This is a genomic window from Microbacterium sp. A20 (assembly GCF_004794515.1).
Taxonomy (GTDB): Bacteria; Actinomycetota; Actinomycetes; order Actinomycetales; family Microbacteriaceae; genus Microbacterium.
Genome location: NZ_SSDF01000091.1, coordinates 282,088 through 339,758 on the forward strand (window position 1 = coordinate 282,088; position 57,671 = coordinate 339,758).

Consider the following 57,671-nt stretch of genomic DNA (forward strand, 5'->3'; position numbering starts at 1 on the left):
CTGGTCGTCGAGCACAAGCCGGAGACGATCGCGATCGGCGATCACGTGATCGATCTGGGTCCCGGAGCGGGAAGCGCCGGCGGGGAGATCTGCTTCGAGGGCACGGTCGAGGGGCTGAAGACGAGCGGCACCAAGACGGGCAACCATCTCGATGACCGGGCGCGGCTGAAGGATGCGGTGCGCTCGGCGTCTGGTGCGATCGAGGTGCGCGGCGCTACGGCGAACAACCTGCAGAACGTCGATGTCGACATTCCCACCGGCGTTCTCACCGTGGTGACCGGTGTCGCCGGGTCGGGCAAGAGCTCACTCATCCACGGCTCGGTGTCGAAGCGCGAGGGTGTCGTGGCGATCGACCAGGCGGCGATCAAGGGCTCCCGGCGCAGCAATCCTGCGACGTACACGGGGCTGCTCGAGCCGATCAGGAAGGCCTTCGCGAAGGCCAACGGTGTGAAGCCGGCTTTGTTCAGCGCCAACTCCGAGGGGGCCTGCCCTTCTTGCAAGGGTGCGGGCGTCATCATCACCGAACTCGGTTTCATGGACACGATCGAGACGCCGTGCGAGGACTGCGGCGGCAAGCGCTTCCAGGCGGGCGTCCTGGAGTACAAGCTCGCGGGCAAGGACATCACCGAGGTGCTCGACCTCCCGGTCGCTGAGGCGCGGCTGTTCTTCAGTGAGGGCGAGGCCAAGCTCCCCGCAGCCACGGCGATCCTCGGACGCATGGAAGATGTGGGGCTCGGCTACCTGTCACTCGGGCAGCCGCTGTCCACGTTGTCGGGCGGTGAACGCCAGCGCATCAAGCTCGCGATACAGATGGGGGAGAAGGGCGACGTCTACGTCCTCGACGAACCCACGACGGGCCTCCACCTCGCGGATGTCGACAAGATCCTCGGACTCCTGGACCGACTGGTCGACTCCGGAAAGACCGTGATCGTCATCGAGCACCACCAGGCGGTCATGGCGCATGCCGACTGGATCATCGACATCGGACCCGGTGCGGGCCACGATGGCGGCAAGGTCGTGTTCGAGGGAACGCCGAGGGATCTGGTATCCCAGAAGTCGACCGTGACGGGGGAGCACCTCGCCGAGTACGTCGGCGCCTGACGTGTAGAGCAGGAGGCCTACGGAAAAACCGGTCGGATTCCGTAGGCCTCTTCGCCTCTCAGTCCCTCCGGCGAACTCTGCGCACCACCAGAAGTAGAGTCCCCGTCAGCAGCGTGCCTGCAGCGATGAGCAACAGGGGACCGGAGTCCGCACCGCTGACGGCGAGTGACCCATCAGCTGCGGTCGGCACATTCGGCGTCCCGGGAACACTCGGGGTATCGGGGGCGACGGGCGGCTCGCTGGGCGGTACCGCCGCCACCGGATTCTCCAGGCTGATCGCGACGGTGCCGTCGGCGACCGTGAAGGTGGCCGTCCCATCGGCGTTGTCAGTAACTTCTTCGCCGGCGTAGATCGGCGTGCCGTAAGTGACCCCGGCGCCTCTGGCGGCAACCTCGGAGAGCGTCACGACCGTGCCGACGGGCAGGTCGGTCAATCCTCCTGTCGACCCCTCGGTGAGCGTCAGCTGACCGGTCTTCGCGGAGCCGTCGGCTTCGTATGTGTAGTCCACCGTGTACTCGGCGCCCTCCACGAGGCTCGCTCCGGTACCGCTGACGGTCTTGGTCACCTCGAACCCGCCGAGGTCATCGCCGCCACCGTCTCCGCCGGATGCGATGTACTGCACCGGGCGGGCGGTGACCGTGCGATCTGCGACGGTCATGGTGTTGCCGAAGGCCTCACCGTCTTGCACACCCGCAGGAAAGTCCATCTCGGTGATGAACTGGTAGAACCGGTCGTCGCTCGTCACCGGTGCGATGAACGTCACGGTGAAGGTGTGCGCGCTCTCGTCCGCGACGATCGAGTACGTTCCCGGACCGGTGCCTTGCGAGACGTCGTGCCAGGCCTGGCTGCCCCAATCGGAGTCATAGCTCCAGCGCGCGGACATCGCCGTCGGATCGAACGTGAGTGCCTCGTCGTAGACGTCGACGATCGTCACGGGCTCGCCACCCGCAGCCGCCAGGAACTCCGCGGGAACCGTCAGCGCCCACGTCATTGACTTCCCATCAGCGTTGACGGATCCCCACTTCTGAGGTTCTTGGGGCACGTCGCCGGTGCTGTCGGCCACGCCGCCTGGAGTCGCCACCGCGACGGTCGTTCCGTTGTCGGCGATGAAGACGACTTCATCCTCCTCGACAGCTTCGGTGAAACGTGCTTGGAAGTGCAGCGTGCCGTGCACATCGGTGTGCGTGTCGACGTAATCGCCGAGCGTGCAGAGGAACGAAGAAGACGAGACCACGCAGGTTCCCACCTCCGCGTCTTCTGTATCGCGCAGCGCGAAGGTCGCCGCATATCCGGACAGCGCATCGGGGAAATCGAGCTCGAACGTATCTCCTGCGGTGACAACGTCGTCAACTGCCCATGTCGCCTCGATGGTGTACGGAGTGTCCGTCACGAGAGGCGGCGCGTTCGCGATCTGGACGCCGGTGATGGCCGGCACGGGTGAGGCCGTCGCCGGCGCCGTGAGGAGGAGGCCGGACGCGGAGCCGGCGAGAACAGCCGTCAGACCGAGCACGAGGCGACGAGCGACACGATGTCATGAGCCCAAGCCTCCAATGATGTGTTTCATTCCTGTCCTTTGATTTCAGTGTGGCTCGTCGGCTTGTGGCGACGCGTGGTGCGAACCGGGCGCCAGATTTGCATCGACGGACTCATGCGCGATATTGCGTAACCTCTTACATACGACTGACTGTCCATGTTTGAAGACTCAAGGCGCACAAGCGAGAGCTGATCGATTACCTATGGGAGCAGCGTGACACGCCGCAGATATGGCGGTGGGTGGCTCGTACGGTACAGCGTCCGCTGGCCTGGTCGTCCATTCAGCGGCTCGTCATCGATACCCTGGAGCGATCCGCGTGCTGCGCTAGGCGGATCAGGCGGGAAGTGCGTGAATACTTCGCGCCCGGCGAAATCCACGTAACCGAGCGAGACGAGCTATCACCGATAATGCACATTATGTCAGGTCGCTCCGAAATCGACTCCCCGCCTCCGCGCTCATAGACTCTCGGCATGCGCGACCTCGGATGGGACGGGTACTTCAATGCCCGTGATCTCGGCGGACTCCCCACGTCGTTCTCCGCTACCGGTTCCACGCTTTTCGGGCGGGTCGCACGGGGGCCTCGGCGCGAACTCCTGACGGAAGCGGGATGGCAGGACGCTCAGCGGTGGGGCCTGGGGGCGATCGTCGACCTACGATGCGCGTACGAGGTCGGCGCTCGGGACGGCGATCCGGATGTCGCTGCAGAGACGAGCACGATCGTCGCCGTGGTGAATGCTCCGACGGAGGATCAGGACGACGAGGAGTTCCGCGCCGTCTGTTTCCCGATTCTGGACTCGCCGCTCTACTGGCGCCACAACTGGCGGATACTGCCCGAGCTGGTGCTCGACGCCCTGACGGCGATCGCCGCTGCTCCCCGCGGGGTCCTCGTGGACTGCAGCGCAGGACGCGACCGGACGGGGATGATCAGTGCACTGCTGCTGAGCAACGCCGGCGTGAGCCCAGACGACGTCGCTGCCGACTATGCGGAGTCGGTGAGAGCGATGGTCGGCGCCCAGACTCACGCCCCCACCCTCGACCGGCAGGCCGGCTGGAGCGCCGACGAGGTGACGAACTGGATTGCGCAGACCGGTCCGATCGTGGCGGACATAGCGGCCGATGTTGATGGGGCCTTCGCCGCCATCGGTGCGAGCGCTGATCTGCGGAACAGGCTGCGCGCGCTCCTCACCCGGTGACAGGAACCTGACGCGGTGGCAGGCCGCTCCCCCGCGCTCGAGCTACTTCACGGACCAGACGCCGAGCTCGTTGCCGGTCGGGTCGGAGAAGTGCAGGCGTCGCCCGCCGGGGAACTCGTAAGGTGCCTGCAGGATCGTGCCACCTGCCGAGACGATGCCACTCATCGTCGCGTCGAGGTCGTCCGAGTACAGGAGCACCAGCGGGCCGCCGACCGGACGCGGCTCGTCGGCGAGCATGAGTCCGCCGACCTCGCTGCCGTCATCACGCGGGGACACGATGCCCGCATAACCGGGTCCGTAGTCGTTGAAGGTCCACCCGAACGCCTCGGCGAAGAATCGCCTCGATGCTTCGAGATCGGTGACGACGAGTTCGACATAGTCGAGGGAATGATGCAGAGGGGAACTGGTCATGGCGTCACGTTAGCCCCCCGGTCCGACATCGCCCGCGGGCAGAGGCGACGCTGTCGCAGGAGTAGCGTTGACATGTGCCGCAGGTCCCCCACTCCCCCGTGTCCACGCCAGGATTTCGCGCATGGGTGATCTGGTCCGTCGGCGTCGCAGCCTACGTGCTGGCGATCACGAACCGCACCTCCCTCGGCGCGGTCGGAGTGGAGGCGGCCGACAGGTTCCAGGCGGACGCATCGACACTCGCGCTGTTCGCCGTCGTGCAACTCGCGGTCTACGGCGGGATGCAGATCCCGATCGGGATCCTGCTCGACCGCTTCGGCTCGCGCCCCATCATGACGATCGGCATGTTGCTCATGGCGGCGGGGCAGCTGACCATGGCCCTCTCCCCCAGCATCGGCATCGCGATCTTCGCGCGCGTTCTGCTCGGCGCGGGAGACGCGGCGATCTTCCCCGCCGTGCTGCGTCTGGTCGCGACGTGGTTTCCCGCACAGCGTGGTCCGATCATGGTGCAGTTCACCGGGATCATCGGGCAGACCGGTCAGCTGATCGCCCTGGTCCCGCTCGCGGCACTGCTTCATGCGACGACCTGGACCATCACTTTCGGCAGCATCGCCGGCCTCGGAGTGCTGTTCACCATCCTCGTGGCGCTCGTCATCCGCAACCACCCCGCAGAGCGCGGCGCCGACGTCACGGTGAATACCGACACGGGCGTCATCCGCGTCGTCACATCGGCGATCGACACGGGCGTCGGCATCCGCGCCGCCTGGGCCCATCCGGGCACTCGCCTCGCCTTCTGGTCCCATTTCACGACACCGTTCGCGGGCACCGCGTTCGTCCTGCTCTGGGGAATGCCCTTCCTCACCGCAGCCGAAGGGCTCGACACCGCTCATGCGGCGGGAATCATCTCCGTATATGTCGTTGCCGGCATGCTTCTGGGGCCGATCATCGGCGACCTCTCGCGAAGACTGCCCAACCACCGATCCCTGGCACTCGTGCTCCCCGCCGTAGGCGTGCAGATGGCGGCGTGGATCGCCGTCATCGCCCTTCCTGACACCGCTCCGCTCTGGCTGCTCTACGTGCTGGCGATCGCACTCGCGACCGGCGGTCCTGCATCGATGATCGCCTTCGACCATGCCCGCACGCACAATCCGAGCCACCGGCTGAGCACGGCGACAGGTGTCACCAACGCGGGCGGCTTCATCGCCGCCCTCATCGCGATCTTCCTGATCGGACTCGTCCTCGACATGCAAGGCGCCGGTACTCCCGAGACATACACCCTCGAAGCGTTCCGCATCGCCTTCCTCATGCCGATCCCGCTATGGATCATCGGAACCGCGTTCATTCTCATCGAGCGCAAGCGCACACGCATCCGCATGGGCCTCGATCCGGAGCGCCGTCGCTGACTGTTCCGCGATCGTGGGTACGGAGGTTCAGCGAAGAAGGTGCTGAAGCGTCTCGATGATCAGCTCGACACTCACGCGCTCGGGCACCTCCGCGTCGCCTGCTTCGAACTCCGCCAGCTCGACACCCCGGACGGAGTCCTGCGGAAGGGCGGAGAAGATCGCGGCGATCTGGTGCGGCAGCAATCCGCCCCCGACCCGGTAAGCAGCCGGGATGTACCCCGGCTCGAGCACGTCCCAGTCGACGTGGACCCACACGGGGCGACCGGCGACGAGCTCCCGCACCCGCTCCGGCGTGCTGTCCGATGGGGCCAGCACCGTCACGCCGGCGCCGGCGAGCAGCTCCCCCTCGGCCGGATCGATATCGCGTCCGCCGACCACGACGACCTGCTTCGGGTCGAGTCCTGAGCCGTGCCCGCTGTCCCAGAGTCCGCAGGCGGCCGCGAGGACCATTCCCCCGAGGTAGCCGGACTCCGTGGTCTCAGGGGTGTTGAAGTCGCCGTGCGCGTCGATCCACAACAGCACTGCGTCGGGGTGACGCTCGGCGACGGTCGGAAGGGTGCCGAGACTCGCCGCGCACGTGTTGGTGATGAGCAGCGGTGTCGTTCCGGCGCCGAGGGCGCTCTGCAACGCATCGCGCAGACCGGTCAAGGTCTCCTCCGCTTGCGGGAGCGCGACGGACCAGTCGTCGACCGTGCTCGCCGTGGGTGTTCCGATCACCTGTGGCTCGAGATCGAGCAATGACGCCACCGACTCGCCGACTCGGCGGGCGCCGACGAGGGCCCCGTCGGTGCGGTCGGCGACGCGACCCTGGGAGACGATGAGCGAGTACGTGGATGCCATGGATCCAGCTTTCCATCCGGGTGACGACGGACAAAACCAGCGACCGATCACACGCGCTCAGTGACCGGCGGACGCGGGGCGTGGGTGTGACTACCGCCTCCGCGGCGTCCAGCCCGAAGGCAGCGGACCGTCTTGCACCGCACGTTCGCGGTCTCCCTGAGCCGACCAGCCCTGCGCCTGACCGGGCGTATCGAACGCCCCTCGCGCGAGACGGAGTCCCACGTCGTCGTGATGCATGCGCGGCGCTCCCCCACGACGAACCGATGCCCGGACGCTCCACGCGTCGTCGGCGAATCCGCCGCCGCGGAACACGCGATAGTCGTCGTAGCGGGCGGGGTCCAGGAGGTCCCAGCACCACTCCCACACGTTGCCGAGCGTGTCGAAGAGACCGTTGAGGTTCGGCAGCTTGCCGCCGATGTCCTGCGGAGAAGACACTCCGTCCGCGCTCGTCCACGCGGCGTCGGCGAGGGGCGCGTAGTGGGGGCCGGTCGATCCGGCGCGGCACGCGAACTCCCATTCCGCCTCGGTCGGCAGCCGGTAGCCGTCGGCCGTGGTGTCCCATGTCACCTCCTCGCCGTCGAACAGGTAGACCCGGTCGAGGCCCTCCCAGTCGGACGCGGCATTGCAGAAATGCACAGCCCGCAGCCAGGAAAGATCCGATGCGGGGCGCCGTGGATGTTCGACCGGTATACCGAGGACGTCGGCAAGCTGTTCCTGCGTGACCGGGTAGACGCCGATCTCGAACGGCTCGAGCTCGACCACACGCTGCTCTTTGCGGCGTGCATCGTTCAGGGCCACGACACCCGCAGGGATGCGAGCGAGTTCGAGCTCGCTCACGCACCCACCCGCAGCGTCTGCGCGAGCGTCACGAAGGAACCCGTTCGACCCACGTGGGGTACTTCGCGGTGCGGCCGTCACCGGACGACGTGCGCGTCACGCGACGCCGCACCCACGGGCCGACGAACTCGCGGTAATACGCCAGGCCGGACGGACCGGTACCCAGACGATCGTTCGGCGCCCACCATGTCTCCGGAGGCTCGAAGCCCAGTGCGTGGAGCACGCGGGCAGCCACGCGGTGATGCCCCGCGGCGTTCATGTGCAGGCGATCGTCGGCCCAGTACGCGCCTCGGGAGAGCTCCCGATCCGGCCAGTTGAGGGCTCGGATGACATCGGGGCGCTCTTCGATCCGCCGCATCACGGCCTCCGAGAGCAGATCCCCTCGACGCTGTACGAGCGATCCCATCGGAAGCTGCCCACTGGGGTTCGCACCGGAGAGGAGGATCATGGTCACCCCCTCTTCGTCGCAACGGCGCAGCACCCGGCTGAACGCATCCGCAATGTGCTCGACGTCGGTACGAGGGCGCAGCATGTCGTTGCCGCCGCCGTTGAACGACAGGTGTGTGGGGCGCAGAGCGAGCGCGGGCTCGAGCTGCTGCTCGACGATCGGCCAGGCCAGCTTGCCGCGGATGGCGAGATTCGCGTATTGGATGGGGTGTCCGGCGGCGTCGGCCCAGCCCTGCGCCGCGAGATCGGCCCACCCGCGCTCCTGCCCGCTCGGGAGCACGTCGCCGACGCCCTCTGTGAACGAGTCGCCGATAGCCACGAAACGCACATCTGCCATCGTCCCAGCCTATTGCGGCCCGACGACACCGGGCTTCAACGATCGTCGAGAGCCTGGCCTCCGCGATCGACGAGGCCCCAGGCGGCGGCGGCCGCGCCGAGGAAGCAGACGCCGAACACCGCGAACAGCAGAGGCGCTCCCCCGGCGAGAAGCAGGACGGGGACGGACAGCGGCGCCACGATCGAGGCGATCCGACCGATTCCGGCCGCCCATCCCGCTCCGGTCGCCCGCAGAGACGTGGGGTAGATCTCCGGCGTCACGGCGTAGAGCGCTCCCCACGCGCCGAGGTTGAAGAAGGACAGCGCCATTCCCGCTCCGATGATCGCTCCTTCGGTGGAAGCCGTGCCGAAGATCACGGCCGACACGGCAGAGCCGACGAGGAACACTGAGAGGGTCAGACGTCTCCCCCAGACCTCGATAAGCCAGGCGGCGACGGCGTATCCGGGGAGCTGAGCGAGCGTGATGATGAGGGTGAAACCGAAGGACTTGACGAGGTCGAAGCCGGCATCCACGAGGATGCTGGGGATCCAGATGAAGGCACCGTAATAGGCGAAGTTCACTCCGAGCCAGACCAGCCACAGGCATAGCGTCCGCAATCGGAACTCCGGATTCCACAGGGTTGCGAGGCGTGCGCGCGCCGTGATCGCGATGGCTCGAGAGGGCGGCTCCTTCCGGATGGCCGGTGCCGAGAGGACTCTCGCATCCGCCTCGAACGTCGACACGATGCGGTCCGCTTCTGCGATGCGGCCCCGAGAAGCGAGCCAGCGGGGTGATTCGGGCATCCGCCAACGGATGAACAGTGCGTACACCGCGGGGATGGCGCCCAGTGCGAAGGCCCATCGCCATCCGGCGTCGGAGGTGGGGATGACGAGGAACCCGATCACCGCCGCGGCAGTCCACCCGAGAGCCCAGAAGGCCTCCAGTACGACGATCAGACGACCACGGATGCGGGCCGGAGCGAACTCGCTCACATACGTCGAGGCGACAGGGAGCTCGGCGCCGAGGCCCAGACCGACCAGGAACCGCAGGACGAGAAGCGCAGCGAGTCCGCCCACGAGTGCGCTCGCACCGGTCGCGACGCCGTAGACGAGCAGCGTGAGCGCGAACACCTGTCGTCGTCCGAAGCGATCTGCGAGGAGCCCGCCGAGGGTGGCGCCGATGGCCATGCCGACGAAACCGATGGAGGCGATCCAGCCGGCATCGCTCTTGCTGAGGTCCCACTGCTGCGTGAGCGCCGCGAGGATGAACGAGATGAGACCGACATCCATCGCATCCAGCGCCCAACCGAGCCCGGACCCGGTCAGCAGGCGGAGGTGGCGACGCGTGAACGGGAGCCCGTCCAGGCGTTCAGCGAGCGAGTCGCGGCTCGGCAGGGCGGTGTTGGCCATGCTCCTCATCGTAGAGCCGCGCCAAGACCGCCCTGCCCCGGATGACGGCTCAATCGCGCTCGGCGAGGATCCTGCGCACCCGCGGGATGACCTCGGTGCCGTAGAGCTCGATGCTGCGCATCATCGACTCATGCGACAGGGTGCCGGTGGCGTACTTCAGGTCGAAGCGTCCGAGCCCGAGAGTGGTGATGGTATCGGCGATCTTCGCCGCGACGCGGTCCGGGGAGCCGGCGTAGATCGCACCCTCCGGTCCGACGTCGTTCTGGAATCGCGCGCGGCTGTACGCGGGCCATCCGCGCTCACGCCCGATGGTGTTGTTCATGGCCTCGAAGCCCGAGTAGGCGGCATCCCACGCTTCGGCGTCGGTCTCGGCGATGTGCCCCGGAGAGTGCACGGAGATCGGGTGCGACGTCGTTCCGAAGGATGCGACCGAACGGTGATAGAGATCGACGAACGGCTTGAAGCGGTGGGCCGGTCCCCCGATGATCGCCAGCATCAGACCGAGACCGTGGCGGGCGACCCGCACGACCGACTCCGGACTGCCGCCGACGCCGACCCAGGTGCGCAATCCGTTCTCGGTCTTCGGGAACACGTTGGCGTTCTCCAGCGAAGCTCGCATGGTGCCGGACCAGGTGACGGGTCCCTCCTTGAGCAGCTCGACGAAGAGCTCGAGCTTCTGCTCGAACAGGGCGTCGTAGTCGCGCAGATCGTAGCCGAACAGCGGGAAGGACTCGATGAAGGAGCCGCGTCCGAGCACGACCTCGGCCCGCCCGTTCGAGAGCGCATCGAGCGTCGAGAACCGCTCGAACACGCGCACCGGGTCGTCGGAGGACAGCACGGTGACCGCTGTGCCGAGTCGGATGTGCTCGGTGCGCGCAGCGATGGCGGCGAGCACCATCTCCGGCGCGGAGACGGCGAACTCCGTGCGGTGGTGCTCCCCCACCCCGAAGAAGTTCACACCGACCGTGTCGGCGAGCTCCGCCTGCGCCACGATGTTGCGGATCGTCTGCGCCCCGGTGAGGAGCTCTCCGTCCGCATCCCTCGTGATGTCGCCGAAGGTGTCCAGCCCGAATTCGATGCTCATGTCATCCCTTCCTATTCACGTGAATGAACACGCGAGGGCCGGACAGCATTCCCGTCAGCGCGGCAGCAGCGTCGTACGCAGCGTGTCGAGGCCGACGCCGCCGATGTCGAGGGCCCTCTTGTGGAAGTCCTTAAAGGCGAAAGAGTCACCTTCGGCAGCCCGCACACCGTCACGGACCTGCTCCCAGATGCGCTGACCCACCTTGTACGACGGCGCCTGACCCGGCCAGCCGAGGTAGCGGTTCACCTCGAACTGCACGAACTGATCGGACATGTTCACGTTGCGGCGCATGAATTCGAGGGCGTAGTCCGCATCCCAGACGCCGTCTCCGTCGAGCCGCGGCTTGCCGAGGTGCACACCGATGTCGAGCACGACCCGGGCCGCTCGCATGCGCTGCCCATCGAGCATTCCGAGACGGTCGGCGGGATCGTCGAGGTAGCCGAGCTGCTCCATGAGACGCTCCGCATAGAGCGCCCATCCCTCGGCATGGCCCGAGGTGCCCGCGAGCAGACGGCGCCAGGAATTGAGCTCGGCGCGGTTGTAGACCGCCTGCGCGATCTGAAGGTGGTGACCGGGGACGCCCTCATGGAAGACGGTGGTGAGTTCGCGCCAGGTGTCGAACTCCGTGACGCCCTCGGGAACGGACCACCACATACGACCGGGACGGGAGAAGTCGTCTGTCGGGCCGGTGTAGTAGATCCCACCCTCCTGCGTGGGGGCGATCATGCACTCCAGGGTGCGGATCGCCTCGGGGATGTCGAAGTGCGAGGCGCCGAGCTCGGCGACGGCACGATCGCTGGTCTCCTGCATCCACTTCTGGAGCGCATCCGTGCCGACGAGCTTGCGGGCGGGATCGGCTTCGAGATGAGCCACCGCCTCTTCGACCGAGGCTCCGGGGAGGATCTCGTTCGCGATCGCGGTCTGCTCCTCGACCATGCGTGCGAGCTCTTCACGGCCCCATTCGTACGTCTCATCGAGATCGATCGTCGCGCCGAGGAATCGGCGGGAGTTGAGCGCGTACAGTTCGCGCCCCACGGCGTCTACGTCGCCGGCCGCCGGGGCGAGCTCCTCAGCGAGGAAGCGACGCAGCTCGTCGTAGGCGACCCGTGCGGCGGCGGAATTGTCGGCGAGCGTCCGCGCCAGGGAGGCGGGAAGCTGCCCCTCGTCGGGGTCGGCGTGCGCCACGAACGCAGCGAAGAAGCCGTCATCGGCGGTGTAGCGGTCGATCTGGGTGGCGACCTCGACCACCTGGCGGCGCGCGGGCGTGACGCCCTCCGCGATGCCGGTGCGGAGCGTCTCGACGTAGCCGCGGAGCGCCCCGGGGACGGCGGCGAGGCGAGTCGCGATCACGTCCCAGTCCTCGACCGTCGACGTCGGCATCAGGTCGAACGCCGAACGCACATCCTGCGCGGCCGAAGCGATGACGTTGAGATCGCGCAGATGCCACTTCGCGTCGTGAAGCTCGAGATCGAGGCGGAGTTCCGCGCTGAGATCGGTCTTGGTGACCTCATCGATCGCGTCGACAGGAGTTAGCGCAGACAGCTTGTCGAGGGTCGACCGGGTCGCCGCGGCGATCTCCTCATGGCCGGCCGGGCTCAGATCGCCGAAACGATCGTTCACCTCGTCGCGGCCGATGTAGGTGCCGAGAGTGGGCGCCAGAACCGCGATCTTTTCGACCCATTCATCGGCGACGGCGTCGATGGCGGAGGGGGTGCGGGGAGCTGAAGTCATAACTGCCAGCCTAATCCCCGGGCCCCTTCCCCGCCGGAGGTCAGTGCGCGGCTTCGTTCCAGTCGCGACCACGACCGACCTGCACATCGAGCGGCACGGACAACTCGGCCGCATCGCCCATGCGCGCGCGGACGATGCGCTCGGTGGCATCCCACTCCCCCGGAGCGACTTCGACCACGAGCTCATCGTGGATCTGCAGCAGCACCCGCGAGGAGAGCTGTTCGGACCGCAGATCGTCGTGGATGTGCAGCAAGGCGATCTTCATGATGTCGGCGGCGCTGCCCTGGATCGGCGCGTTGAGCGCCGCACGCTCCGCGTTCTCACGGAGCACACGGTTGGGGCTCGCGAGGTCGGGGAACGGGCGACGGCGGCCGAAGATCGTCTCGGTGTAGCCGACTTCCTTGGCCTTCATGACCGAGGCGCGCAGGTAGTCGCGCACCGCGCCGAAACGCGCGAAGTACTCGACCATGAGCTGCTTGGCCTCGGACTGCTCGATGCGCAGCTGCTTGGAGAGCCCGAACGCCGAGAGCCCGTAGACCAGGCCGTACGACATCGCCTTGACCTTGGTACGCATGGCGGGCGTCACCTCGCTCGGCTCGACGCCGAAGACCCGCGCACCCACGAAGCGGTGCAGATCTTCGCCGCTGTTGAACGCCTCGATCAGTCCTTCGTCACCCGACAGGTGCGCCATGATGCGCATCTCGATCTGCGAGTAGTCGGCGGTGAGAAGAGCCTCATACCCTTCGCCGACCTCGAACGCGCTGCGGATGCGGCGCGACTCCTCCGTGCGAACCGGGATGTTCTGCAGGTTGGGGTCGGTGCTGGAGAGGCGCCCGGTCTGGCTGCCGGTCTGTACGTAGGTCGTGTGCACACGGTGGTCGTCGCCGATCGCCGTGTCGAGCGATTCGATGATCTGACGCAGCTTGGTCGCTTCACGATGCTGCAGGAGCAGGCTCAGGAAAGGATGCGGGTGGCTCTCCTGAAGGTCGGCGAGCACCGCCGCATCCGTCGAGTAACCCGTCTTCGTCTTGCGGGTCTTCGGGAGCTGGAGGTCTTCGAAAAGGACCTCCTGCAGCTGCTTGGGCGAGCCGAGATTGAATTCGCGCCCGACGACGGAGAACGCCTCCTGCGCGAGCCCCTCGGCGCGCGTGGCGAGCTCGCCGGAGAAGGTCGAGAGCACCTCGTGGGAGACCGCCACACCGGCGACCTCCATGTCGGCGAGGGTGAGCAGCGTCGGCAGCTCGATGTCGACGAGGACCTTGCCGACCGACTCCGGGATGTCTTCCCGCAGCGCATCGGCGACGCGCAGGGCGAACCACGCCTCCTGTGACGGCGTCGCGCCCTCGGTCTCGGGCACGAGCTGCGACGGGTCGGCCTCAGGCAGCTTCTCGCCCAGATAGCGCTCCACCAGGTCGGCGAGGGTCTTGTCGGGGAAGCTCGGGCGCAGCAGCCAGCCGGCCAGGCTCGTGTCGTAGGCGAGACCACGGAGCCGGATGCCCTGACGGATCAGTGCCTTCACCTGCGGCTTCGCATCGTGCAGGACCTTCGGCGCGTCGGATTCGATCCATTCGCGCAGGGCTTCTGCTGCGGCATCCGTCCAGTCGGCCTCGCGGAGCTCAGTCAGCGTAGCGACCCCGATGCGCACCGGCACGCCGCCCTGGGTGGCGACGCGAAGTGCGACATCGTCGCTCTGCGCTGCAGCCCAGGCCGCGAGGTCGGTGGGCGAGACCTCGACAGGGACGGGAAGGACGACGACGGAGGCGGGGTCGTCGGCGACTTCGCCGGCTCCGACAGCTTCGAAGACTCGCGGCAGAAGCGTGCGGAACTCCAGACGCGCGAAGATGTCACGCACGGCCTGCGCATCGATCGGCGCGACCGCGAGGTCGGCAGGGCCGACCGGAAGCTCCACATCGGTGAGCAGACGGTTGAGCTTGCGGTTGCGGCGCACGTCGTCGATGTGATCGCGGAGATTGCCACCGACCACACCCTTGATCTCATCGGCCCGTGCGATCAGCTCGTCGAGTGAGCCGAACTGCGTGAGCCACTTGACCGCGGTCTTCTCACCGACCTTCGGCACACCCGGCAGGTTGTCGCTGGTCTCGCCGACGAGGGCCGCGATGTCGGGGTACTGCTCCGGACGCACACCGTACCGCTCCTGGACGGTCGTCGGGTCGTAGCGCTTGAGCTGCGACACGCCCTGAACCGACGGGTACAGCAGCGTGACATCGTCGTTGACGAGCTGGATGGTGTCACGGTCGCCCGAGACGACGAGCACCTCGTAGCCCTGCTCCGCGCCCTGGGAGGCAAGCGTCGCCAGGATGTCGTCGGCCTCGATCCCCTCTTTTGTCAGGACCGGGATCGACATGGCGGCGAGGCAGTCCTGCAGAAGCGGGATCTGCCCCTTGAACTCCTGTGGCGACTCCGAGCGCGTGGCCTTGTACTCCGGGTATTCGTCGGTGCGGAACGAGTGCCGTGAGGTGTCGAAGGCGATGGCCAGATGCGTCGGCTGCTCGGCCTTGATGAGGTTCACCAGCATCGACAAGAAGCCGTAGATGCCGTTCGTGTGCTGGTTGTCCTTCGTCGTGAAGTTCTCGACCGGAAGGGCGAAGAAGGCACGGTAGGCGAGCGAATGGCCGTCGACGACCATGAGGGTAGGCTTTGCGGAGTCCGTCACCCTGTCAGCCTAACGAGGACGACAGACACCCGCTGAGGAGGATGCATGAGCGACGTCGCGACGAGCGAGGGTCTCGACTGGGCCACGGCCCGCGGGATGGGGGCTCTGGCCGAGAAGATGGGCATGGAGTTCGTCGAGTTCAGCGTCGATCGCTGCGTCGCGACCATGCCGGTCGAGGGCAACACTCAGCCTGTCGGGCTCATGCACGGCGGCGCGTACGTGGTGCTCGGAGAATCGCTCGGCTCGATGGCGGCGAACCTCCACGCGGGCGCCGGTCGCTTGGCGGTCGGTGTCGACATCAATGCCACCCACACGCGTTCGGCGACGTCCGGCGTCGTCACGGGTGTGTGCACACCCGTGCACCTGGGGCGGAGCATCACGGTTCACGAGATCGTCGTGACCGACGATCAGGGGCGCCGCTGCTCGACGATCCGCATCACGAACATGATCAAGGACGTTCCCGCCGCGCGCTGAGCGGTTCTTCCAGCAGCCGCTGGAACAGCAGGTGATCCTGCCACTCCCCCGCGATGCGGAGATACTTCGGAGCGAGTCCGATCCGTTCGAAGCCGTTTCCTAGCAGCACGCGCTGGGATCCGACGTTGTGCAGCAGCGTCGCGGCCTGCATCCGGTGCAGACGCAGCTCGACGCGCGAATACTCCAGGACCTGTGCGACAGCGCGGCTCGCCAACCCTCTGCGCTGCCTTGCGGCATCGACCCAATAGCCGAGATCTGCGCTCCAGAACGCGCCGCGGACGATGTTGTTGATGTTCATCCGACCACGGATCTCACCGTCGTCCGACTCGATCACGAAACGGATGCTGCGACCTGACTCGGCGTCGGACACACTCTCCTGAGCGTGACGCTCCTGCGAGGCGACGGTGAAGAACGACTCGTCTCGGAGCGGCTCCCACGGCGCGAGGTGATCCCGGTTCGACAGGTACGCCCTCGAAAGCGCCGCACCGTCGCCGGCGCGGACGGGCCGCAGGATGTGCTCGCCATCCAGCCGGAGGACTCCGGCGCTCACCGCTACTTCTTGGGGGCGAGCTGTTCGATGATCGCCTTAGCGACGTCCTGCATCGTCAGGCGGCGGTCCATGGACGCCTTCTGAATCCAGCGGAACGCCTCGGGCTCGCTCAGGCCCATCTTCTCGTTGAGCAGGCCCTTGGCCCGGTCGACGAGCTTGCGGGTCTCGAAACGCTCGACCATGTCGGCGACCTCGGCCTCGAGCGTGATGATCTGCTCGTGACGGGCGAGGGCGATCTCGATCGCGGGGAGGAGGTCGTTCGGCGTGAACGGCTTCACGACGTAGGCGAGTGCGCCCGCTTCGCTCGCCCGCTCGACGAGTTCCTTCTGGCTGAACGCCGTGAGGAGGACGACCGGCGCGATGTTGCCCTTGTGCAGCTTCTCGGCGGCGCTGATGCCGTCGAGCTGTGGCATCTTCACGTCCATGATGACGAGGTCGGGACGCAGCTCGGTCGCGAGTGCGACCGCGGTCTCTCCGTCACCGGCCTCACCGACGACATCGAAGCCGTTGTCGCGGAGGATCTCGACGATGTCGAGGCGGATCAGCGACTCATCCTCGGCGACGACGACGCGTCGCGGGGCGGATGACGTGGGCTGCTCGGCCTGCTCTTCTTGCTCTGTCACAGAACCATCCTAGTGGAGAGCTCTGTGAGCAGGCCGTAGGTGCTCGGTGCGGAGGATCGAACCCCTCCCCTGCGCTAAAGTCGTAGACGCGACACACGAGCCGGCGTGGCGGAATGGCAGACGCGGAGCACTCAAAATGCTTTGTCCGAAAGGGCGTGTGGGTTCGAGTCCCACCGCCGGCACACGATGAGAGATCCAGCGCTGGATCACGGGCTGGGGCTGGGGCGTGCTGCTCGTTCCCGCCGCAGTGGTGCCTCGCGCTAGGACCTCCCCGGGCTATTCGGCGAGGACGGCCAGCTCGGCCAGGACGCGAGGGTGGGCGAGGATTCGGAAGTGCCCGCCGGTCTCGAGCCGGACATTCTTCGCACCGGCCAGCTCGCTCCCCTCCGGGATGTGAGGGTCGAACGCCGCATAGATCGACACGATCCGCTCATTGACCGTGAGCTGCCGGGCCATGTCCACGATCGACGGGTCTTCCGGGGAGAAGGCCCGCAGGGTGCGGGACAGCATCAGGCGGGCGTAGCGCGAGCCGCCGAACGGCGTCGCGATGGCGAGCATCGAGCGTACGCGCTCCCCCGCCGGGCCGGTCATGACGAGCTTCCCTGCGAGCCCACCCTTGCTGTGAGCGACGAGGATCACGTCGGAGAGCTCACGTCGCTCCAGGAACTCCGCCACGGCGGCGGCGATGTCGGCGACCGGTCGCTCGTTCCGATGAAGCGTGTCGACGATGTGCACGGCGTGCCCCTTCGCGCGCATCTGCTCCACGAGGGGCTGCATGAACTTCCACGTCTCGTACACTCCGGGGAGAACGACGATGTGCGCCCCGCTCCCTGATGTGAAGCTCGCCGGATCGGTGCGATCGAACGTCGCGCGCAACTGCCAGTAACCCGCGTATGCGTAATCGGCGATCCACCAGGCGGCCTTCCTCAGCACGCCGATGATGTGCTCCCGGTCGTTCGACGCGCCACGGATCGCGCGCTCGGCGGCCACGGCCCCGCCGTGTTCGCCATGATGGCAGCAGCGACAGCGCGAGGAGCGGAGTGCTGCACGACGTGGTGGCGCCCCGGGACCTCCACGAGCCGTGCAGCCCGTGCGGTATCGCGCAATCGACGACACCATGCGCGACCTGCCACCGGGTCATCCCCGCCCCTCATCACCAGCACGGGCGGCTGTAGCTCGGAATAACGCTTCTCGGTCGGATACGCGATCATGTGCCGCGCCTGCTTCAGATACCAGGGGACTCCGCAGCGCAGATAGTCGGCGAACACGATCAGGTTGATGAGAGGCGTCTCGCCGAGCGTGTCGACGGCAAGTGCCCTGGCCTGAGCCATGAGGCTGCGATGGCGCTGGTCCACCACAGGGCCGATCGCGACGACCGCCTGCACGCGCTCCGGACGATGCAGGACGGCCTCAGCAACCCACTGCGCGCCCATCGAATGCCCGACCACGATGATGCGCTCCTCCCCCAGGGAGGCGATCACCTCCGAGAGCGCTCGTCCCATCCGCCCCACGTCGGGATCGCCGGAGGGCTTGGGCAGCCCCGCGAATCCCGGCAGATCCACGGACACGACACGTGTGAAATCAGCGAACACGCCCTGCAACCGCGACAGGTAGCGATGCGACATCCCGATTCCGTGCACGAGCACGATCGCAGGCGAATCCGTGCCGGGAGGCCGTGGGCTCTCCCAGAGACCGAAGGTCATCCGGTCGACGACGACGCGACGACGGGAAGGGCTCATGCTGTGAAGCTACCGCAACGCGCGGAAATGTAGCACGGGGTTGACGGGCCCACCGCGGCACGACAGAGGGGGCGAGACCGAAGTCCCGCCCCCTCTGGATGCTTTGCGTCAGACGCCGGCCTTGTAGATCGGTGCTGCACCGCGAATCGCATCGCCGACCTTGTGCACGCGAAGGTCGTTCGTCGATCCGATGATTCCAGGAGGGGACCCGGAGATCACGACGACCTTGTCCCCTTCCTCGGCAAGCTTGTTGCCGAGCAGATACTCGTCGACCTGGTGATACATCAGGTCGGTGTGCTGCACCATGTCGACCAGGGTCGAGCGGATGCCCCACGTAAGCGCCATGCGACGGCGGATGTCGGGCTCCGGCGTGAACGCGATCATCGGGATGCGCGAGCGCAGACGCGACAGGCGACGCGCGGAGTCGCCGGACTGCGTGAACACACAGAGGAACTTCGCGTCGACGAACTCGGCGACCTCGAGCGCTGCGAGGGTGATCGCACCACCCTGGGTGCGGGGCTTGGTCGTCAGCGGCGCGATGCGCTCCAGACCGTGCTCCTCGGTGGAGGCGATGATCCGCGCCATGGTCTCGACGACCACGACCGGGTAGTCTCCGACGCTGGTCTCACCGGAGAGCATGACCGCGTCCGCACCGTCGAGGACGGCGTTCGCGACGTCCGAGGTCTCGGCGCGCGTGGGGACGGGGCTGCTGATCATCGACTCGAGCATCTGCGTCGCGACGATGACCGGCTTGGCGTTGCGGCGTGCGAGCTCGACTGCACGCTTCTGGACGATCGGCACGGCCTCGAGCGGAAGCTCGACACCGAGGTCGCCACGGGCGACCATGATCGCGTCGAACGCGTCGACGATCTCTTCGAGCGCGTCGACGGCCTGAGGCTTCTCGACCTTGGCGATGACAGGGACGCGAACGCCCTCCTCCGCCATGATCTCGTGCACGCGGGTGACGTCGGAGGCGTTGCGGACGAACGACAGGGCGATGAGGTCGGCGCCGATGCGCAGGCCCCAACGGAGGTCGTCCTCGTCCTTCTCGCTGAGCGCAGGAACGTTCACGGCCACACCCGGCAGGTTGATGCCCTTGTTGTTGGACACGGCACCGGCAACGATGACCTTCGTGGTCACGGTCACGCCATCGGTCTCGACGACCTCGACGCGGACCTTGCCATCGTCGATCAGAAGGAAATCGCCCGGCTTGACGTCCTGGGGAAGCCCCTTGAACGTGGTGCCGCTGATCTCCTTGTTGCCGATGATGTCTTCGGTGGTGATCTTGAAGATGTCGCCCTTGGCGAGCTCGTACGGGCCGCCCTCGAACTTTCCGAGGCGGATCTTCGGTCCCTGCAGGTCGACGAGGATGGCGACCGCGCGGCCGGCGTCCTCCGCGGCACGACGCACGTTGGCGTAGTTGTTCTCGTGCACGGAGTAGTCACCGTGGCTGAGGTTCAATCGAGCGACATCCACCCCCGCGTCGATCAGTGCACGCACCGTCTCGTATGTCGAGGTGGCGGGGCCCAGGGTGGCGACGATTTTCGCGCGTCTCAAAGAATTCTCCAGGGTAGAAGTGGGGGAAGGTGAATCAGGCGACGGTGCCGGCCTCAGCCTACGCGGGCTGGAGACCGATCGCGACATCACTCGGGCGCACCGGCTCGGGAAGAACCGTGGTGCCCATCAGGAAGCGATCGACGTTCGCGGCGGCCGCGCGCCCCTCGGCGATGGCCCAGACGATGAGCGACTGCCCACGTCCTGCGTCGCCGGCGACGAACACGCCGGGCACCGTCGACTCGTAGCTGGAGTCGCGACGGAAAGCACCACGGTCGCTGACCTGAGGAAGCGTCTCCTCCGTGTATCCGTCCTGCTCCGGACCGGTGAACCCCATGGCGATCAGGATCAGGTCGGCCGGGATCTCGCGCTCGGTGCCGCTCTTGGGCACGCGACGGCCGTCGATGTACTCGGTCTCGGCCACGCGCAGTGCGCGGACCTCGCCCACCTCGTTGCCGAGGAACTCGACGGTCGAGGCGAGGAAGACCCGCTCGCCGCCTTCCTCGTGCGCCGAGGAGACCTCGAAGAGCGTCGGCATCATCGGCCACGGCTGGTGGTCGGGACGCGCGTCTCCCGGCTGCTTGCCGATCGCGAGGTTGGTGACGCTGAGCGCGCCCTGACGGTGCGCGGTGCCGATGCAGTCGGCTCCGGTGTCGCCGCCGCCGATCACGATGACGTGCTTGCCTTCGGCTGAGATCTGGTCGGGGACCTTGTCGCCGGCAACCGCGTGGTTGGACTCGACCAGGTACTCCATCGCGAAGTGGACCCCGTCGAGGTCGCGTCCGGGGATCGCGAGGTCACGCGGCACGGTCGAGCCGGTCGCGATGACGACCGCGTCGTAGCGCGCCCGCAGGTCGGCCCACGAGATGTCCTTGCCGATCTCGACCCCCGCGCGGAAGCGGGTGCCCTCCTCCTGCATCTGACGCAGGCGCGACTCGAGCTGCGACTTCTCCATCTTGAAGTCCGGGATGCCGTAGCGGAGCAGTCCGCCGATGCGGTCATCGCGCTCGAAGACGGCCACGGTGTGACCGGCGCGGGTCAGCTGCTGAGCGGCGGCGAGACCCGCGGGCCCCGAGCCGACGACCGCGACCGTCTTGCCGGTCAGGCGCTCCGGCGGCTCCGCCTCGACCCAGCCCTTCGCGAAGGCCTCGTCGATGATCGAGACCTCGATCTGCTTGATCGTCACGGCGGGCTGGTTGATGCCGAGCACGCACGAGCTTTCGCACGGTGCGGGGCACAGGCGCCCCGTGAACTCCGGGAAGTTGTTCGTCGCGTGCAGCCGCTCGATCGCCTCGCGACCCTCGCCGCGCCACGTCAGGTCGTTCCACTCGGGGATCAGGTTTCCCAGCGGGCAGCCCTGGTGGCAGAACGGCACGCCGCAATCCATGCAGCGACCGGCCTGGCGACGCAGCACCTGCTTGTCGCCGGGCTCATAGACCTCTTTCCAGTCCATGATGCGCACGGGCACGGGACGACGGGCGGGAAGCTCCCGCTCGGTCACCTTCAGAAAGCCTTTGGGGTCAGCCACCGGTCACCTCCAGGATGCGGTTCCACACGATGTCGCCGTCGGGGTCGATCCCCTCGGCCAGCGCCTCCTCGCGCATGCTCCGCACGGCGGCGAAGTCACGAGGCAGCACCTTCACGAACTCTGCAGCGGTCTGTTCGAACCCCTCGAGCAGCGCGGATGCTCGCGGCGAGGCCGTGCGTTCGACGTGCGCGACCAGCAGGCTGCGCAGCACCTCGAGGTCGGCACGGTCGAGCGGTTCGAGCAGGAGCTCTCCGCTGCCGAGCGACTGCGCGTTCACCTTGCTGGTGTCGAGCGCGTGAACGTAGGCCACTCCCCCGGACATCCCGGCGCCGAAGTTGCGTCCGGTCGAGCCCAGGATCACGGCGAGCCCGCCGGTCATGTACTCCAGCGCGTGGTCGCCCACCCCCTCGACGACAGCGGTCGCACCCGAGTTGCGGACGAGGAACCGCTCGCCGACGACACCAGAGATGAACATCGTCCCGGAGGTCGCACCGTACCCGATCACGTTGCCGGCGATCACGTTCTCGTGCGGAGCGATCGCGGAACCGCGCGGCGGACGGATCGTGATGTCGCCGCCCGAGAGTCCCTTGCCGACGTAGTCGTTCGCGTCGCCCTCCAGGCGCAGCACGATCCCCGGCGGGAGGAAGGCTCCGAGCGACTGTCCGGCCGTGCCGTGAAGCGTGACGTCGATGGTGCCCTCGGGCAGACCGGCGGCGCCGTGCCGCGAAGTCACCTGATGGCCCAGCATGGTGCCGACCGCACGCTCGGTGTTGGCGATGGGAAGCTCGACCACGACGGGGTCGCCGTTGAGCAGCGCCCCCTTCGCGATGTCGATCAGCTGCACGTCGAAGTGCTTCTCGAGCTCGTGATCCTGCGTGCGGCCGCTGCGACGCGGCTCGCCCGCCGGGAACACCGGGCCTTCGAGCACGGGCGTCAGGTCGAGGCCCTCGGCCTTCCAGTGCTCGACCGCGGCGTTCACCTCGATGAGGTCGGCACGGCCGATGATCTCGTCGAGCGAGCGGTAGCCGAGCTCCGCGAGCAGCTCCCGCACCTCTTCGGCGATGAACTCCATGAAGTTGACGACGAACTCCGGCTTGCCGGTGAACCGCTCACGCAGCACCGGGTTCTGGGTCGCGACGCCCACAGGGCACGTGTCGAGGTGGCAGACGCGCATCATGATGCAGCCGCTGACGACGAGCGGAGCCGTGGCGAAGCCGAACTCCTCCGCACCCAGCAGAGCGCCGATGATCACATCGCGGCCGGTCTTGAGCTGGCCGTCGACCTGCACCACGACGCGGTCGCGCATGCCGTTGAGCATGAGCGTCTGCTGCGTCTCGGCGAGACCGAGCTCCCACGGCGTTCCCGCGTGCTTGAGCGAGTTCAACGGGCTCGCACCCGTGCCGCCGTCGTGGCCGGAGACCAGGATGACGTCACTGAGCGCCTTGGCCACACCCGCCGACACCGCACCGATACCCGACTGGCTCACGAGCTTCGTGTGGATGCGCGCCTCGGGGTTCGCCCGCTTCAGGTCGAAGATCAGCTGCTTGAGGTCTTCGATCGAGTAGATGTCGTGGTGCGGCGGCGGCGAGATGAGCCCCACACCGGCGGTTGCGTGACGGGTGCGCGCCACCCACGGATACACCTTGGTCGGAGGCAGCTGACCGCCCTCGCCGGGCTTGGCGCCCTGGGCGAGCTTGATCTGGATGTCGTCCGACTCGGTGAGGTACAGGCTGGTCACGCCGAAGCGTCCGGAGGCCACCTGCTTGATCGAGCTGCGGCGCTGCGGGTCGAGCAGCCGATCCGGATCCTCGCCGCCCTCGCCGGTGTTCGACTTACCGCCGATGCTGTTCATCGCGATCGCGAGCGTCTCGTGCGCCTCGCGCGAGATGGAGCCGTAGCTCATCGCGCCCGTGGAGAAGCGCTTGACGATGGCGGAGACGGGCTCGACCTCGTCCAGGGGCACGGGCTTGCGGGTACCGGTGCGCAGCTGGAACAGGCCGCGCAGCGTCTTCAGTTCGGCAGCCTGCTCGTCGACGAGCTTCGTGTACTCGCGGAAGATGTCGTAGCGCCGGGTGCGGGTCGAGTGCTGCAGCTTGAACACCGTCTCCGGGTTGAAGAGGTGCGGGGAGCCGTCGCGCCGCCACTGGTACTCGCCGCCGGTCCACAGACGCTCGTGCGCGCGGGCAGCGGCATCCTCCGGGTAGGCGTAGTCGTGACGCGCCTGGTTCTCGGCGAAGATCTCTTCGATGCCGATGCCGCCGAGCTTGGACTCGGTGCGCGTGAAGTAGGCGTCGATGAACTCCTGGCTGAGACCGATCGCCTCGAACACCTGGGCCCCGGCATACGAAGACACCGTGGAGATGCCCATCTTCGACATGATCTTGAGCACACCCTTGCCGAGCGCGTAGATCAGGTTCTTGACTGCCTTCTCCGGAGAGATCCCGGTGATGTAGCCGGTGCGCACCAGGTGCTCGACCGATTCCATCGCCAGGTACGGGTTGACGGCGGAGGCGCCGTAGCCGATCAGCGTCGCGACGTGGTGCACCTCGCGCACATCGCCGGCTTCGACGATCAGGCCGACCTTCATCCGGTTCTCACGCCGGATGAGGTGGTGGTGGATCGCGGAGACCATGAGCAGCGACGGGATCGGCGTCAGGTCCTTGTTCGAGTCCCGGTCCGACAGGATGATGAACTCGGTGCCGTTCTCGATCGCCTCGTCGACCTCCGCGCACATCTCGGTGAGCCGGTCCTGCAGCGTCTGCGGGCCCGCGTCGAAGTGGTACAGACCGCGGATCGTCGCACTCGACCGACCGGGCATGGCCTTGTCGATGTGACGGATCTTCGCGAGCTCGTCGTTGTCGATCACGGGGAAGTCGAGCGAGACGGTGCGCGTGTGCTCCGGACCCCAGGAGAGCAGGTTGCTCTCGGGGCCGAGACCCAGCTTGAGGCTTGTGACGACCTCTTCGCGGATCGAGTCCAGCGGCGGGTTCGTGACCTGCGCGAACTGCTGCGTGAAGTAGTCGAACAGCAGTCGCGGACGCTTGCTGAGCACGGCGATCGGCGTGTCGGAGCCCATCGCGCCGAGCGGCTCGACACCGGTCTGCCCCATCGGCGTGAGGAGGATGCGGACCTCTTCCTCGGTGTATCCGAAGGTGCGCTGACGACGGGTGATCGATGCCGGAGGGTGCACGATGTGCTCGCGCTCGGGGAGCTCCGCGAGTCGCACGGCACCGGCGTCCAGCCACTCCTGCCACGGGTGCATCGTGGCGAGGTCGTGCTTGATCTCGCTGTCTTCGACGATGCGACGCTGCGAGGTGTCGACCAGGAACATCTTCCCGGGCTGCAGGCGTCCGCGACGCTTGATGCGCTCGGGCTCGAACTGCAGCACGCCGGTCTCGGAGCCGATCACGACCAGGCCGTCGGTCGTCTCGGTCCAGCGCCCGGGGCGGAGGCCGTTGCGGTCGAGCGTGGCGCCGACGAGGGTGCCGTCGGTGAAGATGAGGGCTGCCGGACCGTCCCACGGCTCCATCTGGTTGGAGTGGTACTCGTAGAACGAACGCAGCTCCGGCGTGATGTCGGCCTGCTTCTCGTACGCCTCCGGGACCATCATCATGATGGCGTGCGGCAGGCTCCGGCCCGTGAGGGTCAGCAGTTCCAGGACCTCGTCGAACGACGCGGAGTCGCTGGCGCCGTCGGTGCAGATCGGGAGCAGCGGCGCGATGTCGCCGAGCAGTTCGGACTCGAGCTGCGACTGCCGGGCGCGCATCCAGTTGCGGTTTCCGCCGACCGTGTTGATCTCGCCGTTGTGGGCGAGCATCCGCAGCGGCTGTGCGAGCGGCCACGACGGGAACGTGTTGGTCGAGTAACGGGAGTGCACGACGGCCAGCTCGGACGCGAAGCGCTCATCCTGCAGGTCGGGGTAGAACGGCTCGAGCTGCAGGGTCGTGACCATGCCCTTGTACCCGAGCGTGCGTGCCGAGAGCGAGACGAAGTAGGCGCCGAGCTCGTGGCCGGCGCGCTTGCGCAGCCGGTAGGCGACCCGGTCGAGGGCGATGCCCGTGACCGGTGCATCGGTGTGGGTCGCTCCGCCGGCGCTGACGAACAGCTGCTCGAAGGCGGGACGCGCCTCATCGGCGAGCTTGCCGAGGTTCTCGTTGGCGGTGGGGACCTCGCGCCAGCCGAGAACGCGGAGTCCCTCGGAACGGGCGATCTTCTCGATCCCGGCCTTCTGCTGGCGGCGCTCGCTCGAATCGCGAGGCAGGAAGGCCAACCCAGCGGCGTACTCCCCCACGGGCGGCAGTTCGAAGCCGACGACTGCGCGGAGGAATGCATCGGGCATCTGCGTCAGGATGCCGGCGCCGTCCCCGGTGCCCGCGTCGGAGCCGATGGCTCCGCGGTGCTCCAGGTTGCGCAGGGCCTCGAGGGCCAACGCGATGATGTCGTGCCCGGCTTCGCCGCGCAGGGTCGCGACCATGGCGAGGCCGCAGGCGTCCTTTTCGAACGCCGGGTTGTACATGCCCTGCTTCGGGGGGTAGGCGCCGGACGCGCCGTAGGGTGGCTGGAAGTACACCAGTTACCGTCCTCAGATCTTCAGTGAAACCCGGGGACGACGTCGGCCCGCTCGTTCAGTGCAATGGTTCTCCCGCCACGAGGTGGCGTTGTTATCGGGAGCCGTCCTCGCTCGTGGAAGCAGTGCTTGTGGCAGTGGCTCCTGCGGTGACTTCCTCGGTCGGAGGCTCGCTCACGTCCACGAAGTCAGAGGGATTGTTCTGCGATTGTACATCAGCGTCGGCGTCGACCTTCTCGCGGCCAGGCTGGTAGGGCGACGGCTCGAGACCGGGGTGACGACGCGTCTGCACGACGAGGATCACGAGACCGACGACGACGCCGATGATCGCGGCCCAGACGTTGCTGCGCAGCCCCAGGATGATCTCGCTCGGATCGATGCGGATCGACTCCCAGACGATGCGACCGGCGCTGTACCAGATGAGGTAGATCGCGAACAGGCGGCCCCACTGGAAGAAGAGCTTGCGACCGAGCCACAGGAGCACCAGCACGCCCAGGCCGTTCCAGATCACCTCGTACAGGAAGGTCGGATGGAACAGCGTGCCTTCCGGCAGGCCCGCCGGGAATGCCGAGTTCGTCGACTCGATCTCCAGCCCCCACGGCAGGTCGGTGGGAAGGCCGAAGAGCTCGTGATTGAACCAGTTGCCGAAGCGGCCCATGGCCTGAGCCAGCAGCAGACCGGGCGCCAGAGCGTCGGCGAACGTCCAGAAGCGGATCCCGGTCCAGCGGCAGCCGAGGTAGGCGCCGATCGCCCCACCGATGAGGGCGCCGAAGATCGCGATCCCGCCCTCCCAGATGGCCCACACCGAGCCGGGCTCGAACGGGTTCCAGGTGTTCTTGCCCTCACCGAAGTAGAAGTTCGGGTGGGTCAGCACGTGGAAGATGCGGGCACCGATGATGGCCAGCGGCACCGCGAGGATCGAGATGTCGATCACGACCCACGGCTCCGCTCCACGCTTGGTGAGGCGGTGATTGGTCAGGATCGTCGCCGCGATGATGCCCGCGATGATGCACAGCGCGTAGAAGTGGATCCGTATGGGTCCGAGGTCGAAGTACGACACCGGAGGGCTCGGGATGCTGGCGAGCACGCTGGTGACGGTGCTGGGGAACGCGAGTGACATGAGTGCGATTCTAGTTCTCGGTATCGGGGCGGGCCGACGAGGTGCCGGCAGCCAGGCTTCGGGTGACCTCGGCGAGGGCGGGGACGCCGCCGTCACGGAGGGCGCGGACCAGTGCGGTTCCGACGATCGCGCCGTCGGCGTACTCGGACACTCCGGCGATCTGCTCGGCGGTGGAGATGCCGATGCCCACACAGGCGCGGTGAGCCCCGTGCGCGCGGAGGCGGCCGACCAGGGTACGGGCGGCGCGGTCGAGTTCGGCGCGCTCCCCCGTGATCCCCATGGTCGAGACGGTGTAGACGAAGCCGGTGGACGACTTCACGACGAGTTCGAGGCGCTCGTCGGAGGAGGTGGGCGCTGCGAGGAACACACGATCGAGACCGGTCCGCTCGCTGGCGGCGATCCACTCCCCTGCCGCGTCCGGCGTGATGTCGGGCGTGATGAGCCCCGCGCCATCCGCGGCGAGCAGGTCGTCGGCATAGCGGTCGACCCCGTACTGCATGACCGGGTTCCAGTACGTCATCACGAGCACCGGAACGTCGGTCGCGGCCGTGATCGCACGGATCGCCGTGAACAGGTCGGCCATCCGGAATCCCGCGGCGAGAGCCGTGGTGGTGGCCTCCTGGATGATCGCGCCATCCATCACCGGGTCGCTGTAGGGCGGGCCCAGCTCGATGATGTCGACGCCGTTCTCGGCCAGGGCGATGGCGGCCTGGATGCTCGTCTGAAGATCGGGGAACCCGACGGGAAGGTAGCCGACGAAGGCGCTGCGACCGGCATCCTGTGCGCGCTGGATCGCCTGTTCGACGCGACTCATAGCTGCGGCTCCCCCTTCGAGGCCGTGTCTTCGGCCTCGCTCTCCTCGGCGACATCGTGCGCGAGAGCGGCTTCGTCGTAGAGCTCGAAGTAGCGCGCGGCGGTGTCCATGTCCTTGTCCCCGCGGCCGGAGAGGCAGATCGCGATGAGTCCGTCCGTGCCGAGTTCGCGTCCGATCCGCAGAGCGCCGGCGAGGGCGTGGGCCGACTCGATGGCCGGGATGATGCCCTCGGTGCGGCTGAGCAGTCGCAGCGCCTGCATCGCCTCGTCATCGGTAGCCGGGATGTACTCGGCGCGGCCGATGTCGGCGAGCCACGAGTGCTCGGGTCCGACGCCCGGGTAGTCGAGGCCGGCGGAGATCGAGTGCGACTCGATCGTCTGGCCGTCTTCGTCCTGCAGCACGTAGGTCTTGGCGCCGTGCAGCACTCCCGGTCGCCCGCGCTCGATCGACGCGGCGTGCTTCTCGGTGTCGACGCCGTCGCCGGCCGCCTCCACGCCGTAGAGCTTGACGCCCTCGTCGTCGAGGAACGCGTCGAACATGCCGATCGCGTTGGAACCGCCGCCCACACAGGCGACGACCGCATCCGGAAGCCGACCGACCTCGTCGAGCAGCTGCGCGCGGGCCTCTTCGCCGATGATCTTCTGGAAGTCGCGGACCATCGCCGGGAACGGGTGCGGTCCGGCGGCGGTGCCGAAGATGTAGTTGGTGGTCTCGACCGACGCCACCCAGTCGCGGTAGGCGTCGTTGATCGCGTCTTTCAGAGTGCGCGAACCGGAGGTCACCGGGACCACCTCCGCGCCGAGCAGGCGCATGCGGGCGACGTTGAGCGCCTGACGCTCCGTGTCGACCTCGCCCATGTAGATCGTGCAGTCCAGGCCGAAGAGCGCCGCGGCGGTCGCCGTGGCGACACCGTGCTGTCCGGCACCGGTCTCGGCGATCACGCGGGTCTTGCCGAGCCGCTTGGTGAGCAGCGCCTGGCCGAGCACGTTGTTGATCTTGTGGGACCCCGTGTGGTTCAGGTCTTCACGCTTGAGGAAGACGCGCGCACCTCCGGCGTGCTCGGCGAACCGCGGCACCTCGGTGATCGCCGACGGGCGGCCCGCGTACGAGCTCAGAAGGTGTGCGAGCTCGTCCCGGAAGGCTGGATCGGCGATCGCCTTCTCGTACGCGACGGTCAGCTCGTCGATCGCGGCGATGAGCGACTCGGGCATGTAGCGCCCGCCGAACTCGCCGAAGAAGGGGCCGTGCTGATCGCGCAGGCTCATCATGCCTCCAGGAAACTCTTGAGGGTGGCGACGGGATCGCCGGTCACGAGTGCCTCGCCGATCAGGACGACGTCGGCACCGGCGGAGCGGTAGTGCACGACGTCGGCGGGCGTGAGCACCGCGGATTCGGCGATCTTGACCGCGGTCTCCGGGATGCGCTCGACCAGGCGTCCGAAGAGGTCGCGGTCGATCTCGAGGGTCTTCAGATCGCGCGCGTTCACACCGATCAGCGGCGCCCCCAGGTCGATCGCGGCTTCGAGCTCGTCGGCCGAATGCGTCTCGACGAGCGGCGTCATGCCCAGCTCGCCGATGAATCCGAACAGGTCGCGGAGGACATCGGGTTCGAGGCCGGCGACGATCAGCAGCACCAGATCGGCACCCGCAGCGCGAGCTTCGAGCACCTGATAGCGGGTGGCGATGAAGTCCTTGCGCAGCACCGGCAGCGAGACGCGGGCCGTGACGGCCTCGAGGTCGGCCAGGCTGCCGCCGAAGCGACGTTCCTCGGTCAGCACGCTGATTGCGGAGGCGCCTCCCGTCTCGTAGAGGGATGCCTGGAGAGCAGGGTCGGGGATCTCGGCGAGTGCACCGCGTGAGGGGCTCGCGCGCTTGACCTCCGCGATGATCTTGACCCGGTCGGTGGGAGCGAGGAACGAAAGGGCGTCCTTGGCGGCGGGGCGCGCGAGTGCCGCCCGCTCGACGGCCTCCAGCGGGCGCGACAGAGCGCGACGCTCAGCGTCTGCGACTGCGCCGGCCGTCAGGTCGGCGAGGACCATTAGTGCGCCTTCGGAGCGTACTTCGGACCCTTCACGCCGTAGCCGGCCTTGGCCAGTGCCCAGCCCACGATCGCACCGATCGGGACGAGCGCGACCGAGATGATCACGAGGGTGGGCTGCTCGAAGCAGAATGCGACGGTGGCGGCGGCGACGCCGACCAGCATGATCACGACGGCGGTCCAGGCTGCAGGCGAGTGTCCGTGGCCGGGGTCGGCGATCGGGTTGGTCATGTTCTCCTCCGGGGGGACGACGTGCAGTTCGAAATCAGTCTATCGGGGTCAACGCGTCGGATCGGTTCCGCGGGACAGCTCGTCCCAGGAATCGACCGCGTCCACGGGCCCGTCATGGGCAGCTTCGACGTGGTCGGTGCGGTAGCGTCGCCCACCGGCCTTCCACCCACGCCAGGTCGTGAGGACCACCACGGACGCGGCGAGCAGGATCACCCATCCGACGAGGGCGATGTACGGCCAGGCCGAGGGGACGATGCTCGTGACGACCTCGTGGACCGCACCGCCACCGGCGAGCCCGGTGACCTCGGTCACGGTCGCAGCGACGGCGTCGAAGGGCTCCGTCAGGAGCAGCTGGATGGTCGACCAGCCGAGGAACAGCGCCGTCGCAGCCGCCAGCACGCCGAAGATGAGGCGCACGACCTTGCCGGAGATGGCGAGTGCCGCTCCGAGGGCGAGCACCGCGAGGCTGAGGGGGGCGAGCAGCACCAGAGCTGACGCCCCAGGAACCAGGATCGCCTCGCCCGCATCCGCGCGCTCGACCGTCAGCCAGGTCTGGGTAGACGAGATGATGCCGATGGCACCGGCGAGCAGGAAGCCGGAGACGGAGAGCGACCGACCGCGCCGTGCGAAGGTCATGCCTGAGCCGTCCCGGTCGTCGCCTCGAGGTCGGTCGTGTCGAAACAGGTGCGCGTGCCGGTGTGGCAGGCGGGGCCGGTCTGGGCGACCAGGAGCAGGATGGCATCGCCGTCGCAGTCGAGGCGCGCCTCGTGTACCACCTGGATATGCCCGGATGTGTCGCCCTTGCGCCAGTACTCCTGGCGGGACCGCGACCAGTAGGTGGCCCGCCCCGACGTCAGCGTGCGCCGCAGCGCCTCGGCATCCACCCACGCGAGCATCAGCACCTCGTGCGTGTCGAACTGCTGCACGATCACCGGTGCCAGTCCGTCGGCATTGAATGCGACCTGCGCGATGCGCTCTTCCACGGAAGTCACCGGACCACCACTCCCTCTGCGCGAAGGGCGTCCTTGACGTCGCCGACGGTGAGTGCCCCCGTGTGGAAGACGCTCGCCGCGAGGACGGCATCGGCCCCGGCCTTTATGGCAGGAGCGAAGTCGGACACCTGACCTGCACCGCCCGAAGCGATGACGGGAACGGAGGCCGCTTCCCGCATGAGCCGCACGAGCTCGAGGTCGAAGCCGTCCCGCGTGCCGTCGGCATCGATCGAGTTCACCAGGAGCTCGCCGGCCCCTCGTTCGACGGCCTCTCGTGCCCAGGCGACCGCGTCGAGGGTGGTCTGCGTGCGACCGCCGTGCGTGGTGACGACGAAGCCGGAGGGCGTGGTCCCCGCCCGCTTCACGTCGAGCGACAGGACGAGCACCTGCGCGCCGAACCGGTCGGCGATCTCTCCGATCAGCTCGGGGCGCGCGATGGCGGCCGAGTTCACTCCGACCTTGTCGGCGCCGACCGAGAGGAGCCGCGCGACGTCTTCGGCACTGCGCACTCCCCCGCCGACCGTCAGCGGCACGAAGACCTGCTCCGCCGTGCGCTGCACGACATCGTAGGTCGTGGCACGGGCGTCGACCGTTGCCGTCACATCGAGGAACGTGATCTCGTCGGCGCCCTGCGCCGCATAGTGCCTGGCGAGTTCGACCGGGTCGCCCATGTCACGCAGGTTCTCGAAGTTCACGCCCTTGACCACACGGCCCTCGGCGACATCCAGACACGGGATGACACGGCTGGCGAGTGTCATCAGAGCCTCGCGTTGTGGATGGCGGTGACGAGGATGGCGCGAGCGCCGAGCGCGTAGAGCGCGTCCATGACAGGGTTGACTCGCGTGCGCGCGACCATGACGCGCACGGCCACCCATTCCGGATCCCGCAGCGGTGAGACGGTCGGCGACTCGACGCCACCGGCGATCTTCACGGCCTCGTCGAGCAGAGCCACCGGCAGGTCGTAGTCGATCATGACGAAACGTCGAGCCACCATGACGCCGCGAAGCCGGCGCAGAAGCGTGTCGGCGCCCTCGGCATCGGCGGGACCCGCGATGAGCACGGCCTCCGACTGCAGGATGACCGGACCGAAGACCTCGAGCCCGGCCTGACGGAGTGTGGTGCCCGTCTCGACGACATCGGCCACCGCGTCGGCGACACCGAGACGGACGGCCGACTCGACCGCTCCGTCGAGCGGAACCAGGTCTACCGCGATGTCGCGCTCGTCGAGGAACGCGTCGACCAATCCGGGATAGGAGGTGGCGATGCGCAGCCCGTCGAGCTCGGTCACGTCGGTGTAGCGGCCAGTGGGTGCCGCGAAGCGGAACGTGGAGCCGGCGAACCCGAGCGCCTCGATCTCGCGTGCGCCCGGCATGCGGGCGTCGAGCAGCAGGTCACGACCGGTGATGCCCACATCGATCGCGCCGGAGCCGACATAGGTCGCGATGTCCTTGGGACGGAGGAAGAAGAACTCGACGTCGTTCTCGGCGTCGATGACATGGAGGGTCTTGGGGTCGCGGCGGCCCGCATAACCCGCCTCGGCGAGCATGTCGGCGGCAGTCTCGGAGAGCGAGCCCTTGTTGGGAACGGCGATGCGCAGCATGGAGTGCTTTCAGTTCGAGAGGAGAGGAACGGAGCGCATCACAGATGTCGGTAGACGTCTTGCAGGCTGAGGCCCTTCGCGAGCATCATCACCTGGACGTGATAGAGCAGCTGCGAGATCTCTTCGGCGGCGGCCTCATCGGACTCGTACTCCGACGCCATCCACACCTCGGCGGCCTCTTCGACGATCTTCTTGCCGATCGTGTGCACGCCGCCATCGAGCTCGGCGACCGTGCCCGATCCTTCGGGACGGGTCTCGGCCTTGACGCTGAGCTCGGCGAACAGCTCGTCGAAAGTCTTCACGCTTCCAGGCTACCGGCTCGGGCGAGGTCTCTCAGCCGGGTGACGGCCGCTTCGATGTCGTCGGCGCCGTACACGGCCGAACCGGCCACGAAGGTGTCGGCCCCGGCGGCGGCGGCGTACTCGATCGTGCTGTCCGAGATTCCGCCGTCGACCTGGAGCCAGACGGACGAGCCGCGCCGACGAGCCTCCTCGGCGAGGGACCGGAGCTTCGGCATCGTCTCGGGCATGAAGCTCTGTCCCCCGAATCCGGGCTCGACCGTCATCACGAGGATCTGATCGAACTCGTCGAGCACCTCGAACAGCGACTCGACCGGGGTCCCCGGCTTCACGGCGACGCCGGCACGGGAGCCGATGTCGCGCAGTCGACGGGCGAGGGCAACGGGATCGGCGGCCGCCTCGAGGTGGAACGTGACGCTCGCCGCTCCGATCTCGGCATACTCCGGTGCCCAGCGCTCCGGATCGGTGATCATCAGGTGCACGTCGAGCGGGATGGGGCTGGTCGCCTGGATGCGCTCGACCATCTGCGGCCCGAACGTCAGGTTCGGGACGAAGTGGTTGTCCATCACATCGACGTGCGCGAAGTCCGCTGTCGCGATGCGGGCGAGATCCGCCTGCATGTTCACGAAGTCGGCGGCGAGGATGCTCGGGTTGATGCGCGGCGCGCGAGGCAGATCCACGGTCCTAGTCTTCCTTCTCTGCGGTGATGACGGGTGCGGAGCGCTGCAGGAGCGCGAGGAACATGGCATCGGTGCCGTGCCGGTGCGGCCAGAGCTGAGCGCTGCCGGAGCCGGATCGACCCTCGGTCGCGAGGTCGATCGGCGACCGGGAGACGTCGGCGACCGCTGCACGCGCGTCGAGTTCGACGATGTCGCCGCGGCCGCGCAGCACCTCCTGCACGACCCCCGTGGTCTCGGCCAGATGCGGTGAGCACGTGACGTACGCGACGATCCCGCCCGGAGCGAGTGCGTCGAGGGCGGCCGAGAGCAGCTCCACCTGGAGCGGCACGAGCTCGGCGACGTCGGCGGGCGACTTGCGCCACCGCGCCTCGGGCCGACGACGCAGCGCGCCCAGTCCCGTGCACGGCGCGTCCACGAGGATCCGGTCGAACTCACCGTGCCGAGAAGCCGCGAGGGCGCGACCGTCCTGCTCGTGCACCACGATCTCGCCGGGAACGGCCCGGAGCGCCTTGCGCACCAGGCGCGCTCGGACGGGAACGACCTCGTTGGCCTCGAGGGTGACGTCTTCCCGGAGCGCGATCGCGGCCAGGAGCGCGGTCTTCCCTCCCGGACCGGCGCAGAGATCGAGCCAGCGCTCCCCCGCTGTGATGGGCGAGACTCCGGCCAGGGCGAGCGCGACGAGCTGGGAGCCCTCGTCCTGCACCCGGACCGTGCCGCCTGAGGCCTCGACCGACAGACGCGGATCGCCACCGGGAGACGCGAACGCGGTCGGTGCGTAGGGCAGACGGGGCTCGCCGGGCTCGGCGAGACCGGGCAGCGCGACGAGCGTCACTTCGGGCGAGGCGTTGTCGGCTTCGAGGAGGGCGTCGAGCTCGGCGTCGCGACGCTCCGCCGCGAGAGCTCGACGGAGCGCCCGGATGACCCAGACCGGGTGTGCGGAGCGCAGCGCCAGACGCTCGTCGTCGGAGCGGGCGTGCTCTTCGACGCGCTCCTGCCAGGCCTCGGCCGAATCCCGGGTGATGCGCCGCAGAACCGCGTTCGCGAAACTCGATGCTCCCCGACCGGACTCCACGGCGACCAGATTCACGGATTCGTTCACCGCGGCGTGCGAGGCGACTCGTGTCGCGAGCAGCTGGTGCACGGCGAGCCGGAGCGCATCGAGAACCGCGGGATCGATGCTGTCGGTCGAGCGATCGGCCGCCGAGGCGATGATCGCGTCATACGTTCCGAGCCGTCGCAGGGTGCCGTAGGTCAGTTCGGTCGCGAGCGCCGCGTCCTGAGGGGTGAGTTTCGCCTCGGCGATGGCCGAAGGAAGCGCGAGGTTCGCGTACGCATCGGTCTCGGAGACCGCACGCAGCACGTCGTAAGCCACCCTTCTCGCGGGCTGCACGGTGCGGGCGGGGCCGCGCTGACCGCCGCGATGCCCCTCTGCCGAGCCTTGGGCACCCCGCGGTCGGCCTTTCGAGGGCGTGCTTCGACGGTTCCGTCGCTCGTCGCTCATGATCCGGCCACCAGCTCATCTCCCCCGCGCAGACCGCGCCACCAGTCGACCGCGTTCATCGCTCCCTTGCCCGCGGGCTGCACCCTGGTGACGGAGAGAGGCGCGGTGCCCGTGCCGATGTGGAGCGCGGTCTTGGTGCCCCGGAGATGCCCGGGCGGCAGCGAATCGGCCTCCGGCGCGGGAACCGCCTCGAGCACCTTGAGGGGCTGACCGGCGATGGTCGTGTGCGCTCCCGGTTCGGGGGTCACACCACGGAACCGCGCGAACACGGCCTCCAGCGCCTGGTCCCAGTCGAGCAGCCCGTCGGCGAGCGTGAGTTTGGCGGCGAAGGTCGGCGTCCCCTCCTGGGGCACCGCCCGAGCCGTACCCGCCGCGATCGAGGTGACCACATCGGCGGTGAGCTCTGCTCCGTCCAGCGCGAGCGCCTCGAGAGCCTCTCCCGCCGTCGCCGTCTCGGGAACATCGACCTCGCGGGTGGCGAAAACATCGCCGGCATCGAGCTCGGCGACGAGCTGGAAGACGCTCGCTCCGAGTACCCGATCCCCCGCGATGAGCGCCCGCTGCACAGGGGCGGCCCCTCGCCATGCGGGCAGGAGCGAGAAGTGGAGGTTGATCCACCCGGCGGTCGGGGCGGAGAGCAGCGGCTCGCGCACCAGCCCGCCGTAGGCCACGATCACTCCCAGCTCCACCTGCAGCGCCGAGATCTCGGCCGTCGCGGCATCATCCAGCCGGGCCGTCTTGATGACGGGGAGACCGAGTTCGACGGCAGCCTGGGCGACCGGGGACGGCGTCAGCACCCGCCGTCGGCCGAGTGGGGCATCGGGCCGCGTGACGACCGCGGCGATGTCATGCGAGGTCGCGAGACGTCGCAGGGTGGGCACGGCGGCAGCGGGTGTGCCGGCGAAGACGAGGCGCATGAAGGTTCTCCGGATGGGTCAGAGCTCTGGTTCGAGGATATCGAGGCGGACGGAGAGCGTGCTCTTGGTCGCACGCCCCTTTCGACGACGGCCGCTCACCGCTTCGGCGATGACGGCCGCGCGCAGGGCCGTCGCGACGCGAGCGCCCGAGCCGTAGTCGAACCTCACGAGCGCTCGCACCCGAGGCGGGATGTCGTCGGACTCGACGGGAACAGGGCCGAGTACCGCGTCGGCGGGGAGGGCGAGCTCGGTGAGCGCGGCGAGAGCGTTCGAGACCGCCGGAACGGAGCCCTGGACCAGAGCCACCCTGGTCGTCGGGGGCATGTGCAGCGGTGCCCGACTCTCCAGCTCCGAGCGGGCATGGCCCGCCTGGTTCCACGTCGCGAACGCCTTCGCCGCCGCCCCGTTCACCCCGACCAGGTGGATGGGCGCGCCGGGTGCGGCCAGCGCGGCCGCGTTCGACCACCAGCGCAGACACGACTCCGCGACACGGAGATCGGGCGCCTGGAGCATTCGAGGGCCGTCGAGCAGCACGACCGCACGGTACCCGCCCTCGGCGATCGGCTCGGCGCCTCTGGTCGCGACCACCAGCGCGGGTTTGGCCGGCACGTGTTCGACCGGGTGCGCGCCGTCGGCCACGATCACCCGTACCCCCGGGAACGCGCGCCCGAGCTCGTCGGCGGTGCGCTCGCTCCCCGAGGAGGCGAGTCTCAGCTTGGTCGAGGAGCAGGCAGGACACGTCCAGGCGCTGGCGGCGCGGCCGCACCAGCCGCACACCGGCACGGCACCACGGTGCTTCGCGCCGAGTGCGCCACCGCAGTGGGCACATCGCGCCGGCGCCCGGCACTCGGCGCACACCAGTGACGGAGAGAAACCAGGACGCGAGACCTGGACGAGCACCGGTCCTTCAGCCGCCGCGGTGCGGGCAGCGAGAAATGCGGAGGACGGCATCCGCTGGGCCGTCGGCTGCTCCATCTCCTGCGGCGTGCTGAGCACGACACGCGGGAGCACGCGACGCGCCGCCCGGACATCCTGCAGCCAGCCGATGACGACCAGCCTTTCCACATCGGTCGTCCGCGTGTGGCCGGTGAAGAGCAGCGCCGACCCCTCGAGCTCCTGGCGGAGGAGAGCCGCGTCTCGCGCGTTGACGTACGGGGCCAACGGCTCCCCCAGAAGCGGATCACCGTCGTCCCAGATCGCGACCAGCCCCGCCACGACCGGGGAGTACACCGCCGAACGGTTGCCCACCACGATGCACGGGGCGTCCTCGAGCGTGCGCAGGAATCCGCGGTAGCGATCGGGGTTCGTCTGCCGGGAGTCGTGACGCACGACCGCTCCGGGAGGGACGAGAGTGTCGAGCGCAGCGAGGAGCCGGTCGAGATCACGACTGTCGGGGACGACGATGATCGACGACTTCCCCGCGGCGAGCATCCGGGCTGCGGACGATGCCAGCAGTCGAGCCCACCCCTGCACACCGTCGACGAGCTGGGGTATCGCCTCCACCGCGGCGCGACCGCCCGTGTCGAGGACGGCGCCGAGGCCTTCGTACAGTCCGACAGTGCTCTCCGCCGCCTCGCGCGCCTCGGCATCCGGTGTCTCGACCGGGGTGTCGGCGGTCCACGCCTTCTCGACGCGCACCTGGCGCTTGGGGATCACGAGGCGCAGCACGTCGGACGCCGATCCTGCCGCACGGTCCGCCACGCGGCGGGCGAGGGTGTGCAGGCGCTCCGGAAGCACGGCGACCTCGGACACGACGCTCTCGACCTCGGAGAGCGGGCGGTCGGCGTCGTCTTCGGTGTCGATCTCGACGATGTAGCCGTCGATCACGCGCCCGGCGGTGCGCAGCGGCACTCGGACGCGAACTCCGAGCGGCACATCCCCCAGTTCCGCGGGGAGCGCGTAGTCGAAGAGCCGATCGAGTTGGGGCAGAGGTGAATCGAGGAGCACGCGCGCGATGCGCCGGCTCTCGGCAGGCATCAGGGCCGCGGTCCCGTCAGAGCCCGGCAGCGCGGCGCAGCTCTTCGACGCGATCCGTCCGCTCCCAGGTGAAGTCGGGGAGTTCGCGACCGAAATGGCCGTACGCGGCCGTCTGGGCGTAGATCGGGCGCAGCAGATCGAGCTGCTCGATGATCGCCTGCGGGCGCAGATCGAACACTGAGGTGATCGCCTGCGTGATGACCTCGTCGGACACCTTCCCGGTGCCGAACGTCTCGACGTAGAGGCCGACCGGACGGGCGACACCGATCGCATAGGCGATCTGCACCTCGAGGCGGTCTGCGAGCCCCGCCGCCACCGCGTTCTTCGCCACCCATCGGGTCGCGTAGGCGCCGGAGCGGTCGACCTTCGACGGGTCTTTCCCGCTGAAGGCTCCCCCGCCGTGGCGGGAGGCTCCGCCGTACGTGTCGATGATGATCTTGCGGCCGGTGAGCCCAGCGTCTCCCTTGGGACCACCGGTCACGAAGGGGCCGGCCGGATTGATGTAGAGGGTGACGTCGTCGAGGTCGAGGCCGGTCGTGGCGAGCACGGGGTCGATCACGTGCTGGCGAACCTGAGCCTGGAGGTCTTCCTGCGAGATGTCGGGGTGGTGCTGGGTCGAGACCACGACGGCGTCGACGGTCTTCGGCGTGAAGCCGTCGTAGCCGAGCGTCACCTGCGTCTTGCCGTCGGGGCGCAGGAACGGCAGCACGCCGGAGCGGCGCACCTCGGTCAGCCGCTCGGCGAGCCGGTGCGCGGTCCAAGCAGCCATCGGCATGAGCTGCGGCGTCTCGTTCGTCGCGAAGCCGAACATGATGCCCTGGTCGCCCGCGCCGAGGGCGTCGAGCGGGTCCACGGACGACCCGTCGCGGTGCTCCTGAGCGCTGTCGACGCCGTGGGCGATGTCGGTCGACTGCTCGCCCACCGAGACGCTGACACCGCAGGAGTCGCCGTCGAAACCGGTCTCACTGGACGTGTAGCCGATCCCGTTCACGACCTGGCGGACGATCGTGGGGATGTCGACGTAAGCCTCGGTGCGGATCTCGCCGGCGACGTGCACGAGGCCGGTCGTGACGAGCGTCTCGACCGCGACGCGGGAGCCTCTGTCTTTGGCGAGGAGCCCGTCGAGGATGCTGTCTGAGATCTGATCGCAGATCTTGTCCGGGTGCCCTTCGGTGACGGACTCGGACGTGAACAGACGCAGGGCGCTCATCGAAACTCCAGAACGGGATGGACAGAGGGAGGGTGTTGCACCCATTCTGGACCGCGCCTCCGACAGAAGGGAGGCGCGGCCTCGAATATCACTCTGCGTGACGCAGGCGGAGCTTGTCCTCGTTGATCTCGTGCAGCGCGATGGTGAGCGGCTTGTCCTCGACGGAGGAGTCGACCAGCGGACCCACGTTGTCGAACAGGTTGCCCTCGTGCAGGTCCGAGTAGTAGTCGTTGATCTGGCGCGCGCGCTTCGCGGCGTAGATGACGAGCTCGTACTTGGAGTCGACGCGGTCGAGCAGGTTGTCGATGGGGGGATCGATGATGCCGTTGTTGTGTCCGGCCATGGTGAGACCTCCTGGTCAGGCGACGGGATCGTCGCGAAGTCGGTGCGAAATGGCGCGCGAAGACGCTCAGCGCGCAGAGCTTGAAGACAATTCTACGACCTCGCGGGCCGCAGTGGCGACGTCCTCGTTCACGATGAGGTGATCGAACTCGTTCTGAGCGGCGAGTTCGCCCTTCGCGGTGCGCAATCGGCGGGCGCGCTCCTCGGCATCCTCGGTACCGCGGCCGACCAGCCGATGCACCAGCTCGTCCCAGCTCGGAGGCAGTAGGAAGATGAGTGTCGCGGCCGGTTCTGCGGCCCGCACCTGACGTGCGCCCTGCAGATCGATCTCGAGCAGGACGGTCATGCCCGCGGCCAGCGCTTCATCGATCGGCGCACGGGGCGTTCCATAACGGGAGCGGTTGTGGACCACGGCGTACTCGAGGAGCTCGTCCTCGGCGATCAGCCGGTCGAACTCCGCGTCGTCCACGAAGTAGTAGTGCACGCCGTCGATCTCCCCCGGGCGCGGAGGCCGCGTGGTCGCCGACACCGACAGATGGATCTCCGGGTTGTGCTCGCGGATGTGCGCGGCGACGGTGCCCTTGCCCACGGCGGTGGGTCCGGCGAGCACCAGCAGGCGGCTGCGTGCACCGCGCGGGGTCGGCACCGGGAACCGTGAGTCGAGCCACTCCTCCAGGACTCGGCGCTGCCGAGCTCCGAGCCCACCCAGGCGCTTCACGGGCGAGATCTGCAGCTCGTCCAGCACGCGGTCGCGCTTGCCGGCCCCGATCGCGGGGAGAGCGAGGAGGAAATCGGTGATGCGCATCGATCCCTCGACCGAGTCGGCGTCCGCCGTGGCTCGATGCAGCACCGTCTGCGGGGTCACCACCCGCATAGTGAGGTCGCGCTTGACCGAAGCCCTGGCGCGTCGGCGCTCCACGGCGCGTCGTGCCGCCGCGGCCCGGTCGACCTCGGGAACCGTGCGCTGCGCGTCAGACACCGGCCACCTCGAGGTACTCGGCGGCGCGTGCGCTGATCGCCTCGGCCAGGTCGACGGGACCGGCGGAGAGCAGGCTGCGGCTCTCCGTCGCGATCACCGCGTCGGTCATCGCGCCGAAGCGGGCGCGGAGGTCTGCCGGCGTCGCTCCCTGCGCGCCGAAGCCCGGGGCGAGAATGGGGGCGGCCGGAGTGAATGCGGAGATTCCCGCCAGAGCCCAGTCGACCGTCGCACCGATGACGAAGCCGAAGCTGCCCCACTCCCGTGCCGGCGACGACTCGACGTTGCGGGCGGTCACCTCGGCGATGACCGAGGCGGACACCGTGTCGCCGGACGCGTTCACGGACCGCTGGAGCGACTCGGCTTCCGCGTTGCTGGTCGCGGCGAGCACGAAGAGCCCCTTGCCGTGGTCGGCGGCCAGCGCGAATGCTCCGTCGAGAGCGCCGACGCCGAGGAACGGGTTGACCGTGAGCGCGTCGGCTTCGAGCGGGGAACCCGGGGTGAGCCACGCACGCGCGTAGTCATCCATCGTCGATCCGATGTCGCCCCGCTTGGCGTCGGCGATCACGAGGAGGCCGGCTGCACGCGCTGCTGCGAGGACGTCCTCGAGCGCAGCGATGCCCTGCGAACCGAAGCGCTCGAAGAACGAGACCTGCGGCTTGACGATGCCTACCCGCCCGGAAGCAGCCTCGACCGTGCGCAGACCGAACTCACGCACGCCCTGCGCGTCGTCGGTCAGCCCCCACGCCGCGAGCAGCGCGGCGTGGGGGTCGATGCCGACGCAGAGCGGTCCGCGCGCGTGCAATGCCGCGCGGACCCGCTCGCCGAAGCGTTCGCTCACAGTGCCGCCTTCCGGTCCAGCGCGTACTCCTGCAGGCTCTTCACCTGGAAGCCCTCGTGGGCCGCATCCATGCCGCTCACGGCTGCGCCGAGCACGGCCATGGTCGTGAACAGGGCCTTGTCCGCGGCGACGGCCGCCGCACGGATCTCATAGCCGTCGGCACGAGCGGCCCCACCCGACGGGGTGTTCACGACGATGTCGATCGCTCCCTCGTTGATGAGGTCGACGATGTTCTTCGCCCCCGACTCCTGCGTCGCGCTGTACTTCTCGACCAGGGTCACGGCGATGCCGTTGCGGGAGAGGATCTCGGCGGTGCCCTCGGTCGCGACGATGTTGAAGCCCAACTGCTGCAGACGGTGCGCGGGCAGGATCACGGCGCGCTTGTCCGAGTCGGCGACCGAGATGAACACGGTTCCCGAGGTGGGCATGCCACCGTAGGCCGCTGCCTGGCTCTTCGCGAAAGCCGTCGGGAAGTCGCGGTCGATGCCCATGACCTCTCCGGTCGAGCGCATCTCCGGTCCGAGGATGGAGTCGACCGTCTTGCCGTCTGCGGTGCGGAACCGCTTGAACGGGAGCACGGCCTCCTTGACCGACACCGGGGCGTCGAGAGGCACGCGGGATCCGTCCTGCTCAGGGAGCATGCCCTCGGCGCGCAGCTCGGCGACCGTGGATCCAGTCATGATGCGGCTGGCCGCCTTGGCCATCGGGATGCCGAGAGCCTTCGACACGAACGGCACGGTGCGGCTGGCGCGAGGGTTCGCCTCGATGACGTAGAGCACGCCGGCACTGATGGCGAACTGCACGTTCAGTAGTCCGCGCACGCCGACGCCCTTCGCGATCGCGAGGGTGGCCTCACGCACGCGGTCGACGTCGGTGCGGCCGAGCGAGACCGGCGGCAGCGTGCAGCTGGAGTCGCCCGAGTGGATGCCCGCCTCTTCCAGGTGCTCCATGACGCCGCCGATGTACAGATCGGTGCCGTCGTAGAGTGCGTCCACGTCGAGCTCGATCGCATCGTCGAGGAAGCGGTCGACCAGAAGCGGCTTGCCCTCCTCGATCACGACCTCGCCCGCGGTGCGCACGAAGTAGTCACGCAGCGATGCGGTGTCGTAGACGATCTCCATGCCCCGGCCGCCGAGGACGAAGCTCGGGCGCACCAGCACCGGGTAGCCGATCTCCTCGGCGATGCGCACTGCGCCCTGGACGTCGATCGCGGTGCCGTTGCGCGGCGCGACGAGACCTGCGTCGTCGAGCAGACGGGAGAAGAGCTCGCGCTCCTCGGCCAGGTCGATCGCCTCGGGGCTGGTGCCGAGCACCGTGTAACCCGCCGCTTCGATGCCCTTCGCGAGCCCGAGCGGCGTCTGACCGCCCAGCTGGCACACGACTCCGAGGATCGTTCCGCTCGCCGCCTCCGCGTCCAGAACCTCCAGCACGTCTTCGAGCGTCAGCGGCTCGAAGTACAGGCGGTCGGAGGTGTCGTAGTCGGTCGACACGGTCTCCGGGTTGCAGTTGACCATCACGGTCTCGAACCCGGCGTCCGACAACGCAAACGAGGCGTGCACGCAGGAGTAGTCGAACTCCACACCCTGACCGATGCGGTTCGGGCCCGATCCGATGATGACGACCTTGGTCCGCTCGGACGGCGCGACCTCGGTCTCGAAATCGTAGCTCGAGTAGTGGTACGGCGTCAGGGCCGGGAACTCGCCGGCGCAGGTGTCGACCGTCTTGTACACCGGGCGGATGCCGAGGCCGTGGCGGACGCCGCGCACCTCTGCCTCGTTCGTGCCGCGGATCTCGGCGAGCTGCGCGTCGGAGAACCCGTGCTCCTTGGCGTAGCGGAGGGTCGCGGCATCCAGCTCGGGAGCCGTCCGCACGATCTCGGCGACCTCGTTGATGAGCACGATCTGGTCGAGGAACCACGGGTCGATGGCCGTCGCATCGAACGCCTGCTCGACGGTCGCGCCCTTGCGCAGGGCCTGCTGCAGCGTCACGATCCGACCGTCGGTCGGGATCTTCGAGATCTCGAGCAGCTCCTCCACCGAGCGCTCCTCGGCGCCCCAGTGGAAGCTCGATCCGCGCTTCTCCAGAGAACGCAGGGCCTTCTGGAGGGCGGTCGCGTAGTTGCGGCCGATCGCCATCGCCTCGCCCACCGACTTCATGGTGGTGGTCAGAGTCGCGTCGGCTGCCGGGAACTTCTCGAAGGCGAAGCGCGGCACCTTGACGACGACGTAGTCGAGCGTGGGCTCGAAGCTCGCCGGCGTCACACCGGTGATGTCGTTCGGGATCTCGTCGAGACGGTAGCCCAGGGCCAGCTTGGCCGCGAGCTTCGCGATCGGGAATCCCGTCGCCTTCGACGCCAGAGCGCTGGACCGCGAGACGCGCGGGTTCATCTCGATGACGATGATGCGGCCGTTCGACGGGTCAACCGCGAACTGGATGTTGCAGCCGCCGGTGTCGACGCCCACGGCGCGGATGATGTCGATGCCGATGTCGCGCATCTTCTGGTACTCGCGGTCGGTGAGGGTCAACGCGGGTGCGACGGTGATCGAGTCACCCGTGTGCACGCCGACCGGGTCGACGTTCTCGATCGAGCAGACCACGACCGTGTTGTCGGCGGTGTCGCGCATGAGCTCGAGCTCGTACTCCTTCCAGCCGAGGATCGACTCCTCCAGGAGCACCTCGGTCGTGGGTGAGTCGCGCAGGCCCGCGCCGGCGATGCGACGCAGGTCGCTCTCGTCGTACGCGAACCCGGAGCCCAGGCCGCCCATCGTGAAGCTCGGGCGGACCACCAGCGGGTAGCCGAGCTCGTCGGCGGCCGCCAGGACCTCGTCCATCGTGTGGGCGATGCGGGAGTCCGCCACGTCGGCGCCGGCATCGAGGACCAGCTGCTTGAAGATCTGGCGGTCCTCGCCCTTGTTGATCGCCTCGAAGTTGGCGCCGATGAGCTCGACGTCGTACTTCTCCAGGATGCCGTGGTTGTGCAGCTCGATCGCGGCGTTCAGCGCGGTCTGACCACCGAGCGTCGGGAGGATCGCGTCGGGGCGCTCCTTCGCGATGATCGTCTCGATGACCTGCCACGTGATCGGCTCGATGTACGTCGCGTCGGCGAAGTCCGGGTCGGTCATGATGGTGGCCGGGTTGGAGTTGACCAGGATGACCCGGACGCCCTCCTCGCGGAGCACGCGGCACGCCTGGGTGCCGGAGTAGTCGAACTCGCAGGCCTGGCCGATGACGATCGGGCCGGAGCCGATGACGAGGACGGAGTTGATGTCGTCGCGCTTGGGCATTACTTGGAGTCCTTCTGGCTTGCGATGACCAGGTCGCGGAACCTGTCGAAGAGGTAATTGGCGTCGTGCGGGCCGGCCGCCGCCTCGGGGTGGTACTGCACCGAGAAGGCGGGGATGTCGAGGGCGCGGAGTCCCTCCACGACGTTGTCGTTGAGGCCGACGTGGCTGACCTCGACCTTGCCGTAGCCGTTCGGGCTGTCGAACGAGCCCTCCAGGGGCGCCTCGACCGCGAAGCCGTGGTTGTGGGCCGTGATCTCGACCTTCCCGGTCTCCTTGTCGAGCACCGGCTGGTTGATGCCGCGGTGGCCGAAGGGCAGCTTGTAGGTGCCGAGGCCGAGCGCGCGACCCAGCAGCTGGTTGCCGAAGCAGATCCCGAAGAACGGGAGGCCGTCGTCCAGCACCGAGCGGAGCAGTTCGACGTGGTCACTGGAGGCCGCCGGGTCTCCGGGGCCGTTCGAGTAGAAGACGGCGACGGGGTCGATCGCGCGGATCTCGTCGATCGTCACGTCCTGCGGGAGCACGTGCACCTCGAAGCCGCGGGCGGCCAGGTTGTCGATCGTCGCCTGCTTCACACCGAGGTCGAGCACGGCGAGGTTGCCGATCCGGTTCCCCATGGCCGTCGTGATGGTCGCGACGTCGACGGAGACCTCGGCGGAGAGGTTGCGACCCGCCATCTCGGGCGCTTCCCGGACGATGCGCACCTGCTCTTCCGGATCGAGGGCGGCGTCCGCGCCGGAGAAGATCCCGCCGCGCATGGAGCCGGCCGAGCGGATGTGGCGGGTGATCGAACGGGTGTCGATGCCGCTGATGCCCACGACGCCGTCTTCGACGAGCACGTCGTCGAGCGAGGCGTTCGCACGCCAATTGGAGACCACGCGCGAAGGGTCGCGCACGATGTAGCCGGCGACCCAGATGCGGCGGGATTCCGCGTCCTCGTCGTTCATGCCGGTGTTGCCGATGTGCGGCGCGGTCTGCAGGACGATCTGCCCCGCGTACGAGGGGTCGGTGATCGTCTCCTGGTAGCCGGACATGCCGGTCGCGAAGACGACCTCGCCCAGGGTGCGGCCGCGGGCGCCGTATGCGCGTCCGGTGTGGCGGGTGCCGTCTTCCAGGACGAGGACGGCGGGATCGGGGAGCTGGGCCGCAGCGGCCTGTCCGGGGGGTGTCGAGAGTGTCATGACGTTGCTCCTGTGTCGGGGGCGGCGGGGACGAGCCGCTGCAGGTCGGAGATGAGTGTCTGCGGGTCGCCGGTGGCGAGCCGCAGGTAGCTGTCGACGATCGTGTCGTCGTCGATGTTCCAGGCGATGCGCACGAGGCCGCCGGGCTCGACGACCCGGTCGATCGTGACGGTTGCGCGGTCGACGGCCACGAGCCGGGCGTTCGCGAGGAACACCGTCGGCGCGCCGTCGAGGCAGAGGGCGATGCCGCGATCCGTGAGGGCGAGTTCACCGCGGGCCCGGTACGCGAGAGGCGAGACCGCCAGACGCTCGAGCGGCTGCTCGTGCCGTGTCGTCGACACGTACAGCACCTCGTCGCGGCGGGAGACCTCCGCGTGCTCCGGAACCCCCAGCGGGGCCGTGAACACGGAGTCGCGGCGGATTCGTCGTCGCCAGGCGAACAGCATCGCGAGCAGCACCAGGAGCGCGACCGCGATCGTGATCGCGACGGCGAGGTCCCGAGCGCTCATGCGCGAAGCTCCTCGACGACGCTGCCGCCGTCGACCGTGAGGATGCCGCCGTGGATCGTGTACTCGACGCGTCCGGGAAGAGCGCGGCCGAGGTACGGCGAGTTCACGCTGCGACCGTGCAGATCCGCCTCCGTGAAGACGCCGTCGACGGAGGCGTCGTACAGAGTGATCTGGGCGGGCTGACCGACCTCCAGCGGCGTGCCGTGGCCGGCGAGCCGGCCGATGCGCGCCGGCGTGGCGCTCATCACGCGTGCCACGTCGGACCATTCGAGCAGCCCGGTCTGCACCATCGACTGGTGCACGACCCGCAGTGCGCTCTCGAGGCCCACCATGCCGTTCGCGGCGGCCTGCCATTCGCACGCCTTGTGCTCGCTCGGGTGCGGGGCGTGGTCGGTGGCGACGATGTCGATCGTGCCGTCGGCGAGGCCCTCGCGCACGGCGAGCACGTCCTCTTCGCGACGCAGCGGAGGATTCACCTTGTACCGTGCGTCATATCCGCGCACCAGCTCGTCGGTCAGCAGCAGGTGGTGCGGGGTGACCTCGGCCGTCACGTCGATGCCGCGCTTCTTGGCCCACCGGATGATGTCCACCGAGCCCGCGGTCGAGAGGTGGCACACGTGCAGGCGCGAACCGACATGCTCGGCGAGCAGCACGTCGCGGGCGATGATCGACTCCTCGGCGACAGCGGGCCAGCCGGCGAGGCCCAGTTCTGCCGAGACGGTGCCCTCGTTCATCTGGGCGCCCTCGGTGAGGCGGGGATCCTGCGCGTGCTGGGCGATGACGCCCCCGAAGGACTTCACGTACTCCAGCGCGCGGCGCATGATCAGCGGGTCGAACACGCAGAAGCCGTCGTCGCTGAAGACGCGGACCTGCGCGCGCGAGGTCGCCATCGCGCCCAGCTCCGCGAGGCGCTCGCCCTTCTGGCCGACGGTCACCGCGCCGATGGGCTGCACGGTGGCGTAGCCAGCCGCTTCGCCGAGCGCGAGTTCCTGCTCGACCACGCCCGCGGTGTCGGCGACCGGTGAGGTGTTGGGCATGGCGAAGACGGCCGTGAAACCACCGGCGGCTGCGGCCTTCGTGCCGGTGAGGATCGTCTCGGATGCCTCGTAGCCGGGCTCGCGGAGGTGGGTGTGCAGGTCGACCAGACCCGGCAGCGCGACGAGGCCCGCCGCGTCGATGACGCGAGCGCCCGAACGCCTCAGCCCGCTGCCGATCTCAGCGATCCGACCGTCCTCGATGATGATGTCGGCGCTCTCGGCACCGAGCAGCTGCGCACCGGTGATGACGAGGGTCTCGCTCACAGGTCTCCCCCTCGTTCGTCGTCTCGTTCTCCTGCCAGCAGCAGGTACAGCACCGCCATGCGGACGGACACTCCGTTCGTCACCTGTTCCAGCACCGTCGAGCGGGGGGAATCGGCAGCTTCCGAGGAGATCTCCAGTCCCCGGTTCATGGGTCCGGGGTGCATCACAATGCTACCGCCCGGAAGAGTGGCCACACGCCGTGCGTCCAGACCCCAGCGTCGGGAATACTCCCGCTCAGTCGGGAAATACGCGGCGTTCATCCGCTCCAGCTGGATGCGCAGCATCATCACCGCGTCCGGCTCGTCCGCGAGGGCCTGATCGAGGTCGTAGACGACCCGCACCGGCCAGAGCGAGACGTTCTGCGGAACCAGCGTCGGCGGTGCCACCAGGGTGACCTCGGCCCCGAGCGTGGTGAGCAGCCAGACGTTCGAGCGGGCGACCCGCGAGTGCAGGACGTCGCCGACGATCACGACGCGCATCCCGCTCAGGTCCTGGCCGCGGCTGTCGGCGCCGAAGCGGCGCTTGCGGATCGTGAAGGCATCGAGCAGCGCCTGGGTCGGGTGCTCGTGCGTGCCGTCGCCGGCGTTCACGACTCCGGCCGAGATCCAGCCGCTCGTCGCGAGCGTCTGCGGCGCACCGGAGCCGGGGTGTCGCACCACGACCGCATCGGCGCCGATGGCCTCGAGCGTCTGCGCGGTGTCCTTCAGGCTCTCGCCCTTCGAGACGCTCGAACCTTTCGCAGCGAAGTTGATGACATCGGCGGAGAGGCGCTTAGCCGCGGCCTCGAACGAGATGCGCGTGCGAGTCGAGTCCTCGAAGAAGAGGTTCACGACGGTCTTACCGCGCAGTGTCGGGAGCTTCTTGACCTCGCGCGACTGGGTGTCGGACATGTCTTCGGCGACGTCGAGGACGCGCAACGCGGACGCTCGGTCGAGCGTGCGGGTGTCGAGGAGGTGTCTCATTCGCCGATCGTCACCTCCTCGGCGCCGTCGTTCTCGAAGAGACGCACGTTGACCCGCTCGGTGCGGGCGGAGGGGATGTTCTTGCCGATGAAGTCGGGACGGATCGGAAGCTCGCGGTGCCCACGATCGACGAGGATCGCCAGGCGCACGACCGCGGGGCGGCCGATCGACTGGATCGCGTCGAGTGCGGCCCGGATGCTGCGACCGGAGAAGAGCACGTCGTCGACGAGCACCACCGTCTTGCCGTCGATGCCGCCGACCGGGATCGCGGTGGGCTGCGGGGATCGGGTCGGGTGCTTGGCGAGGTCATCGCGGAACAGCGTGACGTCGAGTGATCCGACCGGGACGGACCGTTGTGCGATCTCGCTGATCAGCAGGCCGAGGCGATGTGCGAGAGTGACTCCGCGGGTCGGGATGCCCAGCAGGACGAGGTTCTCGGCGCCTCGATTGGATTCGAGGATCTCGTGCGCGATACGGGTCAACGCTCGTGAGATGTCGGCTTCGTGCAGCACGGTGCGCATGCTCATCGGCCGCTCCCTTCTCCGCCTCACAGGACGGTGTTAAAGGTTGCTTGTCATGCCAGTGTATCGGAGCCTTCAGGCACCCACGACAGCGACGCCGCGTTCGCGGGCCACGCTCGCGAGTCGACGATCGAAGGTGGCGAGCGTGGCGCCGAACTCTTCCGCTGTGACGAGGACGGCGCAATCCGGCAGCTTCAGCGACGATGCTGCTCGCAGACGCGCGATGTGGACCGCTTCGTCCACCGTCTCCTCGCGCCGCAAGAGCCCGAGGGAATCGATCTTCGCGAGGTCGGCGAGTTCCGTGCCCATGCGAGCGGGGTGCAGCAGGGCTTCCGCCAGCGTCAGCGGGTGGATCAGCAGATCCTCCTCTGTGTCGAGGATCTCGAACGCCGCGTCCTGATGGATGTCATCCACCGAGAGGTGCGCGATGAGCACACCGGCGTCGAGCACGATCACTCCGGCCAGTCCTTCCGGAGTTCTTCGAGATACCCCGGTGGATACGCGACCGTTCCTCTCGACGCCTCCAGCGCGGCGCGTCGCGCTGCCCGCTTTGCCGAACGCCTGCTGGCGAGAGCCTCGGCGCCCAGCACCGCCAGCCTCGCGACGAGTTCGGACTTCGGCAGGCCGGGCCACTCCTGCTCCGCGAGCTCCACAGAATCTCGGAGCTGCGCGGTCTGGGTGACCTGAATCCGCGTCAAGGCTGTGGGCATGCCGTCGGAGTACCACCGCAATGCCGAGGTGGTACAGGTCAGCTCGCCTCCTGCAGTACCGGGTCGGTGACGTCGTCGATCTTCGAGGAGCGGATCGCGTGACCGGCGGTGGAGAGGCAGCGCCCGGTCTTCAGATCCCACTTCCAGTCGTGCATGCTGCACGTGAGGATGCCGTCTTCGTCGACCGTTCCCGTACGGGTGAGGTCTGCGCGCAGGTGCGGACAGCGGCGCTGCACGACCCAGTCGCCGATCTCGGCATCCTCCGTCTGGTCGGTCTGCTCCTGGTACCAGTTCTCGACGTACTCGATGCGGTCGACCGAGAGGCACTTGAGGAACGTGGTGAGGAACTCGTTGAACTTGCCGCTTCGTCCCACGGAGAACTGCATGGAAAGGAAGATCGAGTTCGACCAGTCGATCTCGTGGTCGACGATGTTGGTCGAGACGAGGTCGGCGGGGATCGTGTACCAGTACACGCACTCTTCGCCCGCATACTCGCGGACCTTGGCCCGCGGAAAGTCCACGACCATGTCGAGCTCGCCGATGCGGAAGCGCACGCAGCCGCCGACCCCGAGTCGGATCGTGCGGGACTTCTTCAGCAGCGGCTCCCACCAGTTCTTGATCGCCTCGAGCATCTCCGCCGGCGGGATGATCTCGGCGCGAGAGGCCTCCTCGTCGCGGATCTCCTGCTGACGGCTCGCGCGCTGTTCCTCGAGGTAGTCCCACTTCTCATCGAAGATGTGCGCGATCTCGGCCTCGGTGTACAGGGTCTGCTCGGTCGTGACCGCTCCCCCGTCGACCGTGACCACGGTGCCGGGAATGAACAGCTGGCCGTCGTACTGCGGCGCGAGCTCCTTCATGTGCGCGAGGAACTGCTTCTGATCTGTGAAGATCGATTCGCCGTTCTTGCCGAGCCCGTTGAAGTCGAAGAGGTCGTCGCGGAGGAACATGGGCGGGCCGGCCATCGGGAAGACGTGCGGGGCATCGACCTTCTCGATGTAGTACATGGCGCGCTTGTTCTGCGCCTCGCGCTTGAGTCGGGCGAAGTTCTGCTTGGCGTCGAGCGGCAGGTCGTAGACCATGGGCCACCAGATGGCACCCGACACCTGGGTGAAGTAGGCATCGGGCTTGCCGAAGTCGAGCAGCTTCTCGAGGTCGAGCGGGTGCGAGTCGTTCTGGTTGAGCACCGAGCCGGTGCCGTCGTCGACGCTCAGCGAAGAGTCGCCGATCGGGCCGTCGCTGGGCGCGCGCAGCGGCGTGATCATCATCTTGAGCTCGCCGCGCTGGATCACTTGACCGGCCGGTGCGTACGTGATGTTCGTGTAGCCGAGCGCCCGGATGTCCTTCTCGAGGTCATCGGTCGGGTACTCCGGAAGCAGCACCTCGATGTCCTTGCGGATGTAGCGCTCGAGCAGCTTCGGGTCGAAGTGGTCGCGGTGGCGGTGCGAGATCCAGAGGAAGTCGGCTTCGCGGCCGAACCGCTCCCAGTCGAGGCCGCGGTTGTCGGGGAACGGGAACCAGGAGCCGTAGAACGACGGCCCGAGGACCGGGTCGCAGATGATGTTCCCGCCCAACGTCTCGATGAACATCCCGGCGTGGCCGAGTCCCGTGATCCGCATTGCATTCCTCCCGAAAGTGAACCGTTCGATTGTACCGAGGGCTCCCTGTGGGACCGGTCGACCTCGCCGTGAGTAATCGGGTCAGGCGTCGAACAGTCCGCGGATGTCGTCGGCGGAGAGGGACTGCGCGAACAGCGCCTCGTCGTCGAGAACCGCCGTGAACAGGCGCGCCTTCCGGCGCTGGAGTTCGAGCACCTTCTCCTCGATCGTGCCCGTGGCGATCATGCGGTAGACGAACACCTGACTGTCCTGACCGATGCGATGCGTGCGGTCGACGGCCTGCGCCTCGGCAGCCGGGTTCCACCACGGGTCGAGCAGGAAAACGTAGTCGGCCTCGGTGAGGGTGAGTCCGAATCCGCCGGCCTTCAGGCTGATCAGGAACACCGGCTGCTCCCCCGATGTGAAGCCGTCGACCACCTTCTGACGGTGACGCGTCGAACCGTCGAGATGCGCATACGGGATGCCTGCGGCATCGAGGCGCGCCGCAGCCATATCCAGAAATGAGGTGAACTGGCTGAACACGAGCGCCCGGTGGCCCTCGGCCTGCAGCTCGACCACCCGCTCGAGGAGCACGTCGAGCTTGCGGGAGCCGATCTTGGCGTCTTCCGGATCGATCAATCCGGGAGCGAGGCTGAGCATGCGCATGAGGGTCAGGGAGCGGAACACGATGAAGCGGTTGCGATCCAGGTCTTCCAGCAGCCCCAGCACCTTCTGCCGCTCGCGCTGAAGGACGACCTCGTAGAGCGCCCGGTGGGAGGAGCTCAGCTCGACTTCGAGGATCTGCTCCTGTTTCGCCGGCAACTCCGGCGCGACGAGCTCTTTGGTGCGCCGCAGCAGGAGTGGACGGATGCGACGGCGCAGCCGCTCGAGGCGGCGCTGGCGATACTCCCCACCCTCCTCGTTCTCGGGAACCTTGCCCTGCTCGATCGGCTGGATGTAGTCCTCGCGGAACTTCCGGGCCGAGGCGAAGAGCCCGGGCGCCGTCAGCTTGAGCAGCGCCCACAACTCGCTCAGACTGTTCTCCATCGGGGTTCCGGTGACCGCGAAGGTGACGTCGGCGCGGAAGGTCGCGACCGCACGGTGCAGCTTGGTCTCCGGGTTCTTGACGAACTGTGCTTCGTCGAGGACGAGACCGGCCCATTCGACACCGGCGTACACATCTTCGTCGAGTCGTGCGACCGCATAGGTCGTGATCACCAGGTCGATGTCGTGCAGCGAGTCGGTCAGCGCCGGACCCTGCGTGCTCGCCCTGACCAGCACGCGCAGCGTCGGCGCGAATCGCGCGGCCTCACCGCGCCAGGTCGCGAGGACAGACGTCGGAACGACGACGAGGAACGGTCGCCGCTCCCCCGCGTCGCGCGCGTGCATGATGAGTGCCAGCAGCTGCAGCGTCTTGCCGAGGCCCATATCGTCGGCGAGTATGCCGCCCAGCCGATGAGCCCACAGGAAGGCGAGCCAGTCCAGTCCCTCCTTCTGATACGGGCGGAGTTCGGCCGTGATCCCCTGCGGCACCGCCACAGCCGGTACCGAGCTCGCCCGACGCAGGCCGTCGGCCGTCGCCCGCCACGTCACGGCGGGAAGAGCCTCGTCGGCGAGATCTTCGAACTCCTCCCAGAGGTCGGTCTGGTGCCGGCTGATGCGGGGACCGGTCTCCCACTCCTCGAGCTCGCCGGCCTCGTCGATCAGCTCACGGAGACGATCCAGCGCGCGGTGACTCAGCGAGAAGTAGCCACCATCGGAGAGGAGGAGCTTCCTCTTCCCCGTGCTCAACGCCGTGAAGAGCGGACCGAACGGGATCGTCCGACCGTCGATCTTCACCAGGATGCCGAGATCGAACCAGTCGGGGTCGGTGCTCTCGACGGTGGTGACCGTGATCTCCGGCTCGCCCGTGAGCTCGTGATAGCTCTTGCTTCGACCCGTCACGGTCACCGTGACGCCCTCGGCCTCCAGTGCCGGCACCACACGGCTGACGAACTCCGCGGCCGCGACGTCGTGGAACGCGCCCGTCGGTGCGAGGTCCTCCCCCAGCCGTTCCGTCCACACGCCCTGGAGGGCCGCCAGGATGGCCTGCTCACCGGGGATGTCGCGCACCGCATCGGCACTCGGCGCGAAGGGAACCAGTCCGAACCCGCGGTAGTCCCACTCGAACGTGTACTTGACGGTGTCGCCCCGCTGGAAGGACAGGGCCAGCACCGCGCGCGGTGCGGGAAGCGGCGGCAGCGCGATCCGGCCGACCGGGCGGACATCGATGCGACGCGCCAGCAGCGGATAGGCGTCACGGAAGAACGCCGCCTCGTCGCGAGCGGGCACCTCGAGGCCGTCTCCGGCGCCGAGCAGAGCGTGGACGGGTTGGCTGGTCGGCACCTCCGCCAGCGTCACGCGGAGCGTCGTCCCGCGTTGCGCGACCTCGTACACCCCGCTGTGCCCGATGGGCCGCACGGCGGAGGGTTCCACCTCGCGGCCGTCGATCGTGACAGCCGGCTGCACGATGAGTCCGCCGCCGCCGCGTCCGACGGTCGCACCGATCGACGCGTGCTCCGCGAGCACGACGGTCGTGCTCTTCTGGGTGGCGACCAGGGGGATGCCGACGGCGGCCGCAGCGCGAAGGTGCCCCCAGAGCAGGCCGGACTCGATCAGGTCGGCGACCAGCCAGTCGCCGGCAGTGCCGGAGAGGAGCGTGTCGCGCGCGATGCTGAGCAGGTCGGCGAACCACCGCGACCGATCGCGACCGTACTGCGTGGGCGAGCGGCGAACCGCGTCCCACGTCGCGGTGCCCTGCACCCAGGCCCCGGTCGCCGCGCTCTTCTCGAGCGGTCGGATTCCGAGCAGGATCTCGCCGGTGCGCTTTGCCACATCGCGCGCGGTCGCCGTGCGCTGCGGACGGGACGCCCACGGGTTCGCTCCTCGGCCGTCACGCAACCGCAGTTCGACCCCGAGCGCGAGCGGAGTCTCGGCGTCGGCGCGCGGCGAACCGAGGATCGACCGCCAGTCCGCCGATGATGACCCATCGGAGCGGGACGGATCGGACGCCAGGGACATGCCCCCATCCTCTCCGGCACCACCGACAGTGCCTCGCGCGGGGCAGGTCAGGCGGAGCGGGCCACCCGCGCCAGGACGCCGTGCACGAACGCGCCGGAGTCGTCGGTCGAGAACTCCTTCGCGAGCTCAACGGCCTCATCGATCGCCACGGCCGTCGGCACCTCGTCGTTGTAGAGGACCTCCCACACGGCGATGCGGAGCAGCGCGCGGTCTACCGCGGGCATCCGCTCGAGCTTCCAGTCGCGGCTGTGGGTCGTGATCTGTTCGTCGATCTCATCGCGCTGGTCGATGATGCCGTCGACGATCTCGCGCGCATAGAGCCAGGAGGCCTCGCGGGCCGGCTCGCTCGCCGCGCGCTTCGCCTCGGCGGCCAGGGTCACCGCGAGGTCGTCCCCGCGCACATCGGCGGAGAACAGGATGTCGAGAGCGCGCTTGCGCGCCTTCGTCCGGGCGCTCACGCCTTACTTCTCGCGGCCGAGGTAGTCACCCGTGCGGGTGTCGACCTTGACCTTCGTGCCGGTCTCGACGAACAGCGGCACCTGGATCTCGTAGCCAGTCTCGAGCGTCGCGGGCTTGGTGCCGGCCGACGAGCGGTCGCCCTGCAGGCCCGGCTCGGTGTAGGTGATCTCGAGGATCACAGACGCCGGAAGGTCGATGTACAGCGGGTTGCCGTTGTTCAGTGCGATGGTCACGGCCTGGTTCTCGAGCAGGAAGTTCTTCGCGTCGCCGACCGTCGCCGCGCCGACCGTGATCTGGTCGAAGTCGGTCTGGTCCATGAAGACGTAGCCGTCACCATCGGTGTACAGGTACGTGTAGTCGCGGCGGTCGACGTTCTCGATCTCGATCTTCGCGCCCGCGTTGTACGTACGGTCGACGACCTTGCCGGACACGACGTTCTTCAGCTTGGTACGCACGAACGCGCCACCCTTGCCGGGCTTGACGTGCTGGAACTCGATGACGCTCCAGAGCTGCCCGTCGATGCTGAGGACGACGCCGTTCTTGATGTCTGCGGTAGATGCCATGCGCTGCGAGTTCCGTTCGTGTGTCTGCGGGTTCGGACGAGGCCGACAGTCGAGTCTAAGGGATGACCGGCATGACCCCCGCACCCTGCCTGTCGTACGGTCCATCGTGCGCGAGTGGAGGCGGGCGGCGAATCGGCCCGTCGCACCCGAACATACGCCCGCAGCTCCGGCCCGCGCACCCCCGTTGACTCGCACGCGCGCGACGCTCAACCTGGAGGCGAAAGGAGGGCCGCTCATGCCCGGAAGAGCAGCGCGCAGACGGAGCGGACGTCCGGACGCCGGATGGGATCCGACGCTGGTGGCCAGTCAGCCGGCGCTGCGCACATCCTCCGGAACGGTCTGGCTCGTCGTCGCAGCGCTGTTCGCCGTCATGAGTCTCGTCCCCCTGGTGGCGATCGTGCTGGACGCAGGTCGAGCGGCTTCCGTCGCCCTGGTGACCGCGACGCTCGTGGTCGGACTTCTCCTCGCGATGCTGGTGATCCGGTGGACGGTGCGTGAGGGACCGCCCCGGCTGCGCGCGCTGGCAGGCTGCTTCCTGACGATGGCGCTGATCGCACTCGTCGGAATGGTGATCTGCGTGATGCTCGTCTGGACCCCGCTGGCGCGCTGAGGACCCTTCGGTCAGAGGTGTGCGACCAATTCGCGGACGGCGTCGGCGTATCCGTCGACGCCGCGGCCGATGACGCGCACCGCCGCGACATCATGCAGATAGGAGTGGTGGCGGAACTCCTCGCGAGCGTAGACGTCGGAGATGTGCACCTCGGCGAACGGCAGCGAGACACCGGTCAGAGCGTCCCGCAGCACCACGGACGTGTGCGTGAGCCCGCCGGGGTTGATCACGATCGCCGCGCAGTCCTCCCGCGCGGCGTGGATGGCGTCGATCAGGACGCCCTCGTGGTTGCTCTGCACCGCGCGCACCTCGAAGTTGAACTCCGCGGCGGTCTCGGCGGTGATCCGCTCCACGTCGGCGAGCGTCGCTGTGCCGTAGACCTCGGGTTCGCGCGTGCCCAACAGGTTCAGGTTCGGTCCGTTGGCCAGGAGGATGCGGCGGCTCACGCGCCCACCTCCTGGTAGGCGGCGAACATCAGCGATTCGTCGGGGGCCTGCAGTACGGTCGGCTTCGCGATGTCGTCGAGCAGGATGAAGCGGAGCATGCCGCCGCGGCTCTTCTTGTCGCGCTGCATCGTGGCGAGCAATTGCGGCCACGCTCCGGCGCGGTACGACGTGGGAAGCCCCAGCGACTCGAGGATGGTGCGGTGGCGTTCGGCCGCGGCATCGGAGAGTCGTCCCGCGAGTCGGGAGAGTTCCGCGGCGTACAGCATGCCCACCGAGATCGCCGCGCCATGCCTCCAGCGGTACCGCTCGGCATGTTCGATCGCGTGCCCGAGCGTGTGGCCGTAGTTGAGGATCTCGCGCAAACCTGCCTCACGGAAGTCGTCCGAGACGACCTTCGCCTTCATATCGATCGCGAGTTCGATCGTTCGACGGAACTCCTCGGTCGTCGTGTCGACGGCACGCGCGGGGTCGGCTTCGACGATGTCGAGGATCTCCGGCGCCCAGATGAACCCCGCCTTCACGACCTCGGCGTATCCCGCCGTCGCTTCGTTCGGGCTCAGGCTGGCGAGCTCGTCGAGGTCGCCGATCACTGAGCTGGGCGCCCAGAACGCGCCGACGAGATTCTTCCCCTCGGCCGTGTTGACGCCGGTCTTCCCGCCGACCGCGGCATCGACCAGCCCGAGGACGGTGGTCGGCACCTGGACCAGCTGCACACCGCGCAGCCAGGTCGCCGCGACGAACCCGGCGAGGTCGGTCACGGCACCGCCGCCGTAGCCCACGACGGCGTCGCTGCGGGTGAAGTCGGCCTGCCCCATCACCTGCCAGCAGAACGCGGCGACCTCGATGCGCTTGCCCTGCTCCGCGTCCGGGATCTCCGCGAGAAGAACGTCGCGGGGCCCGTCCGCCGTGTCGGCGAGGAGCCGG

The 57,671-nt window shown here is 68.2% G+C and carries 53 protein-coding genes and 1 tRNA gene (2 of these 54 only partly in view); 6 read left to right on the plus strand and 48 right to left on the minus strand.

The features are described from left to right. Positions 1-1,101: the 3' portion of an excinuclease ABC subunit UvrA gene (locus tag DW298_RS18430; RefSeq protein WP_136043916.1), read on the plus strand. 1,257 nt of this gene lie to the left of the window's left edge; 1,101 of the gene's 2,358 nt are visible here — the last part of the coding sequence; its start codon lies beyond the left edge, outside the window; its stop codon occupies positions 1,099-1,101. 58 nt (positions 1,102-1,159) lie between these two features. On the opposite strand, the gene DW298_RS18435 is transcribed toward DW298_RS18430, so the two are convergent. Next, positions 1,160-2,611 carry a DUF5979 domain-containing protein gene (locus DW298_RS18435; RefSeq protein ID WP_136043917.1) on the minus strand — a complete coding sequence of 484 codons (1,452 nt, stop codon included), beginning with the start codon at positions 2,609-2,611 and terminating at the stop codon, positions 1,160-1,162. Between the two features lie 494 nt (positions 2,612-3,105). Here DW298_RS18435 and DW298_RS18440 point away from each other — a divergent pair, with 494 nt between their 5' ends. Beyond that, entirely contained in the window at positions 3,106-3,828 is a 723-nt protein-coding gene (locus DW298_RS18440; protein WP_136043918.1) for a tyrosine-protein phosphatase, read from the plus strand. A 42-nt stretch (positions 3,829-3,870) separates the two neighbouring features. On the opposite strand, the gene DW298_RS18445 is transcribed toward DW298_RS18440, so the two are convergent. Further along, positions 3,871-4,239: a VOC family protein gene (locus tag DW298_RS18445; protein ID WP_136043919.1), complete on the minus strand. Its 369-nt coding sequence runs from the start codon at positions 4,237-4,239 to the stop codon at positions 3,871-3,873. 125 nt (positions 4,240-4,364) lie between these two features. Here DW298_RS18445 and DW298_RS18450 point away from each other — a divergent pair, with 125 nt between their 5' ends. Further along, a complete protein-coding gene (locus DW298_RS18450) occupies positions 4,365-5,639 on the plus strand; it encodes an MFS transporter (RefSeq protein WP_240745191.1) in 1,275 nt (424 codons plus the stop codon). 27 nt (positions 5,640-5,666) lie between these two features. On the opposite strand, the gene DW298_RS18455 is transcribed toward DW298_RS18450, so the two are convergent. From DW298_RS18455 to polA, 7 genes are all read right to left on the minus strand, one after another. Beyond that, the gene (locus DW298_RS18455; protein ID WP_136043921.1) at positions 5,667-6,479 is read right to left on the minus strand and encodes an arginase family protein; all 813 of its coding nucleotides are present in this window, start codon (positions 6,477-6,479) and stop codon (positions 5,667-5,669) included. A gap of 90 nt (positions 6,480-6,569) precedes the next feature. Then, on the minus strand, positions 6,570-7,316 hold the full coding sequence (locus DW298_RS18460) for an SUMF1/EgtB/PvdO family nonheme iron enzyme (RefSeq protein ID WP_136043922.1): 747 nt from the start codon (positions 7,314-7,316) through the stop codon (positions 6,570-6,572). 28 nt (positions 7,317-7,344) lie between these two features. Then, positions 7,345-8,100, minus strand: a complete 756-nt coding sequence (locus DW298_RS18465) for an SGNH/GDSL hydrolase family protein (protein WP_205820447.1) — start codon at positions 8,098-8,100, stop codon at positions 7,345-7,347. A 35-nt stretch (positions 8,101-8,135) separates the two neighbouring features. After that, positions 8,136-9,488: an MFS transporter gene (locus DW298_RS18470; RefSeq protein ID WP_136043923.1), complete on the minus strand. Its 1,353-nt coding sequence runs from the start codon at positions 9,486-9,488 to the stop codon at positions 8,136-8,138. Positions 9,489-9,537: 49 nt separating this feature from the next. Then, positions 9,538-10,572, minus strand: a complete 1,035-nt coding sequence (locus DW298_RS18475; protein WP_136043924.1) for an LLM class flavin-dependent oxidoreductase — start codon at positions 10,570-10,572, stop codon at positions 9,538-9,540. Positions 10,573-10,626: 54 nt separating this feature from the next. Next, a complete protein-coding gene (locus DW298_RS18480) occupies positions 10,627-12,303 on the minus strand; it encodes a DUF885 domain-containing protein (RefSeq protein WP_136043925.1) in 1,677 nt (558 codons plus the stop codon). 40 nt (positions 12,304-12,343) lie between these two features. Next, positions 12,344-14,977 (minus strand): DNA polymerase I, encoded by a 2,634-nt coding sequence (gene polA, locus DW298_RS18485; protein ID WP_205820449.1) that lies wholly within the window; start codon positions 14,975-14,977, stop codon positions 12,344-12,346. A gap of 45 nt (positions 14,978-15,022) precedes the next feature. Between polA and DW298_RS18490 the strand changes: the two genes are divergently transcribed. Further along, complete coding sequence (locus tag DW298_RS18490; RefSeq protein ID WP_136043926.1) at positions 15,023-15,451, plus strand: hotdog fold thioesterase; 429 nt, start codon at positions 15,023-15,025, stop codon at positions 15,449-15,451. Here DW298_RS18490 and DW298_RS18495 read toward each other — a convergent pair. Together DW298_RS18495 and DW298_RS18500 are read right to left on the minus strand one after the other, a co-directional pair. Next, complete coding sequence (locus DW298_RS18495) at positions 15,426-16,001, minus strand: GNAT family N-acetyltransferase (RefSeq protein WP_136043927.1); 576 nt, start codon at positions 15,999-16,001, stop codon at positions 15,426-15,428. The two genes, DW298_RS18490 and DW298_RS18495, sit on opposite strands and share 26 nt — an antisense overlap. A gap of 2 nt (positions 16,002-16,003) precedes the next feature. Then, positions 16,004-16,624, minus strand: a complete 621-nt coding sequence (locus DW298_RS18500) for a response regulator (RefSeq protein ID WP_017830602.1) — start codon at positions 16,622-16,624, stop codon at positions 16,004-16,006. Between the two features lie 99 nt (positions 16,625-16,723). Here DW298_RS18500 and DW298_RS18505 point away from each other — a divergent pair. Beyond that, a tRNA-Leu gene (locus DW298_RS18505) sits at positions 16,724-16,806 on the plus strand. Between the two features lie 94 nt (positions 16,807-16,900). Here the strand turns inward: DW298_RS18505 and DW298_RS18510 are convergent. The 35 genes from DW298_RS18510 to efp form a co-directional block, all read right to left on the minus strand. Next, positions 16,901-17,614, minus strand: coding sequence for a lysophospholipase (locus DW298_RS18510; protein WP_240745192.1), 714 nt, complete (start codon positions 17,612-17,614; stop codon positions 16,901-16,903). Further along, the gene (locus DW298_RS18515) at positions 17,551-18,363 is read right to left on the minus strand and encodes an alpha/beta hydrolase (protein ID WP_136043928.1); all 813 of its coding nucleotides are present in this window, start codon (positions 18,361-18,363) and stop codon (positions 17,551-17,553) included. The genes DW298_RS18510 and DW298_RS18515 overlap by 64 nt, the downstream gene beginning before the upstream one ends. A gap of 108 nt (positions 18,364-18,471) precedes the next feature. After that, positions 18,472-19,920: a pyruvate kinase gene (gene pyk, locus DW298_RS18520; protein ID WP_136043929.1), complete on the minus strand. Its 1,449-nt coding sequence runs from the start codon at positions 19,918-19,920 to the stop codon at positions 18,472-18,474. Positions 19,921-19,978: 58 nt separating this feature from the next. After that, positions 19,979-21,445, minus strand: coding sequence for a glutamate synthase subunit beta (locus DW298_RS18525; protein ID WP_136043930.1), 1,467 nt, complete (start codon positions 21,443-21,445; stop codon positions 19,979-19,981). Continuing rightward, the gene (gene gltB / locus DW298_RS18530; protein WP_136044051.1) at positions 21,438-25,961 is read right to left on the minus strand and encodes a glutamate synthase large subunit; all 4,524 of its coding nucleotides are present in this window, start codon (positions 25,959-25,961) and stop codon (positions 21,438-21,440) included. The genes DW298_RS18525 and gltB overlap by 8 nt, the downstream gene beginning before the upstream one ends. A 145-nt stretch (positions 25,962-26,106) precedes the next feature. Next, entirely contained in the window at positions 26,107-27,132 is a 1,026-nt protein-coding gene (lgt, locus tag DW298_RS18535; RefSeq protein WP_136043931.1) for a prolipoprotein diacylglyceryl transferase, read from the minus strand. Between the two features lie 10 nt (positions 27,133-27,142). Beyond that, positions 27,143-27,946, minus strand: a complete 804-nt coding sequence (trpA, locus tag DW298_RS18540; protein ID WP_136043932.1) for a tryptophan synthase subunit alpha — start codon at positions 27,944-27,946, stop codon at positions 27,143-27,145. Next, positions 27,943-29,211 (minus strand): tryptophan synthase subunit beta, encoded by a 1,269-nt coding sequence (gene trpB, locus DW298_RS18545; RefSeq protein ID WP_136044052.1) that lies wholly within the window; start codon positions 29,209-29,211, stop codon positions 27,943-27,945. The genes trpA and trpB overlap by 4 nt, the downstream gene beginning before the upstream one ends. Further along, positions 29,211-29,984 (minus strand): indole-3-glycerol phosphate synthase TrpC, encoded by a 774-nt coding sequence (gene trpC / locus DW298_RS18550; protein ID WP_136043933.1) that lies wholly within the window; start codon positions 29,982-29,984, stop codon positions 29,211-29,213. The genes trpB and trpC overlap by 1 nt, the downstream gene beginning before the upstream one ends. After that, complete coding sequence (locus DW298_RS18555; RefSeq protein WP_136043934.1) at positions 29,984-30,214, minus strand: HGxxPAAW family protein; 231 nt, start codon at positions 30,212-30,214, stop codon at positions 29,984-29,986. Before DW298_RS18555 ends, trpC begins: the two co-directional genes overlap by 1 nt. A gap of 48 nt (positions 30,215-30,262) precedes the next feature. Further along, entirely contained in the window at positions 30,263-30,850 is a 588-nt protein-coding gene (locus DW298_RS18560) for a Trp biosynthesis-associated membrane protein (RefSeq protein WP_136043935.1), read from the minus strand. After that, complete coding sequence (hisI, locus tag DW298_RS18565; protein ID WP_136043936.1) at positions 30,847-31,206, minus strand: phosphoribosyl-AMP cyclohydrolase; 360 nt, start codon at positions 31,204-31,206, stop codon at positions 30,847-30,849. The genes DW298_RS18560 and hisI overlap by 4 nt, the downstream gene beginning before the upstream one ends. Continuing rightward, on the minus strand, positions 31,203-31,964 hold the full coding sequence (gene hisF / locus DW298_RS18570) for an imidazole glycerol phosphate synthase subunit HisF (RefSeq protein WP_136043937.1): 762 nt from the start codon (positions 31,962-31,964) through the stop codon (positions 31,203-31,205). The genes hisI and hisF overlap by 4 nt, the downstream gene beginning before the upstream one ends. Next, the gene (gene hisG / locus DW298_RS18575; protein ID WP_136043938.1) at positions 31,964-32,806 is read right to left on the minus strand and encodes an ATP phosphoribosyltransferase; all 843 of its coding nucleotides are present in this window, start codon (positions 32,804-32,806) and stop codon (positions 31,964-31,966) included. The genes hisF and hisG overlap by 1 nt, the downstream gene beginning before the upstream one ends. 38 nt (positions 32,807-32,844) lie before the next feature. Continuing rightward, complete coding sequence (locus DW298_RS18580; protein WP_017202142.1) at positions 32,845-33,108, minus strand: phosphoribosyl-ATP diphosphatase; 264 nt, start codon at positions 33,106-33,108, stop codon at positions 32,845-32,847. Further along, complete coding sequence (rpe, locus tag DW298_RS18585) at positions 33,105-33,785, minus strand: ribulose-phosphate 3-epimerase (protein ID WP_136043939.1); 681 nt, start codon at positions 33,783-33,785, stop codon at positions 33,105-33,107. Before rpe ends, DW298_RS18580 begins: the two co-directional genes overlap by 4 nt. A gap of 4 nt (positions 33,786-33,789) precedes the next feature. Next, positions 33,790-35,157: a transcription antitermination factor NusB gene (locus DW298_RS18590; RefSeq protein WP_240745193.1), complete on the minus strand. Its 1,368-nt coding sequence runs from the start codon at positions 35,155-35,157 to the stop codon at positions 33,790-33,792. A 125-nt stretch (positions 35,158-35,282) separates the two neighbouring features. Then, entirely contained in the window at positions 35,283-36,203 is a 921-nt protein-coding gene (gene fmt / locus DW298_RS18595; protein ID WP_136043940.1) for a methionyl-tRNA formyltransferase, read from the minus strand. An 18-nt stretch (positions 36,204-36,221) separates the two neighbouring features. Beyond that, positions 36,222-38,180: a primosomal protein N' gene (locus DW298_RS18600; protein WP_136043941.1), complete on the minus strand. Its 1,959-nt coding sequence runs from the start codon at positions 38,178-38,180 to the stop codon at positions 36,222-36,224. 16 nt (positions 38,181-38,196) lie between these two features. Then, a complete protein-coding gene (gene metK, locus DW298_RS18605) occupies positions 38,197-39,390 on the minus strand; it encodes a methionine adenosyltransferase (RefSeq protein WP_136043942.1) in 1,194 nt (397 codons plus the stop codon). 88 nt (positions 39,391-39,478) lie between these two features. Beyond that, positions 39,479-39,733, minus strand: a complete 255-nt coding sequence (rpoZ, locus tag DW298_RS18610) for a DNA-directed RNA polymerase subunit omega (RefSeq protein ID WP_017204385.1) — start codon at positions 39,731-39,733, stop codon at positions 39,479-39,481. Between the two features lie 66 nt (positions 39,734-39,799). Then, positions 39,800-40,711 (minus strand): guanylate kinase, encoded by a 912-nt coding sequence (gmk, locus tag DW298_RS18615; RefSeq protein ID WP_136043943.1) that lies wholly within the window; start codon positions 40,709-40,711, stop codon positions 39,800-39,802. Next, positions 40,704-41,549 carry an orotidine-5'-phosphate decarboxylase gene (gene pyrF, locus DW298_RS18620; protein ID WP_136043944.1) on the minus strand — a complete coding sequence of 282 codons (846 nt, stop codon included), beginning with the start codon at positions 41,547-41,549 and terminating at the stop codon, positions 40,704-40,706. The genes gmk and pyrF overlap by 8 nt, the downstream gene beginning before the upstream one ends. Continuing rightward, positions 41,546-44,833: a carbamoyl-phosphate synthase large subunit gene (gene carB / locus DW298_RS18625; protein WP_136043945.1), complete on the minus strand. Its 3,288-nt coding sequence runs from the start codon at positions 44,831-44,833 to the stop codon at positions 41,546-41,548. Before carB ends, pyrF begins: the two co-directional genes overlap by 4 nt. After that, positions 44,833-46,011 carry a glutamine-hydrolyzing carbamoyl-phosphate synthase small subunit gene (gene carA, locus DW298_RS18630; protein ID WP_136043946.1) on the minus strand — a complete coding sequence of 393 codons (1,179 nt, stop codon included), beginning with the start codon at positions 46,009-46,011 and terminating at the stop codon, positions 44,833-44,835. Before carA ends, carB begins: the two co-directional genes overlap by 1 nt. Continuing rightward, positions 46,008-46,520: a hypothetical protein gene (locus tag DW298_RS18635; protein ID WP_136043947.1), complete on the minus strand. Its 513-nt coding sequence runs from the start codon at positions 46,518-46,520 to the stop codon at positions 46,008-46,010. Before DW298_RS18635 ends, carA begins: the two co-directional genes overlap by 4 nt. Then, positions 46,517-47,821 carry a dihydroorotase gene (locus DW298_RS18640; protein WP_136043948.1) on the minus strand — a complete coding sequence of 435 codons (1,305 nt, stop codon included), beginning with the start codon at positions 47,819-47,821 and terminating at the stop codon, positions 46,517-46,519. Before DW298_RS18640 ends, DW298_RS18635 begins: the two co-directional genes overlap by 4 nt. After that, the gene (locus tag DW298_RS18645; RefSeq protein WP_136043949.1) at positions 47,818-48,783 is read right to left on the minus strand and encodes an aspartate carbamoyltransferase catalytic subunit; all 966 of its coding nucleotides are present in this window, start codon (positions 48,781-48,783) and stop codon (positions 47,818-47,820) included. The genes DW298_RS18640 and DW298_RS18645 overlap by 4 nt, the downstream gene beginning before the upstream one ends. Continuing rightward, entirely contained in the window at positions 48,780-49,310 is a 531-nt protein-coding gene (gene pyrR, locus DW298_RS18650) for a bifunctional pyr operon transcriptional regulator/uracil phosphoribosyltransferase PyrR (protein WP_136043950.1), read from the minus strand. The genes DW298_RS18645 and pyrR overlap by 4 nt, the downstream gene beginning before the upstream one ends. Positions 49,311-49,379: 69 nt before the next feature. Then, positions 49,380-49,760, minus strand: a complete 381-nt coding sequence (locus DW298_RS19450; RefSeq protein WP_168429602.1) for a PIN domain-containing protein — start codon at positions 49,758-49,760, stop codon at positions 49,380-49,382. Then, positions 49,757-50,014, minus strand: a complete 258-nt coding sequence (locus DW298_RS19455) for a hypothetical protein (protein WP_168429601.1) — start codon at positions 50,012-50,014, stop codon at positions 49,757-49,759. Before DW298_RS19455 ends, DW298_RS19450 begins: the two co-directional genes overlap by 4 nt. 38 nt (positions 50,015-50,052) lie before the next feature. Then, complete coding sequence (locus DW298_RS18660) at positions 50,053-51,630, minus strand: Rieske 2Fe-2S domain-containing protein (protein WP_136043952.1); 1,578 nt, start codon at positions 51,628-51,630, stop codon at positions 50,053-50,055. A gap of 81 nt (positions 51,631-51,711) precedes the next feature. Then, complete coding sequence (locus tag DW298_RS18665; RefSeq protein ID WP_136043953.1) at positions 51,712-54,669, minus strand: DEAD/DEAH box helicase; 2,958 nt, start codon at positions 54,667-54,669, stop codon at positions 51,712-51,714. Between the two features lie 47 nt (positions 54,670-54,716). Continuing rightward, entirely contained in the window at positions 54,717-55,127 is a 411-nt protein-coding gene (gene nusB / locus DW298_RS18670; protein WP_136043954.1) for a transcription antitermination factor NusB, read from the minus strand. Between the two features lie 3 nt (positions 55,128-55,130). Then, positions 55,131-55,691, minus strand: coding sequence for an elongation factor P (gene efp / locus DW298_RS18675; protein WP_029263344.1), 561 nt, complete (start codon positions 55,689-55,691; stop codon positions 55,131-55,133). A 235-nt stretch (positions 55,692-55,926) separates the two neighbouring features. Here efp and DW298_RS18680 point away from each other — a divergent pair, with 235 nt between their 5' ends. Beyond that, a complete protein-coding gene (locus DW298_RS18680) occupies positions 55,927-56,301 on the plus strand; it encodes a hypothetical protein (protein WP_136043955.1) in 375 nt (124 codons plus the stop codon). Between the two features lie 11 nt (positions 56,302-56,312). On the opposite strand, the gene aroQ is transcribed toward DW298_RS18680, so the two are convergent. Together aroQ and aroB are read right to left on the minus strand one after the other, a co-directional pair. Then, positions 56,313-56,747, minus strand: a complete 435-nt coding sequence (gene aroQ / locus DW298_RS18685) for a type II 3-dehydroquinate dehydratase (RefSeq protein WP_136043956.1) — start codon at positions 56,745-56,747, stop codon at positions 56,313-56,315. After that, positions 56,744-57,671, minus strand: the 3' portion of a protein-coding gene (gene aroB / locus DW298_RS18690; protein WP_136043957.1) for a 3-dehydroquinate synthase. 161 nt of this gene lie beyond the right edge of the window; 928 of the gene's 1,089 nt are visible here — the last part of the coding sequence; its start codon lies beyond the right edge, outside the window; its stop codon occupies positions 56,744-56,746. The genes aroQ and aroB overlap by 4 nt, the downstream gene beginning before the upstream one ends.

What these genes read in the sequence shown, in the direction of transcription:
- DW298_RS18440 (WP_136043918.1), top strand. Translation starts at nt 3,106, where the DNA reads ATGCGCGACCTCGGATGGGACGGGTACTTCAATGCCCGTGATCTCGGC.
- DW298_RS18475 (WP_136043924.1), bottom strand. Translation starts at nt 10,572, where the DNA reads ATGAGCATCGAATTCGGGCTGGACACCTTCGGCGACATCACGAGGGAT.
- trpC (WP_136043933.1), bottom strand. Translation starts at nt 29,984, where the DNA reads ATGGTCCTCGCCGACCTGACGGCCGGCGCAGTCGCAGACGCTGAGCGT.
- DW298_RS18515 (WP_136043928.1), bottom strand. Translation starts at nt 18,363, where the DNA reads ATGAGCCCTTCCCGTCGTCGCGTCGTCGTCGACCGGATGACCTTCGGT.
- DW298_RS18600 (WP_136043941.1), bottom strand. Translation starts at nt 38,180, where the DNA reads ATGCCTGCCGAGAGCCGGCGCATCGCGCGCGTGCTCCTCGATTCACCT.
- rpoZ (WP_017204385.1), bottom strand. Translation starts at nt 39,733, where the DNA reads ATGGCCGGACACAACAACGGCATCATCGATCCCCCCATCGACAACCTG.
- DW298_RS18680 (WP_136043955.1), top strand. Translation starts at nt 55,927, where the DNA reads ATGCCCGGAAGAGCAGCGCGCAGACGGAGCGGACGTCCGGACGCCGGA.
- trpB (WP_136044052.1), bottom strand. Translation starts at nt 29,211, where the DNA reads ATGAGCCTGCGCGATCAGCACGGCCCCTTCTTCGGCGAGTTCGGCGGG.
- DW298_RS18490 (WP_136043926.1), top strand. Translation starts at nt 15,023, where the DNA reads ATGAGCGACGTCGCGACGAGCGAGGGTCTCGACTGGGCCACGGCCCGC.
- DW298_RS18660 (WP_136043952.1), bottom strand. Translation starts at nt 51,630, where the DNA reads ATGCGGATCACGGGACTCGGCCACGCCGGGATGTTCATCGAGACGTTG.
- DW298_RS18470 (WP_136043923.1), bottom strand. Translation starts at nt 9,488, where the DNA reads ATGGCCAACACCGCCCTGCCGAGCCGCGACTCGCTCGCTGAACGCCTG.
- DW298_RS18480 (WP_136043925.1), bottom strand. Translation starts at nt 12,303, where the DNA reads ATGACTTCAGCTCCCCGCACCCCCTCCGCCATCGACGCCGTCGCCGAT.
- metK (WP_136043942.1), bottom strand. Translation starts at nt 39,390, where the DNA reads ATGAGCGCCCTGCGTCTGTTCACGTCCGAGTCCGTCACCGAAGGGCAC.
- hisG (WP_136043938.1), bottom strand. Translation starts at nt 32,806, where the DNA reads ATGCTGCGCATCGCCGTTCCCAACAAGGGCTCGCTCTCCGAGACTGCC.
- carA (WP_136043946.1), bottom strand. Translation starts at nt 46,011, where the DNA reads ATGACACTCTCGACACCCCCCGGACAGGCCGCTGCGGCCCAGCTCCCC.
- DW298_RS18645 (WP_136043949.1), bottom strand. Translation starts at nt 48,783, where the DNA reads ATGAGACACCTCCTCGACACCCGCACGCTCGACCGAGCGTCCGCGTTG.
- carB (WP_136043945.1), bottom strand. Translation starts at nt 44,833, where the DNA reads ATGCCCAAGCGCGACGACATCAACTCCGTCCTCGTCATCGGCTCCGGC.
- DW298_RS19455 (WP_168429601.1), bottom strand. Translation starts at nt 50,014, where the DNA reads ATGCCCACAGCCTTGACGCGGATTCAGGTCACCCAGACCGCGCAGCTC.
- trpA (WP_136043932.1), bottom strand. Translation starts at nt 27,946, where the DNA reads ATGAGTCGCGTCGAACAGGCGATCCAGCGCGCACAGGATGCCGGTCGC.
- DW298_RS18555 (WP_136043934.1), bottom strand. Translation starts at nt 30,214, where the DNA reads ATGACCAACCCGATCGCCGACCCCGGCCACGGACACTCGCCTGCAGCC.
- gltB (WP_136044051.1), bottom strand. Translation starts at nt 25,961, where the DNA reads ATGTACAACCCGGCGTTCGAAAAGGACGCCTGCGGCCTCGCCATGGTC.
- DW298_RS18465 (WP_205820447.1), bottom strand. Translation starts at nt 8,100, where the DNA reads ATGGCAGATGTGCGTTTCGTGGCTATCGGCGACTCGTTCACAGAGGGC.
- DW298_RS18665 (WP_136043953.1), bottom strand. Translation starts at nt 54,669, where the DNA reads ATGTCCCTGGCGTCCGATCCGTCCCGCTCCGATGGGTCATCATCGGCG.
- pyrR (WP_136043950.1), bottom strand. Translation starts at nt 49,310, where the DNA reads ATGAGCATGCGCACCGTGCTGCACGAAGCCGACATCTCACGAGCGTTG.
- lgt (WP_136043931.1), bottom strand. Translation starts at nt 27,132, where the DNA reads ATGTCACTCGCGTTCCCCAGCACCGTCACCAGCGTGCTCGCCAGCATC.
- fmt (WP_136043940.1), bottom strand. Translation starts at nt 36,203, where the DNA reads ATGCGCCTCGTCTTCGCCGGCACACCCGCTGCCGCCGTGCCCACCCTG.
- DW298_RS18635 (WP_136043947.1), bottom strand. Translation starts at nt 46,520, where the DNA reads ATGAGCGCTCGGGACCTCGCCGTCGCGATCACGATCGCGGTCGCGCTC.
- DW298_RS18445 (WP_136043919.1), bottom strand. Translation starts at nt 4,239, where the DNA reads ATGACCAGTTCCCCTCTGCATCATTCCCTCGACTATGTCGAACTCGTC.
- DW298_RS18560 (WP_136043935.1), bottom strand. Translation starts at nt 30,850, where the DNA reads ATGACCTTCGCACGGCGCGGTCGGTCGCTCTCCGTCTCCGGCTTCCTG.
- DW298_RS18455 (WP_136043921.1), bottom strand. Translation starts at nt 6,479, where the DNA reads ATGGCATCCACGTACTCGCTCATCGTCTCCCAGGGTCGCGTCGCCGAC.
- hisF (WP_136043937.1), bottom strand. Translation starts at nt 31,964, where the DNA reads ATGACACTCGCCAGCCGTGTCATCCCGTGTCTGGATGTCGCCGAGGGC.
- efp (WP_029263344.1), bottom strand. Translation starts at nt 55,691, where the DNA reads ATGGCATCTACCGCAGACATCAAGAACGGCGTCGTCCTCAGCATCGAC.